Source organism: Thalassovita mediterranea (assembly GCA_019448215.1).
Classification (GTDB): Bacteria; Pseudomonadota; Alphaproteobacteria; order Caulobacterales; family Hyphomonadaceae; genus Henriciella.
Genome location: CP080408.1, coordinates 2713466 through 2770585, shown reverse-complemented (window position 1 = coordinate 2770585; position 57120 = coordinate 2713466). Strand labels below are relative to the sequence as shown.

The window sequence follows — 57120 nt, the reverse complement described above, 5'->3', positions numbered from 1 at the left end:
CGGTGCGATTGTCTATTTTACCGTCCCTTTCGAGCCGCCGCTGCTCATTCTTCTTGCTCTGATGGCGGCGGCGAGCGGCGCTGTATTCTTTGGTCTTCGACATGCAGAAGGCTTTGCGCTCCGCCTCTTACTCATGCTGATCATGGGGGCTGTGTGCGGCTCGATGGTGTCTAAGATCCATACGATGGTCCGGCCAGCGCCGCCTGTGCAGCAGATGATCGGCCCGACCATGATTGAAGGCTGGGTGAGCGCGGTGGAGCCTGGTGAGAAGGGCGTGCGCTTGCGCCTCGACGTCCATGCGATCGGGGGCATCGATCCTGAGCGGCTTCCGAAACGTATCCGGCTCACGCATTCCCTGTCATTGAATGTCGCGCCAGGACGCTTTGTGCGCTGCTGGGCTGTTCTGAGGCCGCCGCCGCAGCCCGGCATGCCTGGTGACTATGCTTTCAACCGGCAGGCCTTCTTTGATGGGCTGGACGGGGTCGGATATGTGCAGGGGCGTTGCCGGGGCGGGACGCTTGGGGCGCAGCGGGGCTTCATGGAAAGGCTGAGCAGCACGGTAAGCATCATGCGCCGGTCGCTCGCGATCCATGTAAGGGATGCGGCTGGTGAGCGCGCTGGTGGGATTGCTGCAGCGCTGGCGTCTGGCGACCGCAGCTTCATGGAACAGGCTGATGTCGAGGCGCTGCGCCGTGCAGGACTTGCTCATTTGCTTGCGATCTCAGGCCTGCACCTCGGGATTGTTGGCGGTCTTGTCTATGTCAGCGTGCGCCGCGTGCTGTCGCTCTGGGAATGGTTTGCGTTGCGCGTCCCCGTTCAGAAGCCGGCAGCCGCCGTCGCCCTGACTATGACGGCGCTTTACCTCGTGCTGTCTGGCGCGAGTATCTCGACGCAGCGGGCCTTCATCATGGCCGCAGTCTTCTTCGGGGCCATTCTTCTGGATCGATCGCCTCTCAGCTTTCGCTCCTTTGCCGTCGCGATGGCAGCCGTCATCCTTATCCAGCCTCATAGCGTGATGACACCCGGTTTCCAGATGTCATTCGCTGCAACGGGCGCGCTGATTGCCACTTATCTTGTCTGGCGGGAGAGACGTCAGACCCAGGCCGACAGGACGTCCAGCAACGGGTTCGTATTCACGCTGCAGTCTCTTGTGGTGACGTCGATTGTCGGGGCAGCGGCGACTGCCCCATTCGCGCTCTATCATTTCGACCGTGTGGCGCCGGGAGGGCTTTGGGCGAATCTTCTTGCCATGCCCATCATCACGTTCGTCAGCGCGCCTCTGGCAGGACTGGCGCTCGCGACGGCGCCTATCGGGTTGGACGAGCCATTTCTTCGCCTGTTCGGCTGGTCGCTCGAACAGGTGCTGGCGATCGCTCACTGGGTATCAAACCAGCCCGGCAGTGATTTCATGATCAGGGAGCCGATGCCCGCAGGTGTTCTGCTCGTACTGAGTGTCGGGCTGATCGCAATCTGTCTGGTGCGAGGCCTGCTATACCGCATCATCGCGACTGCCGGGACCGTTCTGACTGCCGCAATCGTATGGATGAGCATGCCGTCCATCATCCTTCACTGGTCTGCATCTGGTCAGGTGCTGGTGCACGACGAAGGGATGGGATGGCACAAACTCTCCATCGCCAATGGCGATGGCTTGCCGCCGCTTACGCTTGGCGATCTTGAAGCCGGCGATGAGTGCCGCGGAAAGACATGTAGTTTCAACACCGCTGCTGGCCTCATCGCCATCGTCGACGGTGAACCCTCCTGCATACGAGATGCCGCCTATGTGCTGCTTGCTGAGGATCGTCAGACACTCTGCACAGCGGCGGAAAGCGTCATCATATGGAATGACGTAGAGGAGGCAGGCGGCCTCAGCCTGATCCGGAGCTGGAGCGGTCGAACGCACATTAGCGCCATGCGTTGCGGCAGGCGCAAATGGCAGCCTTGTTCTGGAAACGCTTTTACCGACTAGTCGTACCGGCGTACGAGCGCGACGAGACGGCCCTGGATGCGCACGCGGTCCGGCCCGAAGATGCGGGTCTCATAAGCCGGGTTTGCCGCTTCAAGCGCGATTGATGCGCCCTTTTTGCGAAGACGTTTGAGCGTCGCCTCTTCCTCGTCGATCAGCGCCACGACGATGTCCCCGCTATGGGCATCTTCGGTGCGCTTCAGAATGACGAGGTCACCATCATGGATGCCTGCATCGATCATGGAGTCCCCCTTCACCTCGAGCGCGAAATGTTCGTCGCCCTCCGGAAGGTCGGCAGGTGGATGAATGCGATTGGTTTCGTGCTGGATCGCTTCAATTGGAACACCGGCAGCGATGCGGCCAAGCACAGGGATTGTTTTGCCGGACATTGCCGGCGCCGGCATCGCATTTCCGACAACACTCGGACGGAATACCTGGCGTCCGCGCGGTGGCGCAGCAGGGGCCGCTGAATCCGGAAGCTTCAAGACTTCAAGAGCACGTGCCCGGTTCGCGAGCCGTTTGATGAAGCCTCGCTCTTCAAGCGCCGTGATCAGGCGGTGAATACCCGATTTGGAAGCGAGGTTGAGCGCTTCCTTCATTTCGTCGAAAGAAGGTGAGACCCCATCGCGTTTGATTCGCTCATGGATGAAGAGCAGCAGCTCTTTCTGTTTATTGGTCAGCACGTTCTGGCCTCCGGATCAAAAACCTGTTTGTTCACATGTGTTCTACATGCGTTCCCGTTTCAGGTCAATCGTCAAGAGACTTTCTCAGATTTTCGCAGGTGCCAGTGCGGTTTTGCGCTTTCATGAGGCTTTCACCAATCAGGAAGCGCCGTGCTCCGCTTTTTGCGAGACGCTGGATGTGTTCGGGTTTGGAAATACCGCTTTCTGAAATGAGGGTCTTTCCTCCGCCCAGCAGTGGGGCAAGCCGTTCAGTCGTTGAAAGGTCCGTCACCATACGTTTAAGGTCGCGATTGTTGACGCCCACCAGAGAGCACGCCAACGCATTGGCGCGCGCGAGCTCGTCCTCATCGTGCACTTCCACGATAGCGTCCATGCCAAGCTCAGACGTTGCGGCCAGCAGGTCAGTAGCCAGCGCATCATCGACGGCGGACAGGATCACAAGAATTGCATCGGCGCCAGCGGCGCGCGCTTCTGCGACCTGGATGGGGTCGATCATGAATTCCTTGCGGAGCAGCGGAATGCTGACCACGTCGCGGATGGCGCGAAGGTCATCGAGCGACCCGCCGAAGCTCGGATAGTCCGTCAGTATTGAAAGACAGGCCGCACCGGCGCTCTCGTACTCCTGTGCGATAGCGATTGGGTCGGCCCCGGGTAGGATATCGCCAGCGGATGGCGATTTGCGCTTGAGTTCGCAGATCAAGGCGGCGTTCCCGGTTGAGGCCACTTCGGCAAGGCGGCGCTCAAAACCCCGTGGTGTTGGCGCTGACTTCGAAGCGTTTAGAAGCGCGTCCATCGTCGTCTGACGTTTCAGTTCAGCGACTTCGCCTCGCTTGTATTTAATGATGCGGTCGAGCGCGGTTGCCATCAGGAAGCCTTCCCTGAGCTGATATCTGCCAGAAGAGAAAGAGTGTGGAGTGCACGGCCGCTATCGATGGCGTCGGACGCAAGCGTAACGCCGTGGCGGAGATCGTCCGCAATGCCAAGTAGCGTCAGGCCTGCCGAGGCGTTGAGCAGGACCACGTCGCGGAACGGGCCGGGCCGGCCTTCAAGCAGGTCGCGAATAGCCCCAGCATTGTCATCAGGCGCGCCGCCTTCGAGTGCGGAGAGGGGGCTGGTGTCTAGACCTGCATCGGCCGGTGTTATTGTGAGCGAGGTGATCTGGCCGTCAGCAACTTCGCGGACTTTCGTCTCACCGGAAATCGAGATCTCGTCGATGCCATCGACGCCGTGAACGACCCATGCCTTTTCGATGCCGAGCTTGAGAAGGGTTTCAGCCATGGGGTCGAGCCAACGCTCATCATAGACACCGAGGATCTGGTGCGTCGCGTTGGCGGGGTTCGACAGGGGCCCGAGAAGATTGAAAATGGTGCGGATGCCGAGGCTTGCACGGATCGGCGCGACATGGCGCATTGCTGAATGGTGACTGCGGGCAAACAGGAAGCCGACGCCAGCTTTTTCAAGACAGCGTTCGAATGTCTGTGCCGTGATGTCGAGTTCGACACCCAGGGCTTCGAGCACATCAGCTGAACCGGTCTTTGGTGGCACCGAGCGATTGCCGTGCTTTGCGACGCGTCCACCACAGGCAGCGATGACGAGCGCACTTGCGGTGGACGTGTTGAGCGATTTCCAGGGAAGACCGCCCGTGCCACACGTATCGAGGACAGGGCCTGCTGCATTCACCGTGCGCGCGTGCCGGCGCATCGCCTTTGCGCCCGCAAAGAGCTCATTCGACGTCTCGCCGCGAACGGCCAGCCCCATCAGAAAAGCGCCCACCTGCTCGGGTGTGCCTTCGCCGGTCAGCAGCGTATCAAAAGAAGCCTCGAGCACCTCTACAGGAAGCTCTTCAGATCGGGCGAGCGCCTTGATTGCGTCACTGAGCGATTGGGTCATTCATCTGTCTTCCAGCACTTAGTGTTGAGCGCGATAGAGGCGATGCGCACCGCGATCAAGCGGCGCTGGTCTCTAGTAGCCCAGAAATGCGGTAATCTGCGACAGGATGGCCGGATCGAGCGCAAGGTCGCGGTGGCTGAGACCGTCCACGATCAGAACTTCCGCATTTTCCACTGATGCTCCCAGCGCTTCAATTGGTGGGGCAGGGCAGCTCTCATCAGAATGAGAACCGATGAGGAGGATGCGGCCTTTGAAATCGGCGAGAAGCGCGGTCAGGTCTGGAGGACCGAGATCTTCGCCCTGTCTCTCTGCGAGGAGTTCAGCTGCACGCGCGATCACGTCATCCGGTACGCCCTTGCGGCGTTGGCGCTCACTCCAATGTTCGATCGGCGGCGCGATCATCACGAGATAGTCGGCTTGCGCGCCTTTCGAGATAGCGTCCGCCGCCGCAAGCGACCCGAAGGAATGGGTGATGATGGCGTCTATGGGTTGCTGATCGGTACAGAGGTCCAGGACGGACTGACCAGCGAGCTGCCAAGTGCAGGTCTCGGCTGTCGAGGCCCCATGCGCGGGCAGGTCCATCAGCAGGGCTGGACGGCCATTCTGGATGAAGTCCATGGCAAAGCGGCGCCAGATGCGGTGGGTGTCATCCCATCCATGCACGAAGAGGGTCGGGGCGCCGTCACCGGCCCGCCAGGCCGGCGTTAAGAGCGATTGGCCCTGCACGTCAAAGCGGGTTTGCGGGGGAAGTAGGTTCTGACCGGGCGCGGCGCTAGGGGAACGCGGCTTCAGCTCATCGAGGAGAGCTTCTGCGTCCTTCGTCAGCTGGTCCATCTCATCCTCCGGGTTCGAGCACGGCCTATTTGGTAAGCGCTACGAAATTCTCGATCAATTCATAGCCGTATTCGGTGCGGATCGATTCCGGGTGGAACTGGACGCCGTAGACCGGCTTGTCGCGGTGGTGGACGGCCATGATTTCACCGTCGTCTGTCCACGCATCGGCGATGAGCACATCCGGAACGCGGTCCTTCGGAATGGCGAGGGAATGGTAGCGCACGACCTCATACCTCTCAGGCAGCCCCTTGAAGAGGCCGGTCTGCGTCGTGCGGATCGTGGAGACCTTACCGTGCAGGATGGCGCCGGCCTGGACGACCGGTTCGCCATAGGCATCACCGATGGACTGGTGGCCGAGACAGACACCGAGGATTGGGAGATCATCAGGGGCCTGCTTGATGAAATCGACGCAGATACCCGCCTCACGCGGCGTGCAGGGGCCCGGCGACAGGATCACGCCCGACGGCTTTAGCGCCAGCGCTTCATCGACGGTGAGCTCATCATTGCGCACGACACGGGTGCGCGCGCCTGCCTGCTCGACATAGTGGACCAGATTCCAGGTGAAGCTGTCATAATTGTCGATGACGAGGATCATTGGTCGAACTCATAAATGGCCGCGAGATCGGCGGCACGTTTGAGGGCGCCCGCCTTATGGACGGTTTCCTCGAACTCGTATTGCGGATCACTGTCGAGGACGACGCCGCCGCCTGCCTGGATGTGCAACTGTCCGTCCTTGAGCACGGCTGTTCGCAGGGCGATGCATGTGTCCATGTCGCCATTCCAGCCGAAATAACCAACAGCGCCGCCATAGATACCGCGTCGGGACGTCTCGAGCTGATCGATGATCTGCATGGCGCGGATCTTCGGGGCGCCGGACACGGTGCCAGCAGGCAGGCCCGCCAGAAGTGCGTCAACAGCATCCAGACCTTCGCGGAGGTTGCCTTCCACATGGCTGACAATGTGCATCACATGGCTATAGCGCTCGACGATGAACTGCTCGCTCACCTCGACGCTGCCATAGGCGGCAACGCGGCCGACATCATTGCGGCCAAGGTCGAGCAGCATGAGGTGCTCAGAACATTCTTTCTCGTCGGCAAGAAGGTCTGCGGCCCGGCGGGCGTCTTCAACCGAGTCGCCTGACCTTGGCCGCGTGCCTGCAATCGGACGGATTGCGACCCGGCCATCACGCAGACGCACGAGGATTTCCGGACTGGAGCCAATAAGTCGGACATCGCCCATATTCATATGAAACATGAACGCGGACGGGTTCAGCCTGCGAAGGGCCCGGTATAGGCTGATCGACTGGCGCTTGAAGGGCGCCGAGAATCGCTGGCTGGGAACGATCTGGAAGGTGTCGCCCGCACGGGAATACTCCACCGCCTCGCGCACCATCTCGAAGTATCGCTCCTTGCTAGTGTTTGAGGTAAATTCCAGTGCATCGGCTGACTGGTCCCGCGGAGAGATAGGCGTTGCGTTCTGTAGCTGCTGCTCGACGCGGTCGAGAAGGGCCTTTGCGGCCGCCTCATTGCCCGGCGCATGGCGCCCGATAAGAACCAGCTCCTGATAGAGGTGGTCGAACACGATCACGACACCGGGAATGACCAGCACGCATTCTGCGACCTTCAGGTCATCACGTGCGGTGATCTCAACCGGCTCGACATACTGGACCATATCGTAGCCAATATAGCCGAACGCGCCCGAGGCCATTGGTGGCAGTCCGGGCTCGTCGGTTTCGGCCTTTGCCAGTTCAACGAAGTGGCGCAGGGCTTCGATGGGCTCCATGTCGAGGGTCTCAGGGGCGCTGAAACCGGCATCCGCAGAAAGCTCTGGCTTCCCATTCAGGATGCGGAACCATTGCAGAGGTTCGACGCCCACGAAAGAGTAGCGGCCAAGGCGCTCACCGCCATGGATCGATTCAAACAGGAATGAGCCGGCCTGGTCGGCGCCAAGCTTGAGCATGGCCGACACCGGCGTTTCGATATCGCCGATCCGCCGTCTTACGATCAGCCTGTCCCGGCTCATGTGTCTGGATTGACCCGCGCCTTGTAGGAAGCAAGCGCGTCCTGGTTTACGCGCAGATCGACATCTTCCTGAATGCCAGCGAGGAAGGCACCGAAAAGATCATTGCCGATTGAGTCCTGCAGCTCCTGAGACGCCGTCATGGCAGCTTCATCGGACGTGATGTCGACGCGGTCGATCTCTACAAGCTGGATGAGCGCGACCGAGTCGCCGGTCCGCAGTGGAGCGGTAACGACATTTCCTTCGTCCCGAAGCGAGAACACAGCGCCTGCGAGTGCGGGCGGAATGCCGCTCTCAGGTGACGGTTCGCGTGTAAAAAGAACCTCAGGCGCAGAGAGTTCTGCGCCATATTCTGCGGCAGCGTCCTCAAATGTGACTTCACCGCTCTCAACGCGCTGCTTGATGGTTTCGGCAGTCTCTGAGAGTGCCGTCGAGCGGCGCTGCGCTTCGAGCCCCACGCGCAGGTCCTCGCGGATCTCTTCAAGATCCGGGGTGAATGGTTCAATGATCTCGTCGACACGCAGGATGTATGAACTCTCGTCTTGGCCAAAGCGCGAGGTCTTGCCGCCTTCGGTCAGTTCGAAAGCGCGTTGAAGGATTGCCGGGTCGCGCTGCAAGGCTGTGATGGGACGACCGACACGAGTGGCGCCCGAGCGCTCAACCGGCGCAAAGCTGAGAACAGGCGTACCCATGTCAAGGCCGATCTCTTCGAGGCTTGCGCCTGTACCAATCAGATTATCGAGGCGTGTGATTGAGTCGTAGTAGAGACCAACTGCCTGCTCACGAGACAGCGTGTCGACAATCTCCTCGCGAACAGTTTCGAAAGGCTCGACGTCTCCCGGCGTTATGCTTTCAAGGCGTGCCACGGTGAAGAAGCGGCCGGACTCAAAAGGACCAAAAATCCCGCCAATGGAAGCTGACGGCGCAAAGAGGCGTTCGGCGAGCGACTGGTTGGAGACTGAGCTTTCAAGACCTGATCGCTCGCTGGACGATACGAGGCCTTCGATTGTTGAGGGGTCTGCGCCGCCCGCAATACGTCCAAGCTGTGATCGTGCTGCCTCCTCGCTTGAGAAGACAAATTCCGTCCAGGCGCGGGTGTCCGGACCGGAATATTCCCGCGATTTGACGGACTCGTAATAGGCACGAAGCTCATCTTCGGTGAACTCCGACTGATTGAGAAAGTCGTCGACGTTAAGCTCTAGCAGGCTGATCCGGCGGCGCTGCGGATTCTCAAGCGCGTCGCGGCGCTCATTATAAAACTCTGTCAGTTCTTCGTCGGTGATCGGCTCAGGATCCGGCAGGTCGTCAAAGCTCAGGAAGAACCACTGCGCTTTGCGTTCCTCGCCAGAATAGGCCGTCTGAAGGCGGACCACGGCGTCAGGCGCGACAAGCGCTGCGCCGACTGACCGCCTGATTCGACCAATAGAGAGGTCGCGCCGTAGGAAATTTTCAAAGCTCGTTGCCGTGAAACCGCTCTGGTTCAACAGGCCTCGGTAAAGATCAGGGTCAAAGGAGCCGGTGTCCGACTGGAAAGCTTCGTCCCGCCTGATGTTTTCGATGACCGCTTCATCCGTCGCGCGCGCGCCGATGCTGTCGGCATAGGCAGCCACAGTCGTCTGGAAAAGTTCGCCCTGGAATATCTGGTCGATGATTCCGCGTTCTGTCGCTTGCGCCTTGCTGATAGCACGGCCGCGATCATCCGTGGCTGTGCGCAACTGGCGCTCGACTTCCTGATCGAACTGGGCCTCTGTCAGCTCTACATCGCCCGCTGATGCGAGGTTATTGCCGATGCCGCCAGAGAAGACGTCCGTCACGCCCCAAGCACCCATTGCGACGATGATGAGAATGAAGAGAAGCCCCGCCAGTTTGGAACGGAGCATGTTGCGGATCGTGGTCAGCATATGCCGATAGCCTCGCCTATTACCTTGTAAGCTGCCGAACTGCTTGCTAGGCGAGCGCGCTGGGAGTTGCAAGAGATGGAGAGCGGCATGGTCAGGCCCTTGATTGCGGGTAACTGGAAAATGAATGGCCTGTCTGGTGACAGCGACACCATTTCGCAGATTGCGAAAGGCCTGGAGGGGCTGGAAGACGTGGCGGACTGCCTGATCTGTCCGCCAGCTACCCTGATTTCGAAATCGATTGATGCTGCGTCTGGTTCACGCCTGAAAATCGGCGCACAGGACTGTCATTCGAATGTCTCCGGGGCGAATACGGGTGACATCTCCGCAGAAATGATTGCCGATCTCGGCGCGACCCACATTATTGTCGGCCATTCCGAGCGCCGTGCAGATCATGGCGAGAGCAATGAAATGATTGCGGCAAAGGCTGAGGCAGCATTTCGCGCCGGGCTGACACCGATCATCTGTATTGGCGAGACCCTCGATGAGCGTGAAGCTGGCCAGACGATTGAAGTTGTTTCCACCCAGTTGGCCGGCTCGATCCCTGTTGGCGCATTCGGCAAGTCATTCGTCGTGGCCTATGAGCCCGTCTGGGCAATCGGCACCGGCAAGGTCGCGTCCGTCGAGCAGGTTGAAGAAGTGCACAACAAGATTCGCGAAATCCTGGGCGAGCGCTTTCCGGGACAGGCAAATGACACGCCCATACTTTATGGTGGGTCCATGAAGCCCGGAAATGCTGGCGAACTACTCGCCGTCAAAAACGTCGATGGTGGTCTCATTGGTGGCGCAAGCTTGAAAGCGGATGACTTTCTGGCCATTTACGGCGCTTGTATCAGCGCAAAGTGAGCTTCAGGGCTTGGCCTTGGCGTCTGAAAAGCCTATCGGGCGCGATTGAGATATTCAGGGACGATCCATGACCGTAATTCTCGTCATTCACATACTCGCCAGCCTTGTTCTGGTCGGCGTCGTTCTCATGCAGAAATCTGAGGGCGGTGCTCTCGGTGTTGGCGGCGGCGGTGGCGGCGGCGGTCTCATGTCCGGGCGCGGTGCGGCAGGCGCCCTGGTGCGCACGACGATCATTTTCGGCGCCATCTTCTTCATCACCAGCCTCGTCCTCACCACGATCACGACGCGTCACCTTGGTGACAACCGCACAGACGTTGAGCGCGCGCTCGATGAAGAGTTCGGTGGGTCTGGAGCGGGTGGTTTTGATCTTGATGATCCGACGTCGCCGCTTCTGGATGACGACCCGGTCACCCTGCCATCCCAGCAGGACACCGACCCGGTGGTTTCAGAGCCGGAAGAGGGTTCTGGCGACCCGCTTGCGGCTGACGTGCCAGCTGACACGACAGGTGACGCGAGCAGCGACGTAACAGAGCAGGGCGAAGAGACGGCCGACGCGCCGACGCAGCCCTAACTCATAGCAATGGCATTGCGCGTGTGCGCAATGCTGCGAATCGGGCAAACTGACTTCCCATGATCCGCTATATTTTCATCACAGGCGGCGTGGTCTCCTCGCTGGGTAAAGGTATTGCTTCTGCGGCCATGGGCGCCCTCCTTCAGGCGCGTGGCTACAAGGTGAGACTGCGCAAACTTGATCCGTATCTCAACGTCGATCCAGGTACGATGTCGCCGCGCCAGCATGGCGAGGTCTTCGTGACTGATGACGGCGCCGAAACCGATCTCGACCTCGGTCACTATGAGCGCTTCACGGGCGTGTCGGCGCGCCAGTCAGACAACATCACGACTGGCCGCATCTATCAGTCGATCATCGAGAAGGAACGCCGGGGCGATTTTCTCGGCGCGACCATCCAGGTCATCCCGCACGTTACTGACGCCATCAAGGACTTCATCCTGTCGGATCCCGGCGAGGATGTGGATTTCGTGCTCTGTGAGATTGGCGGTACGGTCGGCGACATCGAGGGTCTGCCTTTTTTCGAGGCCATCCGTCAGCTCGGCCAGGAGCTTGGGCCAGAGCGCACCTGCTTCATCCACCTGACGCTGCTGCCTTACATTCCGGCTGCCGGCGAGATGAAGACCAAGCCGACGCAACACTCCGTCAAAGAGCTGCGCTCCATCGGTATCCAGCCACAGATTTTGCTGTGCCGCTGCGACCGGCCGATCCCAGAGAATGAGAAGGGCAAGATTGCGAGCTTCTGTAATGTGCGCCCATCAAGCGTCATCGAAGCACGCGACGTTGGCCATATCTATGATGTCCCTGCGGCCTATCACGCTGAAGGCCTCGATACCGAAGTGCTCTGGCACTTCCGCATTAATGACGCGCCGCTGCCAGACCTGACGCGCTGGAACGGTATCGCCAACACGATCCATAATCCGGACGGCGAAGTCTGCATTGGTCTTGTCGGCAAATATACTGATGTGCCTGACGCCTATAAGTCAGTCTCCGAAGCGCTGGTTCATGGCGGCCTTGCCAACAAGGTTCGTGTGCAGGTCCGGATGATCGATTCTGAACAGTTCGATGACGAACACCATCCGCTCGATATTCTCGACGGTGTACACGGCGTCCTCCTGCCGGGCGGGTTCGGGGAGCGCGGCGCGCACGGCAAGATGAGAGCGGCGCAATTTGCCCGCGAAAAGAACATTCCATGCTTTGGTATCTGCTACGGGATGCAGCTCTCGGTCGTTGAGGCGGCTCGCCATCTTGCTGATATCAAGAATGCCTCGACCACTGAGTTCGGCCCGACCGATGAGCCTGTTGTGGGCCTTATCGAAGAGTGGACCAAGGGCAATCAGAAGATCACGCGCGACGAAAGTACCGACAAGGGCGGCACGATGCGTCTCGGCGCTTATCCGGCACTTCTGGAGCCGGGCAGCAAGGTCGCGGAAATCTATGGCACGACCGAGATTTCGGAACGCCACCGTCATCGTTATGAGGTCAACCGCTCTTATATTGAGCGGATGAAGGGAACGGGCGTCCGCTTCTCCGGCATGTCGCCGGACGGTCTGCTTCCAGAGATCATCGAGCTGGACGATCATCCGTGGTTTATCGGCGTGCAGTTCCACCCTGAGCTGAAGTCCCGGCCCTTCGAACCACACCCGCTTTTTGCGAGTTTCATTGAAGCAGCCAAAGTGCAGTCACGTCTCGTCTGACGGGTTGCAATTGGCGAGTCGCGCGGATATACGCGCGGTTTGATTTTCACGTAGTGTTCCCACTACACATAAACTGGAACGACAACATGGCAGTCCCTAAGCGAAAAACGACGCCGTCCAAGCGCAACATGCGCCGCGCCCACGACCGTCTGTCCACCCCGACCTTCATCGAAGACGCGGATTCCGGCGAGCTGCGCCGTCCGCACCACATCGATCTGAAGACCGGTGTGTATCGTGGCCGCCAGATCCTTGAGCCTAAGGACTAACGCCACGCGCAGTCTTGCGCTGCGAGGTGACACAAAGTAACCGACATGACGCCCCTGGGAGACCGGGGGCGTTGTCATATCTGCTGAAGACGAAAAAGAGAGTGCGCCCCAATGAGCGAAATCGTCGATATCTATGCCCGCCAGATCCTCGATAGCCGCGGCAACCCGACAGTCGAAGTCGATGTGACGCTGGACGACGGCTCCACGGGCCGCGCCGCTGTGCCATCGGGTGCCTCCACAGGTGCCTATGAGGCCCACGAGCTGCGCGATGGCGGCAAGGAATATGGTGGCAAGGGCGTCAATCAGGCTGTCGACGCCGTGAATGGCGAAATCAATGATGAGCTTGTCGGCCTCGATGCGACCGAGCAGCGCCTGATTGACGGGCTGATGATTGAGCTCGATGGCACCGATAATAAGAAGCGTCTCGGCGCAAACGCGATCCTCGGTGTTTCCATGGCGGTCGCCAAGGCGGCTGCCGAGAGCTGCGGCCTGCCGCTCTATCGCTATATTGGTGGTTCGAACGCGCGCATCCTGCCAACGCCGATGATGAACATCATCAACGGGGGTGAGCACGCGAACAATCCAATCGACATCCAGGAATTCATGATCATGCCGGTCGCGGCAGACAGCATCGCGCATGCGGTCCAGGTCGGGTCCGAGGTGTTCCAGTCGCTGAAGAAGCTGCTCCACGCTGACGGCTTCAATACTGCTGTGGGTGATGAGGGCGGTTTCGCGCCGGATATCTCCTCAACCGAAGCGGCGATCGACTACATCATGAAGGCCATCGAGAAAGCGGGCTACACGCCGGGCGACGAAGTCGCGCTTGCGCTCGATGCCGCCTCGACTGAGTTCTACAAGGACGGCAAATACATTCTGAAGGGCGAGAACAAGACGCTCGATGCGGCCGGCATGGCGCGCTACCTTGAGGATCTTGTTGACCGCTATCCGATCATCTCGATCGAAGACGGCATGGCAGAAGATGACTGGGACGGCTGGGGCATCCTGACCGAGACAGTCGGTGACAAGTGCCAGCTCGTCGGCGACGACCTGTTCGTCACCAACCCAGAGCGCCTTGCCCAGGGCCTTGAGCGCGGCGCCGCGAATTCCATCCTCGTAAAGGTCAACCAGATCGGCACGCTGTCTGAAACGCTAGACGCGGTCGAGCTGGCGCATCGCCACGCCTATACGGCCGTCATGTCCCACCGCTCCGGTGAGACCGAGGACTACACGATTGCGGACCTTGCCGTTGCGGTAAACTGTGGACAGATCAAGACCGGTTCACTGTCGCGTTCGGACCGTCTGGCCAAGTACAATCAGCTGATCCGCATTGAGGAAGAGCTAGGTGCGGCAGCGCTCTATGCAGGGCGTACGCTCATCAACGCCTAGGGGCGCGGCGCGGCCATTAAGATTAAATTTACCCAAATGGATTCCTCTGCCGATTCGCTTGTCGGCAGAGGTTTCTTTTATGACCCCCAAATATGCAGCAGCAGCCCTTTCCGCGCTGATCGCATACTTCGCATATCACGCCTTTGCGGGTGAGCAGGGGCTCGGGCGCTGGACCGATCTGCAACAGGAACTGTCAGAAAAGCAGGCCGAGCTTGATGCCATCACGGCAGCGAATGACGTGCTGCGCCGGGACATTGCACGCCTGACGCCCGGCCGGGTCGATCCCGACCTCGTTGAAATCATGGCTCGTGAAGACCTGAATCTCGTCTATGCTAATGAGATTATTATCATAAATGACAGCTCCGGGGCTGCATTTTGACATAGGTGCTAAAACTGGACGAAGGCCCGTTTCGGGGTACATAAGGGGGTCTTGATAAAGGGAGGCCTCATGGCCAAAACGCCGTCCAGAAGCAAGACTTCCAAATCTCCACCCAAGCTCAAGCGCGACGAAGCGCTGAAATACTATCGTGACATGCTATTGATCCGCCGGTTCGAGGAACGGGCAGGTCAGCTTTATGGCATGGGCAAGATCGCCGGGTTCTGCCACCTCTATATCGGCCAGGAAGCTGTCGTCACCGGCATGCAGGCCTGTCTGAAAGAGGGTGACCAGATCGTCACCGGCTACCGCGACCACGGACACATGCTCGCCTGCGACATGGACCCGAAAGGGGTGATGGCAGAGCTGACCGGTCGCAAGGACGGCTATTCAAAGGGCAAGGGCGGCTCGATGCACATGTTCTCGCGGGAGAAGAACTTCTTCGGCGGACACGGCATTGTTGGTGCGCAGGTGCCGATTGGTACGGGCCTTGGCTTCTCCAACAAGTATCGCGGAACCGATAATATCTGCGTGACCTATTTCGGCGACGGCGCGGCGAACCAGGGCCAAGTTTATGAGAGCTTCAACATGGCATCCCTCTGGGACCTGCCAGTCGTCTATGTGATCGAAAACAACCAGTATGCCATGGGCACGAGCGTTGCCCGCGCATCGGCCGAAACCGAGCTATTCAAGCGCGGCATCTCCTTCGAGATTGAAGGCGAGGAAGTCGACGGCATGGACGTCTATGCGGTGAAAGCAGCCGGCGAGAAGGCCGTGAAGTATGCCCGCTCTGGAAAGGGGCCATACATTCTCGAAATGAAGACCTATCGCTATCGCGGCCACTCCATGTCGGACCCGGCAAAGTACCGCAAGCGCGAGGAAGTTGACGATATCCGCACCCATCACGACCCGATTGACGGCCTCAAGGGGCGTATCCTGGAGCAGGAAATTGCGACCGAGGAAGAGCTCAAGGATCTCGACAAGGAGATCAAGGAAGTCGTGAAGGAAGCTGCGGATTTCTCCCTGGATAGTCCTGAGCCGGACCCGGAAGAGCTCTGGACCGATGTGTTGCGTGAAGTGGAGTCTGCCTGATGGCCATCGATGTTCTGATGCCGGCCCTGTCGCCGACAATGGAAGAGGGCACGCTCGCGCGCTGGCTCAAGAAGGAAGGCGACACGATTTCGTCTGGTGACGTCATCGCAGAGATCGAGACGGATAAGGCGACGATGGAAGTCGAAGCCGTCGACGAAGGCACGCTTGCCAAGATTCTCGTGCCCGAGGGCACAGAGAATGTGAAGGTGAATGCGGTCATCGCACGCCTCGCAGAGGAAGGCGAAAGCGCCGACGATATTGATGATGCGCCCGCATCTGATGATAGCGAGAAGACGTCGAAGGCGCAGACAGAAGCCAAGAACGCGCCTGAGACTGAAGGTGATGGCAATGAAAGTGACGACGGTTCCGCAGAAGAGGGGGCGTCTGCCCCGCCGAAACCAGATGAAGACTCTCTGACGGATCCAGACGTGCCTGAGGGCACAAACTTCGTCGACACGAGCGTGCGCGACGCACTTCGCGATGCGATGGCAGAAGAGATGCGCCGCGACGAGACCGTCTTCGTCATGGGTGAGGAGGTCGCAGAGTATCAGGGTGCCTACAAGGTCACCCGTGAGCTGCTGCAGGAGTTTGGTGACAAGCGCGTCGTCGACACGCCGATCACGGAGCATGGCTTTGCTGGTCTCGGTGTCGGTGCGGCCTTTGGCGGTCTCAAGCCTGTCGTCGAGTTCATGACGTTCAACTTTGCGATGCAGGCGATCGACCAGATCATCAACTCGGCAGCGAAGACGCTCTACATGTCCGGCGGTCAGATGGGTTGCCCGATCGTGTTCCGCGGACCGAATGGAGCGGCGTCGCGCGTCGCGGCCCAGCATAGCCAGGATTACTCATCCTGGTATGCGCATGTGCCGGGCCTCAAAGTCGTGGCGCCTTATGATGCAGCTGACGCGAAAGGCCTTCTCAAAGCGGCGATCCGTGACCCGAACCCCGTCGTCTTCCTGGAGCATGAGCTGCTCTATGGCGAGAGCTTCCCGGTCCCGGATATCGAGGACTATGTCCTGCCGATTGGTAAGGCGCGTGTACGTCGTCCAGGCACGGATGTGACGCTGGTTGCGCACTCCCGTATGGTCGGCTTCGCGCTTCAGGCGGCTGAAAAGCTTGCAGAAGATGGCATTGAAGCAGAGGTCATCGACCTTCGCTCACTGCGTCCGCTGGATACAGCTACGGTTATTGAAAGCGTCAAGAAAACCAACCGCATCGTGACGTGTGAGGAAGGCTGGCGCTTCATGGGCGTGGGCGCTGAAATCTGCGCAACGGTGGTGAACGAAGCGTTCGATTACCTCGATGCGCCTCCAACCCGCGTGCATCAGAAGGATGTGCCGCTTCCATACGCTGCGAACCTCGAAGCCATGAGCCTTCCGGGCACCGCAGACATCATCAAGGCGGCCAAGCAGGTGTGTTATGTCAAGTGATCACAAAGAACTCTCCAAGCCGGGCACGATTCGTCAGGACGCCTTTGCGCAGGAAATGATCCGGTTCTGGATTTCGAATAATCAGGACCATGTGAGCCTGAAGGTCGGCGCCTCGGGTGACCCGGAAAAAGAGCCTCCAATGTGGGGGTTCATGCTGGCGGACATCGCAAAACATGTGACCCGCGTGCTGCGAGAAGAAAATCCTGACGGTCCATCTGCGCAGGAGATCATGGAGCAGATCCTCGGCGGCATCGGCGAGCGGCTTCGCCATGCGCCAGACCTCTCGGGCACCACGATCAAGGGCAAGAGCTAATGGCCATCAATATTACCATGCCCGCACTTTCTCCAACGATGGAGGAAGGCACGCTGGCCCGCTGGATGGTGAAGCCAGGCGATACGATCTCTTCGGGCGATGTCATCGCGGAGATTGAGACCGACAAGGCGACGATGGAAGTCGAAGCCGTCGATGAAGGCACAATCGCCAAGATCGTCGTTGAAGCCGGCACGGAAGGCGTGAAGGTCAATTCAGTGATCGCCGTGCTCGCTGAAGAGGGCGAAGACCCGGACGATGTGGAAGCACCGGAAGAGGAAGCTGCTGGCGGCGAGAAGAGCGACAACTCTTCCAAAGATGACGAGGAGGCTGAAAAGCCTGCGAAGTCTGAAGAGAAAAAGGCGCCCGACGAAAAGCCTAAGAAGAGCAATGCCGAGCGCACGACCTCCAACGGCGAAAGCGCCCAAAAGCCGCGCGAAGCCGAAGGCAAGGACCTTCGCAAAGAGCTGGAAGGCACATCGCCAAAGCTAGCCGATGTCGGCAGTGGCAAGGACCGCATCAAGGCAAGCCCGCTAGCGCGCCGCATTGCAGCGCTGCGTGATATTGATCTCTCCACGCTTGAGGGCTCGGGCCCACGCGGACGGATCGTGAAAGCAGACGTCGAGGCCGCAGAGCCCGGCAAGAAGCAGGCATCTTCCGAGAAGAAGGCGGCAGACGCCCCAGCCGATACGCCTAAAGCTGCGCCTGATGGACTGATCCTGCCGCAGGTGCTCGATGACCGTGTCTACGATCCTGAAAGCTATGAGCTGAAGCCGCTCGACGGCATGCGCAAGACGGTGGCGAAGCGCCTGACCCAGAGCTTCATGCAGATCCCGCATTTCCCGCTCAACGTGGATATCAAGCTCGACAAGCTTCTGGCGTCGCGCGCCGATATCAATGAAGCGGCACCTGAAGGCGTGAAGATCTCGGTCAACGACATGCTAATCAAGGCTTCGGCCCTGGCGCTGATGTCAGAGCCGGACTGCAATGCAAGCTTCACCGACAAAGGCATCGCCTACCACAAGTCGGCCCATGTCTCGGTCGCCGTCGCGATCGATGGCGGGCTGATTACGCCCGTGATCCGCGACGCGCAGACCAAGGGCCTCGCCACCATTTCAAGGGAGATGAAGGACCTTGCGGAGCGCGCGCGTGAACGCAAGCTCAAGCCGCAGGAATATTCGGGCGGTACGTTCTCGATTTCCAATCTCGGCATGTTCGGCATCAAATCGTTCGGCTCGATCATCAATCAGCCTGAAGGCATGATCCTGTCTGTCGGGGCAGGCGAGAAACGCCCTGTCGTTGATGCCGCCGGTGAAATCGTGCCAGCGACCGTCATGACGGTCACGCTGTCCTGCGACCACCGTGTCATTGGCGGGGCTGAGGGCGCAAAATGGCTCGCCGCTTTCAAGCGCTATGTCGAACATCCGCAAAGCATGCTGCTTTGAGGACACGATGGTGGGCGCTACCGCTGTTCATCGGCGTGACGCTCCTGCCAGTGCTTGGTGTCAGTGGTCTCGGCTTGGCGAATGTCTTGTCACGGGACTTTCGCGAACCGGATTGCTGGATTGCTGATAGCGGCCATTGGGTCACAGCGAATGAAGGACTGATGTGGCTAACCCTATATGTGCTTCCGGTTTTTCTAGTTGTCGGAAGCATGGTTGGTCTCGGATTGTGGCGCTCCTCTTTTCTGACACTTCGCCTGTTTCTGAGTGTTGGTTTGGCGAGTGTCGCATTGGTTGTCGCAAACTATGCGGTAAATGCCGCGCTGAACGACGGATATATCGACAGGCTTTATGATGCCTGCGGACGCAGTTGAGAGGTAGCAATGTCCACCCAATTTGATCTCATCGTCATCGGCTCCGGCCCTGGCGGCTATGTCGCCGCGATCCGCGCAAGCCAACTCGGCATGAAGACGGCGATAGTCGAACGCGAGAACCTTGGTGGCATTTGCCTCAACTGGGGCTGTATCCCGACCAAGGCGCTGCTGCGGTCTGCCGAAGTGCTGCACTATGCGAACAACGCCAAGGATTTTGGTCTGAAGATCGACAAGGCTGACTTCGATCTCGAAGCCGTCGTGAAGCGGTCGCGCGGCGTCGCAAAGCAGCTGTCATCCGGTGTCAGCCACTTGATGAAGAAGAATAAGATCGACGTGATCATGGGCGAAGCATCGCTCAAGAAGGGCAAGCCTGCACCGATCGTCTCTGTAAAAGACAAGGACGGAAAGTCGAAAGAATACAAAGCGAAAAACGTCATTCTTGCGACGGGCGCGCGGGCACGGGCCATCCCGCAGGCTGGGCTTGAGCCGGATGGTGATCTGATCTGGACCTACCGCGAAGCCATGGTGCCGAAAGAGACGCCGAAGAAGCTTCTCGTCATTGGTTCAGGTGCGATCGGGATCGAGTTCGCCAGCTTCTACAATGAGCTTGGAAGCGACGTGACAGTCGTTGAGGCCGTAGACCGTATCCTTCCAGTCGAGGACGAGGAAATCTCTGGCCTCGCCCGCAAACAATTCGAAAAGCAGGGCATCAAGTTCCATACGGGCGCGCAGGTCAAATCGCTGAAGAAGGCGAACGGAAAGGTCACGGCCGACATCTCTTCAGGCGACAAGGCCGAGAAACTCGAAGTCGACCGGGTAATCCTCGCCATTGGTATTGTCGGCAATGTTGAAGGTCTCGGCCTCGAAGAACTGGGCGTGAAGGTCGAGAAGACCCACGTTCTTGTCGACGGTTTCGGCCGAACAGGCGTTGATGGCCTCTATGCCATCGGTGACCTCACCGGCGCACCCTGGCTGGCGCACAAGGCGAGCCATGAAGGCGTCATGTGCGTTGAGGGGATAGCAGGCGCAGAGGATGCGCACGCTTTCGATGCCTGGAATGTGCCGGGCTGCACCTATTCACACCCGCAGATTGCCAGCGTCGGCCTGACCGAAGCCAAGGCGAGAGAGGCCGGCCACAAGGTCAAGGTCGGCAAGTTCCCCTTCATCGGCAACGGCAAGGCAATTGCGCTTGGCGCAGCAGAAGGCCTCGTAAAGACGGTCTTTGACGCTGAGACAGGGGAGCTTCTTGGCGCGCATATGATCGGCGCAGAGGTGACCGAACTCATTCAGGGCTATGTCATTGCGCGCGAAGGTGAGCTAACTGAAGAGACGCTGATGCACACGGTCTTCCCGCACCCGACCCTGTCAGAGATGATGCATGAAAGCGTGCTCGCCTCTCAGGGGCGTGTCCTTCACATGTAGCGGTCGCAGCCTGCAGTCGGGCGGCGTCTCGCAAATTGACCTTGAGGGCGGCACCCGGCATGTTTCGGTACATGTCGGCGCCCCTCAAAAACACCGCCTATGCACTCCAGTTGCACCATCGGGGTGAGCTGATGACGCCTCTCGCGCAGGGGGCGCTCTGGTGGGCTGCGCGTCGTACGCTAGTGGTTTCAGACCTGCACTTTGAGAAGGGATCTAGTTTCGCACGGCGCGGCCAGCTCCTGCCACCGTACGATACCAGCATGACGCTGAAAGTGGTCGAAACGCTGGTCGATGAGTTTGCGCCAGACTGTGTTGTTTCCCTTGGTGACAGCTTCCACGACCCGGCCGCAGAAGCCCGGCTCTCGCCCGTTGAACGCCTACGTATTCGCGCTCTGACCGCGCGGACGGACTGGGTCTGGGTTGAGGGAAACCATGACCCGGATCCCCCGGCACATCTTGGCGGACGCGGCGCGAAAACATTCCGGATGGGCGATTGCGTATTTCGCCACGAACCCACTGGGGAAATCGGTGAGATTTCCGGACACCTCCATCCGGTCGCCCGCGTGACGGGCCGGGGCAGGGCGGTTCGCCGCAAATGCTTCATCAGCGACGGACACCGTCTGATAATGCCATCCATGGGGGCCTATACGGGCGGCCTGAACATATTGGATGATGCCGTCATGCGCCACTTTGCGGATGGATGGATCGCATTCGCTGCAGGGGAGAAACAGGTCCATATGGTTGATCGAAAATTGCTCGCGCGAGATCACACCGCAGCACGCAAGGATCAGCTTTGGCGTTTGTAATTGCTGGATATTGTCCTAGCTGATGCACTGGTAAAAAGAGGTCTACATGGAACAGCTAGAGAATATCGATTTTAACGCACTTGCTGCCGAATACTGGCCGGTGTTGCTGAGTGGTGCGCTGAAGGTTTTTGGCGCACTGGTCGTCCTGGTCATCGGCCTGCGGATCGCCGGTTGGCTCTCATCCATGGTGCGCAAGCAGACATCGAAGCGGGCCGGCGTGGACGAAACGCTTGGGTCGTTCTTTGGCTCTCTCGTCCGCTGGTTTGTGACCGCCGCCGTTATCATCGCGTCGCTGCAGGTGTTCGGCGTGCAAGCGACGAGCTTCGTCGCGGTTCTCGGTGCCCTGACACTGGCGATCGGTCTGTCGCTGCAAGGCGCGCTGGGCAATATCGCGTCTGGCGTCATGATCATGCTGTTTCGGCCCTACAAGAACGGTGATTTCGTCGAGATCGCTGATCAGGTCGGCACGGTCAAAGAGATCAACCTGTTCCAGACCATTCTGGCGACGCTCGACAACGTGAAGATCATCATCCCGAACACCGAAGCCATCGATGGCGTAATCAAGAACTATTCCGGCTATGATACGCGCCGCTGCGATATTGTTTTCGGCATCGATTATGACGATGACATGGACAAGGCGCTGGGCATCATCCAGACGCTGGTCGATGCCGATGAGCGCGTCTTCCGTGATCCCGAACCGTTTGTGAAGGTGACCAATCTCGGCGACAGCTCTGTCGATATTACGTGCCGCCTCTGGTGCAATGCGACCGATCTCTGGAACTTGAAATTCGACCTCACCAAGAAGGTGAAGGAAGAGTTCGATGCACAGGGTATCTCCATTCCTTATCCGCATCGCACGCTGGTCCAGAAAGTGGCGAGCTAGCCCCTTAATCAGGAGAGTATCGAGGCAATGGCAGACACAGGTCCGGTGGAAGCGCCGGTCGTCACCAAGATCGGGGAGCCGGGGGGCAAGAGCCCCAAGGCTTCCCGGCCTCAACGCTCGCTGCAGAGGCGCCTGTTCTCGGTCGGCCTTTTGCAGGTTGCCGGACTGGTCGCGGCGAGCGTCCTCCTTGGCTTGTTCCTGCTTTCGCTCGATCTTGACCCGACAAGTGACAGTCTCAATTTGAGGGGCGCGGTCTGGGGTGTCATTCAGGGGGTGTTCGATGCAATCCTGTGGCTGGTCAGCACGCTCTGGAAGCCGTTCCTTGCCGGTGCGGCAATCGTAATTCCGGCGTTTCTTTTATGGCGTCTGGCCAGTTTGCCCTTTCGAAAATAGGCGCGCGAACTAAGCTCTCTCCAACAACAAAGGGAGATTGTTCGTGGATATAGACAAGCTGATGTTCAAGCCGGGCCTTATGGAAGGCGAGCGGGTTCTGGTCACCGGTGGTGGCACCGGTCTCGGCAAGGAAATGGCCGAAGGCTTCCTCAAGCTCGGTGCCGAAGTGCACATTTGCGGCCGGCGCGGGAAGGTTTGTGAGGACACCGCAGAAGAGCTAATGTCCAGCCATGGCGGCAAGGTCGTGCCGCACGCCTGTGACATCCGCGTTGCCGAAGCCATCACGGATATGAACGACGCGATCTGGTCAAAGCATGGCGCGCTGACCGGCCTCGTGAACAACGCGGCTGGTAATTTCATCTCGCGCACCGAAGACCTCTCCATTCGCGGCTTCGATGCGATTTCGAACATCGTCTTCCGCGGCAGTTTCTATATGACCCACGATATCGGCAAGCGCTGGATTGCCGAGAAGTCGCGCGGCAACGTCATCTCGATCCTGACGACTTGGGTCTGGAATGGCGGGCCCTTTGTGGTGCCATCTGCCATGTCGAAGGCAGCGGTGAACACCATGACGCAAAGCCTCGCCGTGGAGTGGGGCCGCTATGGCCTGCGCTTCAATGCGATCGCACCAGGGCCATTTCCTACGGAAGGCATGTCAAATCGCCTATCTCCTCAAACCGAAGGTACCGAGCGCCGCGATTCTGGCGCAGCGAACCCGATGGGGCGCGTCGGCGAGATGCACGAGCTCGTCAACCTCGCCGTCTTCCTGATGGGGCCGGGCGCCGAATATGTGAACGGCCAGACCATCGCTATCGATGGGGCGATGTATAATGCGTCCGGCGGCAACTTCGCACAGCTGACGCAATGGGGTGACAATGAGTGGAAGGCCGCTCGTGAAGCGATTGAGGTTCAGAACGCCAAGGACAAGGCGGCACGCACCGTCTAGTGGCGGTGCATCTCTTCCCCTGGGGCGAGAAATCGCTCCAGGGACTCGCCGTTCCAGTTGGCGTGCGCAATTTCGATCCGCTCATGCACATCCTCAGGTACGGACGGCAGTTTATGGATCGGCAAAAGTAGGGGGCGCAGCCCCTTCAGGTTTGCGGTCTGGATCGCAATACCTGGCCGGGCATTCAGCTCGAGCAGCGTCGGGCCTTTATGCTCACAGATCACGATGTCCACACCGACATAGCCAAGACCAATATGGTGGCCGAGGCGGCTCGCGAGTTCCAGAATTTCGTCCCATGAAGGCACCTGGAAGTCGCGGACTGGCGTTTCGAAGTCAGGGTGCACGTCGACTGAGTCGTTGTGCTGTACGCCCCGCGTCGTGACACCAGTCACCAGATCGATGCCAGCGCCGATACCGCCCTGGTGAAGGTTCGCTTTGCCGTCAGACTCCGCAGTTGGAAGACGCAGCATGGCCATGACTGGAACGCCGCGAAAGACGATCACGCGGACATCGGGCACACCGCCAAAAGCCAGCTTCGAGAAGGCTGAGTGTGGGACCAGTCGCTCTTCGATCATGACCTGATCAGAGCCGTCACCCATCGAGAACATGCCGCTCAGCATGTTGTTGAGATGATAGCGTATATCCGGCCAGGCCATGATCTGGCCGTTCATGCGGCGCAGACCGGTCTTGGCAACGCCATTGAACACCATGATACCGCCGCCGCCCGATCCATTGGCAGGCTTCACGACGAAGGAGCGGTGCTTCTCCGCGATCTTCTCGAGCAGATGCATCTCACCGCCATACCGGATAACGCCGTACAGCTCTGGCACGGTGACTCCCGCCTCAATGGCGAGTTTCTTTGTGATGACCTTGTCATCGACCAGCGGGTAGAAGCGCCGTGGATTATAGGCGGCGATGAAGTCGAGGTTGCGGCTGTTGATGCCGAGGACGCCCGATTTGGCCAGTTTTGATATCGGACCAAAACCTATCATGAGGTCTTGTTGCCTTCGTTCGCGAGCACCTTGAAGCGGAAATACTCCGTCACCTTGTAGCCAGTGTAGCGGCCGAGCAGCAGGACCATCGCCAGGACGATCAGCAGAAGCTCCGGGAAGACGATGGCGAAGTGCTCAATGTATTCGCTGGTCAGGATATAATAGGCCGGAATGGCTCCTGCGAGCGAACCCAGCGCTTTCTTCAAGGCTTCCTTGGCACCGTCTTCTTCCCAGGTGAGCGACATGCGCTCGATGGTCATGGTGATGATGACAAGCGGGAAGAGCGAGATGGAAAGGCCCGTCTGAATACCCATTGCTTCGCCGGCGAGTGCAATAAACATCATCACGAAGGTGACGATGATCAGCACGGCAGCGAGGCGCGGCACGAGCAGAAGCTGGAGCTGATTGAAGTATGCGCGCAGCAAGAGACCTACGGCTACGATACCTGTGAACAGCATAATGCCCGTGAGCAGCTGCGTTTCGCGGAAAGCGAGCGCGATCAGAACCGGCATGAATGTGCCGAAGGCTGGCATGCCTATGACCTGCTTGAGGATCACGATGATTAGCGCCCCAAGCGGGATCAGCAGCAGCACGCGGAAAACAAGCTGAAGGTCGATCGGCAGGCTGAGCAGGGACGTCGCATTCACCCAGGGCGCAAACTCAGACCCACGTTCCATCGCCCTTGAGAGCTGGCTCTCGAAATTTCGGGCGACGGACCAGGACACGCCAACGCGGTTGAAACCGTCACCCGAAACGATGGGTTGCCTGTCGTAGACGATCGGAAGGGTGCGTGCGTCGTTGAGCGGTTCAGCCGTCGTTCCGTTTGCGCTGACCCAGGTGTCGCCCAGCCAGTATTCCACCCATGTTGTGAGGGGCGCCTGGCGCGTGTCGGTATCAAGGATGATCCCCTGAACGTGGCGGGCAGGCGTGCCCGCAGCATTCAGCAGGAAAACGAGCCGGTCCGAGGCGTTCGAGATCTCAGGCGGCCCACCTTCTATGATGGTTGATATGCGGTCATCGCTCTCATCAGCGCTCAGGCGTGCCAGTTGGGTGATAAAACTCCGCTCGCCTGCAGACTTCTCGAGCGCCTCGGTCAGAATGGAATCGAGAGCGACGAGGAGGGGTGTGGCGTTCTCCTGAATGGCTCTACGTCGCTCTGAGCGCCGATAATCGGATACCGCCTCTGGGGTCGGGCGGTCATCATTGGAGTAGCGCTGGTCAACAGAGATCAGCTTCGCACTATAGAAGAGGACGGCGCTGCCATCCTGCGCGCGGCGTTCAAAGACGGCTTGGCGCCCGGCTTCCGTCGAGTCGGTTTCAACGCCGAAACCAGACGCGACAAACGTCTCATCCACAACGGTGAATTGGCCTTCGGAATTGGGCAGGGCGAGACGAAGCGTGACCGGGTCGCCGCGGCCGCGAAAAGAAATTTTTGCCTCGATGGTCCATGTGTCGGAATCGAGATTCGGCACGACCGGAAAGCCGAGACGCGTGACCTTGTACGAAAAGATGCCGAGCGCGGCCGCGATGAGCGCGCCCACGATGATCAGCAATTGAGTGCGTTTCAAAAATCAGCTCCGAGTCGGCCTTAAATCCCAGCGGCTCGACTACTTAGAACACCGTGCCCGCTTCGTATAGATTTCACTTGCGTCAACGACGATGTCCGCCTTTTCAAGCATGTTCCGCCCGATCAGCGTTTCGTAGTTGAAATTGCCTCTATCGGCGAGTGTGACTTCGTCTTCAATCAGAAGGCCGCCGAGACAGAATTCAAGTTCAACAACCGGGCGGTGAATGAGCCCACCACGCTTTGTCTTGATCGCGGCCCAGCGAACGATCTCCGTTTCGATCGTGCGTTCGTCGCCATCCTCATTGATTACCTTGAAGACGATGTCGCGGCTTTCATCCTCGTCGTCCCAATCCTTGCGGGCTGGCGCATCAAGGATTTCGGCGTGAATCGACGATGTCTTCGCGCCGGTGTCGAGCTTTGCATCAAGCTGGATATCGAGATCAGCAATCCGCACATGCTCCAGCCAGCCGAGGACATTCTTGTCCGTGTCTGCAGCGGCACTCAGAGCTGTGCCGGCGATAATGGACGACGCGATGATAAGTTTACGCAACATGGATTTCTTGCCTGCCTTTGTTTTTTTGTCGGGCGCTTAAAACAGCAAGAATGTGATTTTCGCGTGGCGAAACTCGTATCTAACTTTGACGGTCAGGCATCGCTGAGTTTGCGAACCAGCTGGTTGACCGCGCCGTAATCAATCTTGCCGGTCCCAAGCACCGGAATGTCATCGACATGATAGACCTTGCGCGGAACAGAAAGTTCCGAAACGCCATGCGATTGCGCCCATGCGAGGATCTCGCTGCGGTTCGCCTCGGCAGAGGTGGTCAGCAGCACAATCTGTTCGCCTTTACGCGGATCTGGAATGGCGCCAGCCGCATGCATGTCATCTGGCCAGATAGCGCTGGCGCAGTTCTCGACAACCGCCAGCGAAACCATCTCGCCGCCAATCTTGGCGAAGCGCTTCACGCGGCCCTGAATGCGAATGCAATTATCCTTGTCGATCGCAACGATATCGCCTGTGTCGTGCCAACCTTCTTCGAGAGGCTCCAGGACACCTGGATTATCGGCACGCATATAGCCCTGCATGACATTCGGGCCACGAATGCGCAGCCTGCCGCCATCTTCGATGCCTTCTACAGGAAGAAGCTCGTATTCCATACCAGCCATCAGGCGGCCAACGGTTCCGGGCTTGTTCATCTCAACGCTGTTTGCCGCGACGACTGGCGAGGCTTCGGTTGCGCCATAGCCTTCAAGAATCTCGATCTGGAATTTGCGGCGGACCAGCTGGCGCGTTTCATCGCGCACGCGTTCAGCTCCGCAGACAGCGAGCCGGACGCTGCTCATGTCACCTTCTTCACCTGCGCGGGCATATTGAGAGATGAAGGTGTCGGTCGCCAGCAGAATGGTCGAACCGCTCTGGCGGATACGCTTGGCGATTTCGCGCGGCTGCAGCGGTGTTGGGTGAAAGACAGCTTTGACGCCCGCAATCAGAGGCAAAAGCGCGCCCACCGTCAGTCCGAAACAGTGGAAGGTCGGTAGTGGGTTGAAGACGGAATCGGTCTCTGGCGACAGTCCGATATGGGCACGTACCTGCTCGACATTTGCGACGATGTTCTGGTGGCTGAGCACCACGCCTTTCGGCTCTCCTTCGGTGCCTGACGTAAACAGAATCACGCCGGTCTTCTTGTGATCCGGGCCCTGAAAGACGAGCGACGGGAATAGGGGGCCTACTGCGCCTTTTACCTTGTCAGCCAGGGACAGGTTTTCGCGCACATCTTCGAGGTAGATGAATTGCGCGTCCTCGCTCAGGCTTTCGACCAGCGGCTCCAGGCTGCCGAGTTCGATGAACTTGTTGGCCGTGATGATCTTGGAGACTTCGGCGGCGCGCATGGCGGCGCGGAGGTTTGCCGACCCTGCTGTGAAGTTCAGCATGGCCGGAATGCGGCCTGCAGCCAGTACGGCCAAGAAGGCGATCACGGCGCCAGCGCCGGTTGGGAGCATGATGCCAAGCACTTCATTACGTGCCGTCTTGGCGCGAATCGCAGACCCCAGCGCAAAGGCCGCACGCGCAATCTCCGTATAGGTCAGCTCGCGTTCGTCACCGTCCACAATGGCGACGGTCGCGCCGCCAAACTCTTTGCGGGCCCGCATGAAGGCAGAGAAGATGTCGGTCTTCGTGCGTTTCAGGTTGAATGAGATCGGTTCTGGAACAGTGGTCATGTCAGGCTTTGGCGTCGTGATTTCTAAACTCAGTGTCACAAAATGTCACAGAGAGTGATAAAGGCAACTCGCGCTGGGCAGCCAGTCAATGCCGCCTTGCGATATTGCAGCTTGATGATGGGGACGTAGCGGTCCATCTATGCCGCATGGTTACACTCATCGAGAGCAAGCAGAAATTCCGGCATCCGGAGAAGCGCAACAGGCCCGATACGCCCGTCCTGCGCAAGCCGGACTGGATTCGTGTGAAGGCGCCGACGAGCCAGGGCTTCCGCGATACGCAAGAAATCGTCCGCTCCAAAGGTCTCGTGACGGTTTGTCAGGAAGCTGGCTGTCCGAATATCGGCGAATGCTGGGACAAGAAGCACGCCACAATGATGATCTTGGGCGAGGTTTGCACGCGGGCCTGCTCATTCTGCAACGTCTCCACCGGCAAACCGTCTCCTGTCGACGAAGATGAGCCACGCCGTGTCGCTGAAGCCGTTCAGGAAATGGGCCTCCAGCACGTTGTCATCACGTCTGTTGACCGCGACGACCTTGAGGATGGCGGTGCGCGCCACTTCGTGAATGTGATCGGCGCGATCCGCGAGGCATCCCCCGGCACGACGATCGAGATCCTGACGCCTGACTTCCTGCGCAAGGATGGCTGGGAGAACGCTGTCATCGATGCGCGTGCAGACGTCTTCAACCATAATCTTGAGACTGTTCCGCGCCTCTATTTCTCGATCCGTCCGGGCGCTCGTTACTATCATTCTCTGCGCCTGCTTGAGCGCGTGAAGATGCGTGACCCGAACCAGTTCACCAAGTCAGGCCTCATGGTTGGCCTTGGCGAGACCAAGGAAGAGGTGATGCAGGTCATGGATGACATGCGCTCTGCAGGCATCGATTTCCTGACCATCGGGCAATACCTGCAACCGACGCGCAAACACGCGGCTGTCGATCGCTTCGTCCACCCGGATGAATTCAGGTCCTATGAAGAGATTGCGCGTTCAAAGGGCTTCCTCATGGTGTCCGCTTCTCCGCTGACCCGGTCGAGCTATCATGCAGATGAGGACTTTGCGAAAATGAAGGCGGCAAGACTGGCCGCCAATCAGTAGGAGCAGCCTTTGCCGCGCCTCTCAAAGCAGCTGGTGATCGAGCATCGCGCCGATGAAGTGTTTGATCTGGTCGCCGACATCAAGCGCTATCCCGAATTCATCAAGTGGATCCGCACCATGAAGGTGAGCGGAGAACGCGAAGAAGATGGCGTGCGCAAGTATCGAGGCGAGGTCGATGTCGGCTTCAAGGGCTTTTCCGAGCGATTTGCGACCGATATTGCCGCCGATGATGAGAACCGCACTGTTGAGGTCTCATTGGCACGCGGCCCGTTCAAGAAGCTTCAGAACCGGTGGAAGATGTCGCCCGACGGCGAACTCGGAACGGTGGTCGATTTCTTCATTGATTATGAGTTCCGCAATCCTGTCCTGTCACTTCTCGCAAAGGCGAACACGACACTTGCCGTCAACAAGATCATGAAGTCGTTCATTGACGAAGCCGACCGCCGGTATGGTGAACGTCGCACCTAGTCTTTCTGGTTACGGGATCTGCTGGCGGATCATGTTCAGCGCAGCCTCGATCGTCGCAATTCGAACTTCGTGGCGCCCGATATCACCGAAATAGCAGGCCTCGTGCAGCACAGCCTTGTTCTCTCGGGCGCAGGCGATGTGAACCGTGCCGACTGGCTTCATCGGCGTGCCGCCGCCAGGACCGGCAATGCCTGTGACCGCAATAGCAAGGTTCGCGCGGCTAGAATTGAGTGCGCCCTCTGCCATTAGACGGGCGACGGCCTCTGAGACCGCGCCATAGTCGGCAATCAGGTCGCCCGGCACGCCCAGCACCTCTTCCTTTGAACGGTTCGAATAGGTCACGAAGCCCCGCTCAAACACATCCGAAGAACCGGAAAACTCCGTGAACAGCGCGGCAATGAGGCCGCCCGTGCAGGATTCGGCCGAAGCGATCTTCACGCGCCGCTCTCGCGCTTCATCCATAGTCAGTAGGCAGAGATTACGAAGACGGTCTGGAAACATGCGGTCCTCCTAGATGATCTTGCGAAGTGTTGCAGCGGCCTGGGCGGCGATCCCTTCGCGGCGACCGGTGAAGCCAAGGCCCTCGGTCGTTGTCGCCTTGATGCTCACGGCGTCAAGCTGAAGCCCGGCGAGTTCTGCGGTCCGCTTCCGCATGGCTTCACGGTGCGGTTTGATCTTTGGCGTCTCACAGATGAGCGTGATGTCGCAATGGGTGAGTTGCCATCCCGCTTCACGTGCGAGCTTGATCGCATGGCTCAGAAACACGCCGGAATCGGCATCCTTCCAGCGATCATCGGAGGGTGGAAAATGGTCGCCAATATCCCCAAGGGCCACAGCGCCGAGGATCGCATCCGTCAAAGCGTGCCAGCCTGCGTCAGCATCCGAATGGCCCTTGAGGCGGGCTTCATGCTCAATGAAGATGCCGCAGAGTGTGACCCCGGGGCCGGGCTCAAAGGCGTGAACGTCAAAGCCGGTGCCAAACCTGAATTCAGCCTGTTGTCCCGTCATCACTGCCTCCACTTTCTCAAAGTCATCCGCAAAGGTTATCTTGGAGAGCCGATCATTCCCGTCGACCAACGCCGCCTTTGCACCCAGTGATTCGACTGCTTCGAGGTCATCGACGAAACTGCCCGATTTGTCAGCCAGCGCAGATGCGAGAATACCCGCTTTGAAAGCCTGGGGCGTCTGCACGCGGTAGAGGTTTGAGCGATCTACCGTCTGCAGCGTTTCGTCAGCCTGTCGCTTCAGCGCGTCTATCACCGGCAGGGCGGGGGCTGCAGCGTCATGCGTCGTCATGGCTTCGAGCAAATCAGTGATTGTCTGGGTTTCGAGGCCAGGGCGCGCAGCATCGTGAACCAGAATGATATCATCGGGATCAGGCGAAAGCGCTTCGACTGCATTGCGCACGGATGCTGTCCGGTCGTCGCCGCCTGCGACGAGAATGAGCCCTTCGTCGATTGAGGTTTCGCCAGCAATGGTTTCGATATGATCGGACGGCAGCACCAGACCTATACGGTTTACACGACTGTCTGACAGGAAAGTGTCCAGAGACCAGCGATAGACTGGCTTGCCCGCCAGCATCTCGAACTGTTTGGGCAGTTTTCGACCAGTCCTGCTGCCAGACCCAGCCGCAACTATGATTGCATGAACTCTCATAAGAGCAGGGGCTTACCCGCGCTGATGCAGAATGGCCACATGAATTATTGCTGCGGCACCGCCCCTCATGCTCAACTATTGTGCAAAGCAAAAAAGTGTTCAAACTAAATGTATGTACACGATGCACCAATCTTTGGCAGAGCGCGTTTGGCTTGCCCCGATGTCGGGCTCGACCGACGCGGCATTTCGCAGACAGGCGGTACGTTTCGGCGCTGAAGCTGTCGTATCGGAGATGGTCGCAGGTGAAACGCTGGCTGCGGCACGCCCGGATGTCGTGCGCCGCACATGCAGGCATGAGGGACGCGGGCGCTGGATCGTCCAGCTCGCCGCGCGGCGCCCTGAAGACATGCAGCGCGGCGCTGAATTGCTGGCCGAAGCTGGCGTGGACCAGATCGATATCAATATGGGCTGCCCATCGCGGCAGGTGACCGGCGGTCAGTCTGGCTCTGCCCTGATGAAAGAACCCGATCTGGCGAAATCGATCATCGATGCTGCGCTGCAAGGTGCGGGTGGTTTGCCGGTCTCGCTCAAGATGCGTCTCGGCTGGGATGATCAGATGCTCAACGCGCCAGACCTCGCAGGGTACGCCCAATCGGTCGGGCTATGCATGGTCACTGTTCATGGGCGGACACGCTGCCAGTTCTACAAAGGGTCGGCCGATTGGGCGCGTGTCCGTGAAACTGTCGAAGCGATCGATCTTCCCGTTGTCGTCAATGGCGACATTGAAGACTGTGTAACGGCTGATGCCGCGCTCGCAGCATCGGGCGCTCATGGCGTGATGATCGGCCGTGCAGCGATGGGTCGGCCATGGTTGCTCGGACAGGTTTCCGCCCATCTTGCGGGACGGCGGGACTGGCGCGCGCCAAGTGCGGCTGAAAAGCTCGAGAGTCTCATCGAACAGGTAGAAGACAGCATGGCTCTTTATGGAAAGGCGCTCGGCCTGCGTATCGTGCGCAAGCACATCTCCGCTGCGGTCGATCATCTCGACGCCGACTGGAGCGTTGCGGAACGCAAGGAGCTGCGTGCGCGCGCCTGCGGTTTTGAAGATGCCAAGCCGCTCTTTGTGTTTCTCAATCAACTCTTTGAAGACAGAGCGCAGGTCGCGGCATGACGGACAAGACAAACCTGGCGGACCTGATGCCGGTCGCCGTTCTGCAGATCGACAATCGCCGCAATATCATGTCGGCGAATACAGAAGCGCAGATGATCCTTGGACACTCGCTGGCCAGCCTGCAGGCGCACAATCTAAGTGAGTTCGTCTATCACGACTCGCCGCTGTTCGAGCTTCTCGATCGGGTCGCGAGCGAAGAGGGCGATATCTCTTCGCATGGCTTGCCTATCGCCGGGCCATCTGCCGTGCGCGGAAAACTATACGATATCCGGCTTCGCCCCGGCCCGGATGGGTCCATCATTCTGGCAATTGCCGAGTCGCTTGTGCGTGATCCTTCAGACAGCGCTGCCGGCATTTCCGGCTTTGGTCGTATTCTCGGCCATGAAGTGAAGAACCCTCTCGCAGGCATCTCCGGCGCCGCGCAGCTCTTGCTGCGAAACGCAAGTGAAGACGAAGTGCCGCTGCTCGAGATCATCAAGAGCGAAGCGAGCCGTATCGAACGCCTTGTGAGCCGCCTGTCCGCCTTTGAGCTTTTCTCGGCGCCGCGCCGCGACCGGTTCAATATCCATCAGCTGCTGGACAAGATCCTGATTGCTGAAGAGGCTGCGCATGGCGGCAAGATCGCTCTGAAGCGCGCCTATGACCCGTCGCTGCCGGAAATACTCGGCGACGAGGATCATTTGCACGAAGCTTTCCAGAACATCGTGCGCAATGCAGCCGAAGCGGCGAGCGAGACTGGCGGGCAAGGACAGGTGACGCTCCAGACCGCCTTCGAGACTGGCTTTGCATTCTCCAGCAAGCGTAATGCGCGGCGCCTTCAGCGTGCCATCCGTATCACTGTTGAGGACAATGGCAGAGGCATCAGCTCTGAAACCCGCGATCAGATGTTTGACATGTTCAGCTCGACCAAGGCGGGTGGGCGCGGCCTTGGCCTCAGCGTCGTTTCCGAAGTCGTTGCGGCTCATGAAGGCCGTATCAAGGTCGAGAGCAAACCCGGCCAGACCAAGTTCTCAGTCTTCCTGCCTATGAAACGGGATATCGTCCAATGACACAGAAAACCGTCCTGCTTGCCGAAGACGATGCAAGCATCAGGCTTGTCGTCAACCAGACGCTCGTGACCGCTGGCTATCAGGTTCGCGCTACCAGTTCGGTAGATGCGCTGGAGCGTTGGGTGCGCAATGGTGAGGGCGACGTCGTCGTGACCGACGTGTACCTCGGAGATACGGCTATCTTCGAAGTGCTGCCATCCATCCGGCTTGCCCGGCCGGACCTGCCCGTCATCGTGATGAGCGGCCAAAATACCATTCTGACGGCCGCCTCGGCCGCGCGCCACGGTGTCTATGACTACCTGCCAAAGCCGTTCGACATCGACCAGCTGACCGGACTCGTTGGCCGCGCCCTGAAGGGCCCACTACGCAAGGATGCTGCGGCAACCGAAGCCCTGAAGGCAAATGGCGAACAAAGCCTGCCGCTCATTGGGCGCTCGGAGCCGATGCAGGAGGTCTACCGCATCATCTCGCGTGTGATGAACACGGACCTCACCGTTCTGATTGAGGGCGAGTCCGGTACGGGTAAGGAGCTTGCCGCGCAGGCAATCCATGAGCTGCAAAGTGACAAGAAGGGACCGTTCAAAGCGCTCGATCTTGCAGCCATGCCGACAGACCGCATCAGCCAGGACCTTTTCGGCACGCCAGACAATCCGGGCATTGCGTTCGATCCCGGTGCCACACTCTATCTCGATGAGATCGGCGATCTTCCGGCCGAAGCACAGACCCAGCTTGTAAAGCTCATGCGGGAAGTGGGCGGCGCGCGTATTATCGCATCGACGCGGAAACCGCTCAGCACACTGGTGGAAGAGGGCCGTTTTCGCGAAGACCTGTTCTACCGGATCAACGTCGTCCGGGTCTTCATGCCGCCGCTCAGGCAGCGCAAGGAAGACATTCCCGAACTTGTCAGGGCGTTCCTGATCCGCGCCCAGCGCAAGGGCCTGCCGAGCAAGCAAGTTGAGCCGGCCGCGATGGATCTCATCATGGCCTACGACTGGCCGGGCAATGTGCGTGAGCTTGAGAACCTCATCATGCGCCTTGCAGCGCTCAGCCCCGATTCCGTGATTTCTCAGCGCGATGTGGAACGGGAGCTGCGGTCCGAGGCGCTCAAGGATATCTCATCGTCAGGCAATTTCGAGAAAGAGGTTGAGACGCTTCTCCACAAATATGTGATGGCTGACCTGCTGCAGGCAGACCCGGACGATAGCGACATCCACCGCACCATCATGGAGCAGGTCGAACGGCCTCTGATAAAGCTCGCCCTGTCAGTGACTTCCGGAAACAAGCTCAGAACAGCGGCGCTACTTGGCGTGAACCGGAACACGCTACGTTCGCGGATCAACCAGCTTGGTCTCGCAGACGACTAATTGACCATGGCATAAGTGTTGCTTTATGGCCTCAGTGTTGCGGTTTGAACACAACCGCACGAGCGAGGTATAGTTTGGTCGACACCACCGCACCAGGAAAGCCGCGATCAGGCTGGGCATTGTTCCAGTGGCTTTTCCTCGTGGCTGCCTTCCTCGCCGCTGCGGTTACCTTTGTCGCCATATCCGGCATGGACCCAATCGAGCCGGTCAGCCGCGATGTTCAGGCGATGATCATCGCCAATACGCTCATCATCATCACGCTTGGCGTCATCGTTGTGCAGCGGTATCGCGCCTCGCGCACGCTGGAAAAGGGCACAGAAGGCAATCGGCTGGCGCGCCGCTTCCTGCTTCTATTCAGCCTGTCGGCCGTCATCCCGGCACTTGTTGTTTCGGTCTTCCTTTGGGCGGCAATTTCGCGTGGCTTCGACACTTGGTTCGGCGAACGGGTGTTCACGCTGGTGGAGCAGACGGCCACGGTCGCCCGCGAGAATGTGGACGAGTATAGTGACGCCCTCGAGGAGGACACGCGGCTCGCTGCGTCCGATATCAACAACGCGCTCGAAGGCCTGACGGAAGAGCCTGAAGCCTTCTCGTCCTATCTCGGCATGCAGGCGCTGATCCGGAATATGAGGGTCGGTTACGTCATCGACAGGCAGGGCAGGCCGCTGGCAATCGGCGAGAACGCGGCCAATGACAGCCTGTACCGGCGTCCGACCCCTGAAATGTTCGACGAGGCGGATGCGGGTGAGGTCTACCTTTCGCTGTTCGAGGCAGAGGGCTTCACGACTTCGTTGATCAAGCTTGGCGGCATGGAGAACGCCTATCTCTATCTCGCCAAACCTCTCGACCGCGACGCCTTTGCGCGCTTGCGCCGGGCCGAGCAGGCCCTTGAAGAGTATCGCATCGCCGGCGAGCTAAGCTCGCGCTCACAAGCGCTCTTCTTCGTGGCGTATGGTCAGATCGTGGCGCTGGTTCTGCTGATGGCGATCCGCCTGGCGCTTGAAGCCGCAAGCCGGATTACCGGCCCGATCGGCCGTCTCGCAAATGCAGCCCAGTCGGTCCGTGACGGCGACCTCGACATTCGCGTACCACTTCCGCAGGGCGAAGACGAGGTGCGCGCGCTCACCCGTTCATTCAATGTGATGACGGAGCAGCTTGGTGCCCAGCGCTCAGCCCTGATCTACGCACGCGAAGAGGCCGAGGACCGGCGCCTCTTCCTCGAAACGCTACTGGAAGAAGTCAGCGCCGGCGTCATCCGCATTGACGAGAACTTCATCGTCACGCTCGCCAACCCATCGGCGCAAAAGCTGCTTGAGACAGAACCACCTGTCGAAGGCAGCAATCTTGCGGACATCGCGCCAGCCTTCATGCCGCATGTCGAAGAAGCAATGGCGACGCGCCTGCCGATCGATGCGTCACTTGATATGCGGACGGCTGGGGGTGCGCGTCATTTCAGGCTGAAGGCTGCACGCGATTCGACGGGCGGCCTCGTCCTGACCTTCGATGACGCGACCCGCCTCGTGACAGCGCAACGCCAGCTTGCCTGGCGAGACGTCGCCCGACGTATCGCGCATGAGATCAGGAACCCGCTTACGCCGATCCAGCTTTCGGCCGAGCGCATCCGTCGTCGCTACAGCCAATACATTCCCGAAGACGACACGGTGTTCGACAAGTGTACTGACACGATCCTTCGTCAGGTCAGCGACATTGGCCGAATGGTCGAGGAGTTTTCTGGCTTTGCAAGAATGCCAAAACCGACGCTGGAGAGTTTCGATCTCGCCCAGCTGATCGATGAAACCGGCTTTTCCCAACAGGTGGTCAGCCCCGACATCGCGGTGGAGATCAACCACGTCCGCAAGCCGCTCATCATTTCTGCAGATGAAAGACTACTCGGGCAGGCCATCGGAAATATCATCAAGAATGCTGCCGAAGCGATTGAACGCCTGCCGGCCGTCGATGAAACGCAGGGCGCGATTGAAATCACGACCGAAGACACCGAAGAATCGATCACAATCATCATCGAAGACAATGGCCCGGGCTTTCCTGAAGAAGCCCGCGAGCGGCTACTCGAGCCCTATGTTACCACCCGAGAGAAAGGCACTGGCCTTGGTCTTGCTATCGTGAACCGGATCATTGTCGATCATGGCGGCGCGATCCAGCTGCAGGAGCGCGAGGAATCGCATCGCGGCGCCAAGGTACGGATCACACTGCCAAAGCAGGCCAATCTCGACGAATTCGCCGAACCAGAGACCACGGAGGCTCTCTCATGACCACGGACATTCTTGTTGTCGACGACGAACCCGATATCCGGGACCTGATCTCCGGCGTCCTCGAAGATGAAGGCTATGCGGTGCGCAGCGCTGCAACAGCTGCGAAAGCGCTTGAAGAAGTGCGCATGCGTGCTCCCGGCCTGATTATCCTCGATGTCTGGCTTCAGGGCAGCGACATGGATGGCTTATCCGTCCTGAAATTCATCAAGTCCATCGACCCGCTCATCCCGGTCATCGTGATCAGTGGTCATGGCAATATCGAAACCGCCGTCGCAGCTATCCGGCGCGGCGCTTATGACTTCATTGAGAAGCCATTCAAGTCAGACCGGCTGCTGCATCTGGTGGCCCGTGCCATCGAGTCGACTTCCTTGAAACGCGAGAACGCCTCTCTGCGGAATATGGTGGTCAGCAGCGATGACTGGATCGGGTCGAGCCAGGCTGCCGCAACGCTGCGTGCCTCGATCGACAAGGTTGGCCCGACCAATTCTCGTGTGCTGGTCACCGGACCAGCCGGAGCAGGCAAAGAGCTCGCCGCGCGCCTCATCCATGCTCAATCCAATAGACAGAACGGTCCGTTCGTTGTCGTGAATGCCGCCAATATCGCGCCAGACTTGATGGAGCAGGAACTGTTCGGCGAAGAGGACCATGATGGACGCCCGCGCCGCATCGGCTTCTTCGAGAAAGCGCATACTGGCACGCTGTTGCTGGATGAAGTCGCCGATATGCCGCTCGGCACCCAGAACAAGATCCTTCGCGTGCTGACAGAGCAACGTTTTCAAAGGGTTGGCGGCAAGTCCGATGTTCACGTCGATGTTCGGGTCATGTCAGCCTCCACCAAGGATCTGAAGGAAGAGATCGCCGCGCAGCGTTTTCGTGAGGACCTGTTCTACAGGCTAAGCGTCGTCCCGATCCGGGTGCCTTCGCTTGCTGAACGGCGTGACGACATTCCAGCGCTGATCGACCATTTCACCGGTCGTATTGCCGACAGTTCTGGTCTGAATGCGCGGACGTTTTCATCGGAGGCGATTGCCGTTCTCCAGTCCATGGACTGGCCGGGTAATGTGCGCCAGCTGAAGAACCTTGTAGAGCGTATTCTCATTCTGTCGCCGCATGATGCGAAACGTCCTGTGTCGGTCGATGAGCTACCTCAGGAACGCAGCGGGCTATCAAAAGGGGCGAGCCCAACCGCTTCGGCTGACCTCGTTGGTCTCTCGTTGCGGGATGCACGCGAGCAGTTCGAGCGGGAATACCTGTCACTTCAGATTACCCGTTTCGACGGCAATATTTCTCGCACAGCGGAGTTCATCGGCATGGAGCGTTCCGCGCTACACCGGAAACTCAAAGCACTTGGTGTGAATGCGTCAGCATCACGGTCGGACGTCTAGTCATGCGGGTCATTATTTGCGGAGCAGGGCGGGTCGGTCAGGGTATTGCGCGGCGTCTGGCTATCGAGAACCATGACATCGTGATGATCGATCAGGACACCAAATTGATCGACGTTGTTCAGACCGAGCTCGATGTGCGCGGTGTCGTCGGACATGCCGGTCATCCCGAAGTGCTCGAAGCTGCTGGCGGCAATGACTGCGACATGATCATTGCCGTGACCTATTCAGATGAGATCAACATGGTCATCTGTCAGGTGGCCGATACGCTGTTCAACATTCCCAACAAGATCGCGCGCATCCGGGCCCAGCAATATCTGCAGGTTGGCTATCGCCAGCTTTTCTCGCGAGAGGGTCTTGGGATCGACCTCGTCATCTCGCCAGAGATTGAAGTTGGCGACGCAATCCTGCAGCGCTTCAGCACACCCGGCGCAATCATGAGCGTGAACTTTGGGCGCGGCGACGTTCAGCTCGTCGCCATCGAGGTGCTGGACGACAGCCCCGTGCTCGATACCGCGCTTGACCAGATCCAGGGTCTGTTCCCAAGCCTCAGCGCCCGCATTGTGGGCATCAACAGGGCGGGGCACGTGTTCGCGCCGCGCGGCAATGACCAGCTGAAGACCGGTGACACGGCCTATGTGGCGGTCCTGAAGTCGCACAGTCACAGGCTGAACAGCATCTTCAACCGGCCAGAGCCGGAAATGCGCCGCGTGGTCATCGTCGGCGGCGGCAATGTCGGCCTCTATGTAGCCAAAGGTCTGGAGAAGCAGACCGGCGTGCGCGTGCGCGTCATCGAGTCGGATATTGGCCGCGCTGAACGGGCGGCCGCCGAGCTATCGCGCACAATCGTGATCCATGGCGACGGCCTCACGCGCTACATTCTCGAAGAGTCCGATGCGCCAACAGCAGACCTCGTCATCGCGACAACGCACGACGACAAGACGAACATTCTGATCTCCAAACTGGCCAAGCAGATGGGAGCCAAGCGCGCACTTTCTCTGGTCAACGCACCTGAGCTTGCGGGCCTTGCGCGCGAAATGAAGCTGGATGCGGTTCTGGACCCTAGGGCGCTCACCGTATCGCGCGTTCTGATGAAGATGCGCCGGGGGCGTATCCTTGCACTTCAGTCGCTGGAAGATGGCGCTGCCGAGATCGCAGAAGGCGTCACGCTGGATACATCGCCGCTCATCGGCAAGTCACTCGGCTATGACGATCTTCCCAAGGGCATCACGGCTGCCGCCGTCCTGCGGGATGGCGAGGTCATCTTCGCCTCCAGCGATGTGACAGTCCGCGCTAACGATCATGCGCTGCTCTTCTATGAGGGCGCTATGACCAGCAAGGTCGAACAGTTCTTCCGCGTCAGCGCCGACTTCTTCTAGAACCGACGCCGAGCCCTCAGAGAGTACGGCCAGCATGAACTATCCCGCCATCATCAGAATGCTTGCATTCAGTGGCTTCGGCCTTGTGATGGCGATGGCACTATCGGCGCTGTTCGCTCTCCTTGCGGGAGAGGGGGCTCAGTTTCGCGTTTTCCTGACGACAGGAACGCTGCTTGTGACTGTCTGCGCCGCGATAATCGTCATGATCGACCGGCCGAAACGTAGGGCCCAGCCATCGGATGGTCTGGCCTTCATGGTGTTTTTCTGGGTCTTCGCCGGTATTGCCTGTGCGCCGCCTTTTCTGATGGGGCTTCCAAACGACAGCGCGATTGCAGCGCTGCACGAGGCCATTTCCAGCCTCACCACCACCGGCCACTCGGTCTTCGATCCGAACGTGGTGGTGCTGCCAAATTCGATCCTGTTCTGGCGCGCACTCCTTCATCTGGCCGGAGCGCTCGCGACGATAACTTTTGCGGCGACTGTTCTGGCGGCCCTAAGCCTTGATGGGCCGGGCATCCACCGAACGCTTCTGTTCAGCCATTCGGATGAGAGCTTCTTCGACTCCATGCCGCGCGTGATGCGGGTGACTGGGGTCTATTTCGGTATTTGCCTGCTGATCGTGTTTGCGCTGGAGGTTGTAGGTGGCATTGGGGTCGGCACGGCATTTCTGGATGCTGTCAGTGCGCTGACCACGGGCCTTGCAGATCCACGCAGCGCGTCCTCCGACATTGTGAACGGCACGCGTTCATTTGCGCTTTCGCTAGGGCTGATCTTTGGCACGCTTGGCCTGTTCTTTCTGATACAGATCGCCAATCGCGACTGGCGCGCCGCGGTCTTCGATGCAGAGACGCTGGCTTTCAGCCTCGCGATGCTGGTCTTCATTGCAATCGGGCTGGCTTGCGGCCTTACCGGCCTCAATGCGATTGGCTGGTCGCTATCCAGTCTTTCGACCAGCGGGATCGCCCTCGTCGCGCGTGAAACGACGCGGGACCTGCCACTACTCGTGCAGCTCGCCCCATGCATGATTGGCGGCGCAGCTCTGTCTGCGGCAGGCGGCATGAAGCTCGCGCGTCTCTATGTGCTGTTCAGGCGTGTGGGACAGGAATTCTTGCGGATGGGCTACCGGGAGTCGCTGGTCCACTTCCAGTTCAGAGGGCGCATACAGTCCGATCGCACGCTGATGGGCATCTGGGTCTATCTGGTCGCTTACATCATTGCCGTGGTGATGGGGTTGTTGCTGTTCTCATTCGTGGGACTTGGATTCGAAGATGCTCTGTCGACGACATTCGGTAGTCTGACCAACTCAGGACAGCTTATTCCGCAGGCACAGCTCAAAGACGCAACGTTCTACCAAGTGCTGGCCATATTCGGTATGATACTGGGCAGACTGGAGGTTCTCGCATTGATTCCGCTCCTCACCGTCTCATTTTGGCGTCGGTAGGCAGCTGGGACTTGCATTGCGGGGGCAATCCAGATAGCGCCTGCGAAAACGCATAGCGAACAGCGCCAGCATACGGATAAAGACCATGTCGTCGGATAAAAAACAAAACCTGCAGGACACGTTCCTCAATGCTGTCAGGAAATCACGCACGCCTCTCACAATCTTCCTTGTGAACGGCGTAAAGCTGCAAGGCGTGGTGACCTGGTTCGATAATTTCTGTGTCCTCCTGCGCGGGGACGGACGTCCGCCTCAACTCGTCTACAAGCATGCCATCTCGACCATTGCGCCCGGTGCGCCAGTGCAGCTGTTCGATGAGGAAACCAGCGCGGACAAGGATTGAGCAGCGAGCTAATCGATAGAACACCGGTACCGGACCGGGCCGGCGTCATCATTCCCTGGACCATGCCTGCTGACAGGCCCGACCGCGAACGGCTGTCGGAAACCTCCGGCCTTGTCGAAGCCCTTGGTTGTAACCTCGCCTTCCTACGTCCGGAGAATGTGCGCAAGCCGAGCGCATCCCACCTTCTCTCTGGCGGTATCCTGGAGCGTTTGCGCGAGGATATTGCAGCGTCCGCCTGCACACTCTGCGTCATCGACGCTGCACTGACGCCGGTCCAGCAGCGCAATCTTGAGCGCGCACTAAGCTGCAAGGTCATCGACCGAACCGGCCTCATTCTCGAAATCTTCGGCCTTCGTGCGCGCACGAAGGAAGGCAAGCTGCAGGTCGAGCTGGCGCGCCTTTCCTATGAGCGCTCACGCCTCGTTCGCACCTGGACGCACCTTGAACGCCAGCGGGGCGGTCAGGGCTTTCTGAGCGGTCCCGGCGAAACCCAGCTGGAAGCTGACCGCCGCATGCTGGACCGCCAGCTTGCATCCTTGAAGTCAGATCTCGAGGAAGTACGCCGCACGCGCGGCTTGCAACGTTCTGGCAGGCGCGACGCCGGCTTTCCTGTGATTGCGCTTGTTGGCTACACAAATGCTGGCAAGTCGACCCTGTTCAACCGGATGACCGGTGCCAATGTGTTCGCGCGGGATATGCCGTTCGCGACGCTGGACCCCACCATTCGGCGCCTCGAGCTGCCGGGCCTTGGCGATGCAGCGCTCGTCGATACGGTGGGCTTCATCACAGACCTTCCCACACACCTGATCGACAGTTTCCGCGCGACGCTCGAAGAGACCTTGGAAGCCGACCTGCTCATTCATGTCCGCGACCGGTCTGAAGACTCAGACGAGGCCCGCAAGCAGGATGTCCTTTCGGTTCTTCGCCGGTTGGAAGAAGAAAGCGGACGGCCGCTACCACCAATCATCGAGGCATGGAACAAGATCGACCTGCTGCCTGAAGACATTCAGGAAACGCTGCGCATGTCGGCGCGGGCAGGCCTGCAGGAAACCCCGGCCGTCATTACATCGGCGCTAACAGGTGAGGGCATCGATGATCTGCTGGCGCTCGTTCAGCATTCCATCCAGGATGAACTCAAGCCATTTGCCGTGCAACTAAGCCCAAGTCAGGGCGCCGCGCGGGCCTGGCTGTTCGAGTATGGCGCCGTCAGTGAAGAGACGGTGCAGCCGGATGGCCGCACCGATCTTCTTGTGGGGCTGAGCGAGAAACACGAAGGCCGTTTCCGGTCACAGTTTCCTGACGTCGAGCTCTCTGCTCAGACCACTTCCTGAAAAATCAAACCGCCTTCAGGAGCGCGTGACGCTTCTTGCCAGCAGACAGCTTCACCGCGTCCCCATCGCCGAGATCTGCAAGCGTGAGCGTTGCATTCTCATCGCTGACCAACTCATCATTCACACGGACAGCGCCCTGTTTGATGAGACGGCGCGCTTCGCCGTTTGATTTCGACAGACCCGCCAATGCGAAAGCCGCTGCGATCAAAATGCCGCCTTCCAGCTCACTGCGCGCAATGTCGGTGGTCGGCAGGGCGTCGTCCCGGCTGCCAGCGCCGAACACCGCAGATGCTGCCCGTTCAGCGTCCTGCGCAGCGTCCGCGCCGTGCAGAAGCGTCGTCGTCGCATTCGCGAGCGCGATCTTGGCCTGGTTGATCTCGGCCCCTTCGAGGCTTTCCAGCTTCGCAATCTCCTCGAGCGACAGATCGGTGAAGAGACGCAGGAAGCGGCCGACATCGGCGTCTTCCGTATTGCGCCAGAACTGCCAGTATTCGTAAGGCGATTTGCGATCCGCATTGAGCCATACGGCCCCGTCAGCCGTCTTGCCCATCTTCCCGCCGGATGCCGTCGTGATGAGGTGCGCCGTCAGACCATAGGCGTCGCCGCCATCGGCCTTGTGAACGAGGTCCACGCCGCCAACGATATTGCCCCACTGATCCGAGCCGCCGATCTGAAGACGGCAGCCATGCTGCCGGAACAGCTCCAGGAAGTCGTAGGACTGCATGATGAGATAGTTGAACTCGAGGAAGGTGTAGGGCTGCTCATTGGCCAGCCTGCGGGCCACTGTGTCCTGCTTCGTCATCGTATTGATGGTGAAATGGACGCCCACTTCGCGCAGCAGGTCGATATAGCCAAGCTTGCTCAGCCAATCGTCATTATTGACCATGACAGCATCAGTCGGGCCGTCACCAAAGGTCAGGAAGGGCTCGAATGCCTTCTTGATGCCTGCGATGTTCTCTTCGATCTGCTCATTAGTCAGCAGCGGGCGGGACTTTTCCTTGTCAGTCGGATCGCCAACCTTTGTCGTTCCGCCGCCCATCAGGACGATCGGCTTGCCGCCAGCCTTCTGGAGATGGCGCAGCATCATGATCTGCAGAAGTGAGCCGACATGCAGGCTGTCTGCTGTCGCGTCGAAACCGATATAGGCGACCGGCACACCATTGGCGCAATACGCATCCAGCTCCGCTGGATGAGTGACCTGCTTGATAAAGCCGCGGGCTTCAAGCGTGCTCAGGAAGTCTGACCTGTATTGGCTCATGCCGGTTTCTCCATTATCGAAGGGCGCTGCTAGCACGGGTCACGTATTAATTGGAACAGCCTTCAGATCATTTTGAACCAGTGTGGGCCGCAGGCTTCATGTCCGGCACCTCGATTGATGCGGTCGACGCGGCTCTGATCCTGACAGATGGCGAACGTGTTCTGGACTTTGGCCCGGTTGCTGAACGCAAATACACGCCTGAGGAGCGCGCTGTCCTGAAGGCGGCCGTTGATGCCGCCCGCAAATGGGCCTGGACCGGTCCGCAGCCAGAAGCCGCCTTCCGCGAAGCTAAGGCCGTCCTGACGAAAACTCACTCCGATGCGTGGCAGCAGCTGATCAACGGCTGGAATGGACCAGTCCCAGCCATCGCGGGCGTGCACGGGCAAACGGTGCTGCACAAGCCACCTGTCACTGGCGCGCGCGGGAACACGCTCCAGATACTCGATGCAGACAGCCTGCGCTCTGAGCTCGGCGTGCCGCTGGCTTTCGATTTTCGCAGCGCGGACGTTGAGGCAGGCGGGCAGGGCGCGCCACTCGCACCAGCCTTTCACGCTGCTTTGCTGCAGAACCTTGGCGATACGAGGTCAAACGCGGTCCTGAACCTTGGGGGCGTCGCGAACGTCACCTACCGGTCCGCTGACGGAAACCTCGTCGCTTTCGACACCGGGCCTGCCAATGGTCCTATCGATGAGTGGATGGAGCAGCACGGCGCGGGCACCCATGATGAGGATGGCAAGACGGCCGCCGCGGGCCGCGTCGATACCATGTCTATCGACCTCTGGATGGACAAACCATGGTTCGACCTCCCCGGACCGAAAAGCCTTGACCGCTTCGACTTCGATGCAACGCTTGCGCGCGGGATGAGCCTTGAAGACGGTGCAGCAACGCTGACGGCATTCTCCGCAGAAACAGTCGCGCACGCGGTCCGCAATTTTGCAGAACGCCCCGAACACATCATCGTATGTGGTGGAGGGCGGCGTAACCCTCAGCTGATGCGAGAGCTGAGGCAACGGGTGCCATGCGGTGTGAAAAGCGCCGAAGATGTCGGCTGGCTCGGCGACTCCATCGAGGCGCAGGCTTTTGCATTTCTGGCAGTGCGCACACTGCGGGGCCTGGCAATCAGCTGGCCCGGAACGACAAGTGCGCCCGCACCGATGACGGGCGGGCGCCTTATCGATTAGTCGTCGTCGCCTTCGTCCTCGTCGTCTTCGACGTCGTCGGACTGGTTGGCAATCGCGGCAGCCCCGCGCTTCTTGGACGTATCCGCCTCAAGACGCATCTTCTGCTCGTCTTCGACCAGCCGGCGGTCGACATAGGCTTCGCATTTCGCGATCAGCTCTTCATGCTTGTCGACAAAGAAGTGATTGGCACCGGCGATCGTGTCGCGCTCGATGACTTCACCTTTCTGAACGCGAACCTTCGTCAGTGAACGCTCAACGTCTTTTGGTCCGGAGATCTTGTCATTCTCACCTGAGATAATGAGCCCCGAAGCCGGGCAGGGCGCGAGGAAGGAAAGGTCGTAATGATTGCATGGCGGCGCGATGGCGAGGAAGCCGTCGATTTCAGGACGGCGCATCAGCAGCTGCAGCGTGATCCAAGCACCGAAAGAGTAGCCTGCGCACCAGACAAAGCGCGGATTCTCGGTCAGGTTCTCCATATAATCAAGGACATAGGCGGCATCTTCGAGCTCACCGACGCCCTGGTCATAAACACCCTGCGAGCGGCCAACGCCGCGAGTGTTAAAGCGCAGAACGCCAAAGCCACGCTTCTCGAACATCTGGTAGAGACGGATTGTGATCGGATCCTGCATGGTGCCACCAGCACGCGGGTGCGGGTGTAGAACGAGAGCGATCGGCGCGCCTTCCTGTGCCGGTTCGGTGTAGCGGGCCTCGATACGGCCTGCCGGACCAGGAATAATGAGTTCTGCCATGCTGGGCGCCTCTTTCTTTCTGTCGCGTTTAGCTGGGAAGTGAAGAGGGCGCTTTAGGCGAAAGCAACCGCAGAATGCAAGTTTTTGTGTAAGGACGCGCCGTGTTATCCTATGTGCAGCACCATGGTCTACGCAGATTACAACGCAACGGCACCGCTCCGTCCCGAAGCGCGAGACGCGATGATCGCCGCGCTCGAAGTCGGGGCAAATCCGTCCAGCGTTCACGGCCCCGGTCGCAAGGCACGTAAAATACTCGAGACAGCCCGGCGGCAGGTCGCTTCAGCCATATCCGCCATCCCGCAGGACCTGATTTTCACATCAGGCGGCACGGAGGCCATCGCGCTCGCCATCAATGGTGTCGTGCGACAGCTTGAGGGCAAGTGCACGCTGCTCGTCTCAGCTATCGAGCATGAAGCGGCTGCTAAGAATGCAGGCTATTCAGGCGCGGCTGTCCAGTCCGTCTATGTTACCCGCACCGGAGAAGCAGATCTTGAGGACCTGTCCTCTCGGCTCGCAAACTGGGACACGGACCAACACGGGACGCCCGTGCTCGTCCTGATGCTCGCGAACAATGAGACCGGCGTGGTCCAGCCCGTTGCCCAAGCTGCCGCACTGGTGCGTGAAGCTGGCGGCTTGACGATCTGTGACGGCGTTCAAGGGCTCGGCAAGATGCCGGTGAACGTCTCGCTGCTGGGTGTCGATTATCTCGCCCTGTCCGCGCACAAGGCAGGCGGGCCACAGGGGGCAGGCGCTCTCTGGCTGAGAAGCGGCGCGCCGCTGAAGGCTGGCTTGTATGGCGGCGGCCAGGAGCGATCCCTGCGCTCAGGAACTGAGAACCTTGCCGGCATCGCAGGCTTTGGCGCTGCAGCGGAAGCGAGCGTCGCGGACATTGCCAATTTCACGAAGCTTGCGCAGCACCGCGACCGAATGGAAGCGCGCCTGAAAGCTGAGGGCGGCGTGACCGTGTTCGGCGAGGACGCACCGCGACTTCCGAACACATCGAACTTTGCCTATGGCGGTTTCCGGGCTGAAACGCAGGTCATGGCAATGGACCTCGCGGGCATTGCGGTCTCATCCGGCTCTGCCTGCTCGAGCGGCAAGGTGAAAAGATCACTTGTCCTTGCGGCCATGGGCGCAGATGACGCTCTTGCAGAAAGCGCAATCCGCACCAGCTTTGGGTGGAGGAGCAAGCCTGAAGACTTTGACCGCACAGCGGACGTCTGGCTGAAGGCTCTGCACCAGAGAAAGACGAAGGAGACGGCTTGAATGCCTGATGACGTAAGGGTTAAGGACAGTATCGACAAAGGCACCGTCGCAGCGGCGAAGGCGCTTGAGTCCGAGAACTACTCTGCTGGCTTCAAGACAGACATTGAGACCGAGTATGCGCCGAAAGGCCTGAACGAGGACGTCATCCGCTTCATCTCCGAGAAGAAGGGCGAGCCGTCCTGGATGCTCGACTGGCGCCTGCAGGCCTATGAGCGCTGGCAGACAATGGAAGAGCCTGACTGGGCAAAAGTCCACTACGAGAAGGTCGATTATCAGGACATCTACTATTACGCGGCCCCGAAGCAGGGCGCGAAGTATGAGTCCATCGACGACGTCCCGAAAGAAATCCTCGAAACCTACGAGAAGCTTGGCATTCCGCTTCGCGAGGCAGAAGTTCTTCTGGGTGTCGAAGGCGCGGCGAATACGGCAGCTGAAGCGCGCACTGACGATCAGAAGCCCCGCGTCGCGGTTGATGCGGTCTTCGACAGCGTGTCGGTGGCGACGACCTTCCGCAAAGAGCTCGAGAAGGCCGGCGTGATCTTCATGTCGATTTCAGAAGCGCTGCGCGAACACCCGGAACTCGTCCGGAAATATCTCGGCTCTGTGGTGCCACAGTCGGACAATTTCTTCGCGACGCTCAACAGCGCGGTCTTCTCGGATGGTACCTTCGTCTACGTGCCTGAAGGCGTCCGCTGCCCGATGGAGCTCAGCACATATTTCCGCATGAACGCTGAGAATACAGGTCAGTTCGAGCGCACCCTGATCGTGGCCGACAAAGGATCTTACGTTTCCTATCTGGAAGGCTGCACGGCGCCAATGCGCGACGAGAACCAGCTTCACGCGGCCGTTGTTGAGCTCGTTGCGCTCGAAGATGCCGAAATCAAATACTCGACCGTCCAGAATTGGTGGCCGGGTGATGAGAACGGCAAGGGCGGTATCTTCAATTTCGTGACAAAACGCGGTGACTGCCGCGGCGCACGCTCAAAGATCAGCTGGACGCAAGTCGAGACAGGTTCGGCTGTTACCTGGAAGTACCCGTCCTGCATTCTGCGCGGTGATGACAGCCAGGGCGAGTTCTATTCAATCGCGGTGACCAATGGCCGCCAGATGGCCGACACTGGCACGAAGATGATCCATCTCGGCAAGAATACCCGCTCTCGCATTATCTCTAAGGGTATCTCAGCTGGCCGGTCGGACAACACGTATCGCGGGCTTGTCTCGATCCACAAGAAGGCCGAGAAGGCGCGTAACTTCACGCAGTGTGATTCGCTTCTTATCGGCGGTGACTGCGGCGCGCACACGGTGCCGTATGTCGAGAATCGCCGTGCCGACGCGCAGCTTGAGCACGAGGCAACGACAACGAAGCTCTCCGAAGACCAGCTCTTCTATGCCCGCCAACGCGGCCTGGGCGAAGAAGAGGCTGTCGCGCTTCTCGTGAACGGGTTCGTGCGCGAAGTGATGCAGCACCTGCCCATGGAATTTGCTGTCGAAGCCCAAAGCCTTCTCAAGGTCAGCCTTGAAGGGTCTGTAGGCTAGCGAGCATCAATGGCGTTGACTGAAACGACATTTGCGAACTGGCTCCAACCGTGTGGACAGGCATGGTCAGCGCTCGACAGCATCCGTATCGTCGAACTCTTCTCAGAGGACGTCAGTTTCTACTGGTCGCCATTTGACGCGCCGAGCGAAGGGCGCACAGCGCTGCTGGCGGCGATGCAGGAAAGATTGAGCCGGCAAAAGGACCCGGTCCTTGATTTCCACATCATCGCAATCAGCGACGACGCAGGCTGGGCCCACTGGACGGCCTCATTCACGCGTGATGGCACAGATGATCCAGTTCGCATGGACGGCGTTCTGAAAGCCACGATTCGCGGCACTGAATGCTGCGAATACCGCCAGTGGCAGCATGTGCTTGAGCCGGGCCAGGGCGACCTCATGCGAGACTTCGACGCCTGAAACTACTTTCACCTATTGGTTGACGGCCATTAACGGTCGGCACACGGATTGCTGTTATGGAACGGAGAGTATCTTCAGGCTGACTTGATTGGACCTTCATGGCCCGCCTTTGTTTCATTTTGGGATGTCTCGCGCTTGTTTCCTGCGCGTCACCGGCCAAGCCGACCCCGTATTACATTCCTTATGATGGCTACGGTGCTTCGGCGTCTTTCTCCGGTTTTTCCCGCGGCGAAGTCATCGGCCGCGATGATGGGCGCTATGCAGCCAGCCTTTCCGTTGCCGACATCGGCCCCGGCCTCGACCGTTTCATGTCGCCTCAGGCTGACGGCCTGATCCTTCTTCCGAACCGTCTGGACCGCTCGAAGCTAGATTATTCAATCGAGAGCCTGAAAACCATCGACGAGTGGCTGAAGGACGTTCACACCGTGAACCGTCTACAAGCTGCAGAGGGCCGGGCAGGGGAGTCGCTCATCGCTGACGGTCGCGGCGACAATACCGTGACCTTTGCAGGCCTCTATCTTGGCGAAGTGATCCGCGCCAATTCGCACCTCGATTGGCGCTGGGAGCGTTTCGACCGCTTCATGGCCGCTAATCCGTACTTCACCGAGCACTATGGGTTTGATCCAGGCCTAGACAGTTTCGTGCTGGTCGGCCCTCAAGGCGTCGCCACACCGATCAACACCGCGCTGAAGCGGATCCTCAACGGTCAGGAAGAAAGCCTGCATTACATCGGCACGCTTCTGCTTGATCCGATCGACCTTGATGCTGCTGTTTCCGGCCATGATTTCTACGGTCTGACCGACATAAGCTGACATTTGCTTGCTGGTGCGGCGAAACGGGCTTTGAAAACAGGGCCGACATCTCTACATCGGCAGCATGTTGAAGCTTGATAATCTGACCGCCGATGTTGGCGAAGGTGATGGCCGCAAGACCATCCTCAATGGCCTGTCGCTGGAAGTCCCTGCAGGCGAAGTCCATGCGATCATGGGGCCCAATGGCGCTGGCAAGTCGACGCTGTCCTATGTGCTGACAGGCCGCGAAGGCTATGAGGCCACAAGCGGCATCGCGACCCTCAATGGCGAAGACCTTCTCGAGATGGAGCCGGATGAGCGCGCAGCTGCCGGCATCTTCCTGTCTTTCCAGTACCCGGTCGAAATCCCCGGCGTGCCTGTCATGACCTTCGTGCGCGCGGCGATCAACGCCCAGCGCAAGACGCGCGGCGAAGAAGAAATTTCTGCACCCGACTTCATCAAGAAGGCACGCGAGATCGGCCAGAAGCTGAACATCGACGCGGAGATGCTGAAACGCCCGGTCAATGTCGGCTTTTCCGGCGGCGAGAAGAAGCGGCTCGAAATCTTCCAGATGATGATGATGGAGCCCAGCTTCGCCATTCTCGACGAGACAGACTCTGGTCTCGATATCGATGCGCTGAAGACGGTAGCTGACGGCGTGAACGCACTACGCAGCGAAGATCGCGGCATGCTTGTCATCACGCACTATCAGCGTCTCCTCGACCATATTCAGCCGGACCGAGTTCACGTGCTCGCGAAGGGCCGGATCGTGAAATCCGGCGGACCGGAGCTTGCCCTGCAGCTCGAAAAAGAAGGCTATGACGGGATCCTCGGGGAGGTCGCTTGACTACGACCGCCCTCAAGAACCCGAGCGAAGCCGAGCGCCAACTCGCAGAACTCTTTGCGCGCCATACGCCAGAAGCTGCGCAGAAGGCGGCGTTCGAGGCATTCGCGCGAACTGGCCTGCCGCACCGGCGCATGGAGCAATGGAAGTGGACGGATGTCCGTCAGGCGGTCTCTGCGCTGGCACCGGTGAAGGCTGAAGCCGACACGTCGATTGAACTTCCGCCCAATGCGGTGAAGCTGAGCTTCGACGGCTCAGCCTGGTCTATTCCTGATGAGCTGCCTGCGGGGATCAAGATCTTCCCAAAATCAGGCGGCCACGACTTCGCGCAAGCGAATGCGTTGCCAGTTGGGGCGCTTGCCGCCTCGATGACCGGTTATTCCGGTAAAGACATGCTGATGATTGAGGTCTCAGCCAAAGTCGATCGCCCGCTGGTTCTTTCCTATCATGGCGGCGATGACGCAGCTTTCTCGCGCGTCGTCTTCGTCGTTCGTGAAGACTGCCATGTCGACATATTCGAACACTATAGCGGCGGGGCAGGATTCTCGTCCTTTCTGACCGAGTTTGGTCTTGCCGAAGGCGCGAGCGTCAACCGGACGCTTCTGCAGGAAGCCAGCCAGCAAGAGGTGACCGCGATCACCACCACGGCGCATCTCGATACCAAGGCCGCATTCACCCAGAGCGCGCTATCCTTCGGCGGCAAGCTTTGCCGCATCGAGACGCAGCTGGAGCATAAAGGGGAGGGCGCTGAGGCCACCCTCAACGGCGCTTATCTTGCTGCTTCTGGCTACCACACCGATTTTACGACCCATGTGACGCATGGCGCTGAGTCCTGCGTGACGTCCCAGCTGACCAAAGGCGCTGTTGCAGATGGCGGCCGCGGTGTTTTCCAGGGCAAGTTTCTGGTGCCGCGCACGGTCGGCCAGTTCACGGATGCAGAGATGCAGCATCAGGCGCTTCTCCTTGAGAATGGCGCAGAGATTTTTGCCAAGCCTGAGCTTGAAATCTATGCCGACGACGTTGAGTGCGAACACGGGAACACATCCGGCCAGCTCGACGAAGATGCCCTTTTCTACATGCAGCAGCGCGGCATTCCAAAGCCGGAGGCGCGCGCGCTTCTCACTGAGGCCTTCATCGCAGAAGCGCTGGAAGAAGCGCATGAAGACGTTCGCGCCCAGCTCGTAGAGGCTACCCGCCGCTTTCTTCGGAACCAGCGGGGCGGCTGATGGCACGTGCTCTCGATCTCAATGCCGTTCGGGCGGAATTCCCGATTCTCAGCCGCGAAGTGAATGGACGCCCACTCGTCTATCTCGACAATGCGGCGAGCGCGCAGACGCCTGACGCTGTTCTGGACTGCATGTCGGATCAGGCACGGACTGCCTATGCCAATGTGCACCGCGGCCTTCATACGCTGGCGAACGAGACGACGGAGGCTTATGAGGGCGCCCGCGAGAAAGTACGCCGCTTCCTGAACGCCCCGAGCGAAGAGAACATCATATTCACCAAGGGCGGCACCGAGGCGATGAATCTCGTCGCCAATGGCATAACGGACATGATTGAGCCGGGCGATGAGATCGTCCTGTCCGTGATGGAGCATCACTCCAACATCGTCCCGTGGCACTTCCTGAGAGAACGCCATGGTGCCGTCCTGAAATGGGTGCCCGTCCTCGGTGACGGTTCGCTCGACATGGAGGCGCTGGAGGCCGCCGTCGGGCCAAAGACGAAGCTGGTTTCGCTGACGCACATGTCCAATGTGCTTGGCACGAAGGTTGATGCGAAGCGGGCGACAGAAATCGCACACGCTGCTGGCGCTTATATCCTGATTGATGGCTGCCAGGCCGGCGTTCACCTGGATCTCGACGTTCAGGACATTGGTTGCGACTTCTATGTGCTGACAGGTCACAAGATCTATGGCCCGAGCGGTATCGGCGCGCTCTATGGAACAGCAGAGGCGCTAGATGCGCTGCGTCCCTATCAGGGCGGCGGCGAGATGATTGAGATCGTCGAGCAGGACCGGGTCACTTACAATGTCGCCCCACACAAGTTTGAGGCGGGCACGCCGCCAATCCTGCAGGCAATCGGCTTTGGCGCCGCCATCGACTGGTTGTCCGCATTCGACATGGACGCCGTGCGGGCGCATGAATCCGCGCTTCTGCAGAAGGCAACGGCAGAGCTTTCTGCCATCAATGGCATCCGCATTCACGGTACATCTGACGGCAAGGGCCCTGTCCTGTCGTTCAGTGTTGAGGGCGTGCACCCGCATGATATTGCGCAGCTACTCGACCGCTATGGTGTTGCCATACGTGCAGGTCACCATTGCGCTCAGCCTTTGATGAACCACCTAGGTGTTAGTGCAACCGCACGGGCGAGCTTTGCGCTCTATAACACAGAGCAAGAAGTCGACGTGTTCATCGAGGCGCTAAACAAAGCGCGCGGAATGCTGTTATAAGGTCCTGCAATGCCAGATGATATGAGCCTCTCAGAAACGCCGGAAACGAGCGAAGACACCAGCGGATCGAAGATCCCGCAGGAAGAACTCGATCGGCTGACCGATGAGCTGATCATGGCGTTCAAATCGGTGTTCGACCCGGAAATTCCCGTCGACATCTACGAACTGGGCCTGATCTATAAGGTCGACATCGATGACGATCGCAAGGTCGATATCGACATGACGCTGACGGCCCCAGGCTGCCCGGTTGCAGGCGACATGCCCGGCTGGGTCGAGAACGCAGCCCGCACTGTGGAAGGTGTCAAGGACGTCGAGGTCCGTCTGACCTTCGACCCACCATGGGATCCGTCACGTATGTCCGACGAAGCGCGTCTTGCGCTGAACATGCTCTAGTTGAAACACGCCTCAAGCGATCACACCTGTTAGATATGGCCAGAAGACCACGTCCCCAACTCGTCAAGCTCACCGATGAAGCGGCTCGCCGCGTCGAGGAGATCATGACCGAAAAAGGTGCTGGCTATCTCAGGGTCGGCGTCAAGAATGGCGGCTGCGCCGGCATGGAATACGTCATGGACTATGTCGACGCGCCGGCCGAACTCGATGAAGTCGTCGAAGACAATGGTGTGAAGATCGTTGTCGACTCGAAGGCCGTGCTCTTCCTGCTCGGCTCTATCGTCGACTATGAAACAACGCTGCTTCACGAGAAGTTCGTGTTCCGTAACCCGAACCAGACCGACGCTTGTGGTTGCGGCGAGAGCGTTACAATCGCCCCCGCCGCACTTTAGGTTCTGTTTTCTGCGTGATCAGAGGCAGTCTATCGCGGGTTCGTCACGCCACAGTTATTGGCGAAGCTCGTGAAATCAGCATTCACGGCCGGTAGCGTGATGTCGAATTGCGACTTTCCGGGCAGCTTCATTGAGATCGTGTCTCCGCGCACAGCCGCATTGTAAAGTTTGTGGGGCGTCACTGAATCCTGAGCAATGGCAACCTTCAAAGAGGGTTTGTAAGCCCATTTCGACTCAAAGGTTTCGCCATCGCCAATGGTCGTCTTGATCTCATAGGTCCGCGTGCGGCTCGACGTTCTCTCGAGCATGGTGCCGACATTGCCTGGCTCTACGCCAACGGCAACACGAAGCTGATCATCGATACAGGCAAAATATGCGCCGCGCGCTGCTGCGCTACCAGAAGTGATCGACTGAACACCCCCGTCTTCATAAGTGTTTGCACTGGTCCAGATATCAGCGTCGCTGGCGAGCGCAATTGACGCTGGAGCGAGGCTGAATGCTGCCGCAAGAACGATTTTTTGAAAACTCATGATATCCTCCGCTGATGAATGATTATTGAATAACAATAAACCCGCATCGCGTAAAGATATTTTATTGCCGTTTTTCGATAACTCTTTTGTAATGGTTCGTCTGCTGGTGTCAGGCGATTGGCTTCACTGGCTCGGGAAGCTTCTGACTCTCAAAGGTTTTTGACGAGCCGACCTCGTTCAGAAGTGTTGTCGTTGCACCCTCTATGCGCCGGGTCAGTTCCGCCAGAAACTCCTGCTTCGAAAGCCCCGGCTGGATCGGCTCAAGAAACTCCACAGCAGCGCGTCCGGGCTGCTTTCTGATCTCCTGTTGTTGCCAGAAGAGACCAAGATTGGTCGCGACCGGCACCACTGGTACCCCCATCGCCTGCTGCATGTGCCAGACGCCCGGCTTGTACGGGAAGTGGAAGCCGGGGGGAGCGAGGTGGCCTTCCGGATAGATCAGAACGCGGCGACCTTCGGTCTTCGCCTGCTGCACACCTTCGGCGAGCGATTCAGCGCGCCGGTGGCTGCCCCCGCACGTGTCGATCACGATCGCGCCAAGCTTGTGCAGGATCCCGCCGACGAAAGGGAACTTCTCCAGATGGTCGCCGGTCACGAAAACGAGGTTGTTCACTTCCGGGTAGATCAGAAATCCATCGCCCCAGCTCTGGTGTTTGGCTGCAACTATGAATGGCCCCTCCGGAAGATTGTGCCTGCCGCGAATGTCGGTGCAGATGCCGGCAATCCATCGAAGCACAAAGCGGATCGAAAGCGTGTACAGGCGAACGAGACCGCGAACGGCGCCCTGACCAGGCAGGAGCATGGCGGGCAGGGCAAGCATCACGCAAATGAAGGACAGGACGTAGTAAACGCCTGTGAAGATATAGCCTCTGATCATGACTTGACCCTTTCGATGACTATTTCTGATGGAGGATGGCGAGAATGGTCCGGGTAAACGTTGGCGCATGGGCAGCGAACGGCCCGGGCAGGCGGTTATAGACTTTGTTGAGGCCGGACTGCATGACGACGCCAAGGCACATCGCTGTTGTCAGTGCTGGGTCCCCCTCAGGAATTTCGCCGGATTTCATCATCGCCGCGACCAACGTCTCCAGAATGGTCACCGGATCATCGCTTCGCCGCTCATCATGCGGCAGGAACCTGTTCAGCGAGACGAGGTGAAACGAGAAGAGCAACCAGTCATCATCTGCGATCGCGCAATAGGCGTCCACGGCGCGCGCAACGCGCTCTTCCAGCGAGCCCGGTGCCGACAATGCCTCACGCAGCATTTCCCCGAGCCGGTTGTGAGTGGCCATGAAGAGGGACAGCGCAAGTTCATCCTTGCCCTTATAGTGCCGGTACAACGCGCCCTCAGACACACCTGCCGCATTGGCTATTTCGCGCGTCGTTGCCGCATTGATCCCTTCATCAATGAACAGTTTCAGCGCAGCTCGCTCGATCTTCGGACGGGCGTTGCGGGTACGTAATTTGTTCTGTGACGGATCGGGCATTGAGAGAGAAGCGCTCCAGTTAGTGAGTATTCGCTCACTAACATATTCGTCCGGTTTGGCAAGTCTCTGATGATACGAACCCGGCTGCGGCGTATGGGCAACACTGCAATCGCGCATTGATTGGTCTTGTTTGCAATGTAAGCCCTCCACAGATATAGCGACGAGCCTGAAATCCGCGGAGAAAAAAGAGATGAATTCAAGACTGGTCCTGGCTGGCCTGACAGCAGCAAGCCTCGCACCATTAGCCTCAGCACAGGAAGCTGGCGGCGCAACCGGCGGAATTATCGGTCAGCTCATCTTTTTCGTGCCGCTGATCCTTATCTTCTACTTCCTGCTCATTCGCCCGGCGAACCAGCGTCAGAAGAAACATCGCCAGATGATTGAAGCAATCGTGCGCGGCGATACGGTGATCACGTCAGGTGGCCTTATTGGCAAAGTCGTTAAAGTCACTGAGCAAGAGCTCAGCGTCGAGCTCGCCGACGGCGTGCGCGTGCGCGTCGTACGCTCCATGGTCGCAGACGTCCGCAGCAAGAACGATCCGGCACCGGCCGCGAACGATACCAAAGCGTCCTGATCGCTCTGAGGGGAGTGGGCCATGCTGAATTTTCCGGCCTGGAAAGTAAGTCTTATCCTGATCGTGCT

General features: G+C 59.1%; 57 protein-coding genes (1 of these 57 running past the window's edge). 39 read left to right on the top strand and 18 right to left on the bottom strand.

Annotated features, from left to right (window positions below; all coding sequences use genetic code 11):
• Nucleotides 1-61 precede the first annotated feature (61 nt).
• Nucleotides 62-1966, top strand: coding sequence for a ComEC family competence protein (locus tag KUV46_13525; GenBank protein QYJ00345.1), 1905 nt, complete (start codon nucleotides 62-64; stop codon nucleotides 1964-1966).
• Here the strand turns inward: KUV46_13525 and lexA are convergent.
• From lexA to KUV46_13490, 7 genes are all read right to left on the bottom strand, one after another.
• Nucleotides 1963-2646, bottom strand: a complete 684-nt coding sequence (gene lexA / locus KUV46_13520) for a transcriptional repressor LexA (GenBank protein QYJ00344.1) — start codon at nucleotides 2644-2646, stop codon at nucleotides 1963-1965. The genes KUV46_13525 and lexA overlap by 4 nt on opposite strands.
• Before the next feature lie 64 nt (nucleotides 2647-2710).
• A complete protein-coding gene (trpC, locus tag KUV46_13515) occupies nucleotides 2711-3511 on the bottom strand; it encodes an indole-3-glycerol phosphate synthase TrpC (GenBank protein ID QYJ00343.1) in 801 nt (266 codons plus the stop codon).
• Nucleotides 3511-4536: an anthranilate phosphoribosyltransferase gene (gene trpD / locus KUV46_13510; protein QYJ00342.1), complete on the bottom strand. Its 1026-nt coding sequence runs from the start codon at nucleotides 4534-4536 to the stop codon at nucleotides 3511-3513. Before trpD ends, trpC begins: the two co-directional genes overlap by 1 nt.
• 72 nt (nucleotides 4537-4608) lie before the next feature.
• Nucleotides 4609-5370 (bottom strand): alpha/beta fold hydrolase, encoded by a 762-nt coding sequence (locus KUV46_13505; protein QYJ00341.1) that lies wholly within the window; start codon nucleotides 5368-5370, stop codon nucleotides 4609-4611.
• Between the two features lie 25 nt (nucleotides 5371-5395).
• Complete coding sequence (locus KUV46_13500; GenBank protein QYJ00340.1) at nucleotides 5396-5965, bottom strand: aminodeoxychorismate/anthranilate synthase component II; 570 nt, start codon at nucleotides 5963-5965, stop codon at nucleotides 5396-5398.
• Nucleotides 5962-7392 (bottom strand): anthranilate synthase component I, encoded by a 1431-nt coding sequence (gene trpE, locus KUV46_13495; protein QYJ00339.1) that lies wholly within the window; start codon nucleotides 7390-7392, stop codon nucleotides 5962-5964. Before trpE ends, KUV46_13500 begins: the two co-directional genes overlap by 4 nt.
• The gene (locus KUV46_13490; protein ID QYJ00338.1) at nucleotides 7389-9290 is read right to left on the bottom strand and encodes a SurA N-terminal domain-containing protein; all 1902 of its coding nucleotides are present in this window, start codon (nucleotides 9288-9290) and stop codon (nucleotides 7389-7391) included. Before KUV46_13490 ends, trpE begins: the two co-directional genes overlap by 4 nt.
• A gap of 87 nt (nucleotides 9291-9377) precedes the next feature.
• On the opposite strand from KUV46_13490, the gene tpiA reads away from it, so the two are divergent.
• The 15 genes from tpiA to KUV46_13415 all read left to right on the top strand — a co-directional run bounded on the left by tpiA (nucleotide 9378) and on the right by KUV46_13415 (nucleotide 23524).
• Entirely contained in the window at nucleotides 9378-10133 is a 756-nt protein-coding gene (gene tpiA, locus KUV46_13485; GenBank protein ID QYJ00337.1) for a triose-phosphate isomerase, read from the top strand.
• A gap of 67 nt (nucleotides 10134-10200) precedes the next feature.
• Nucleotides 10201-10704, top strand: a complete 504-nt coding sequence (gene secG, locus KUV46_13480) for a preprotein translocase subunit SecG (GenBank protein QYJ00336.1) — start codon at nucleotides 10201-10203, stop codon at nucleotides 10702-10704.
• Nucleotides 10705-10763: 59 nt separating this feature from the next.
• A complete protein-coding gene (locus KUV46_13475; protein QYJ00335.1) occupies nucleotides 10764-12398 on the top strand; it encodes a CTP synthase in 1635 nt (544 codons plus the stop codon).
• 86 nt (nucleotides 12399-12484) lie between these two features.
• On the top strand, nucleotides 12485-12664 hold the full coding sequence (rpmF, locus tag KUV46_13470) for a 50S ribosomal protein L32 (protein QYJ00334.1): 180 nt from the start codon (nucleotides 12485-12487) through the stop codon (nucleotides 12662-12664).
• Between the two features lie 111 nt (nucleotides 12665-12775).
• On the top strand, nucleotides 12776-14050 hold the full coding sequence (gene eno / locus KUV46_13465; protein ID QYJ00333.1) for a phosphopyruvate hydratase: 1275 nt from the start codon (nucleotides 12776-12778) through the stop codon (nucleotides 14048-14050).
• Entirely contained in the window at nucleotides 14022-14429 is a 408-nt protein-coding gene (locus KUV46_13460; protein QYJ00332.1) for a septum formation initiator family protein, read from the top strand. Before eno ends, KUV46_13460 begins: the two co-directional genes overlap by 29 nt.
• Nucleotides 14430-14498: 69 nt before the next feature.
• Entirely contained in the window at nucleotides 14499-15518 is a 1020-nt protein-coding gene (pdhA, locus tag KUV46_13455; protein QYJ00331.1) for a pyruvate dehydrogenase (acetyl-transferring) E1 component subunit alpha, read from the top strand.
• A complete protein-coding gene (locus KUV46_13450) occupies nucleotides 15518-16948 on the top strand; it encodes a pyruvate dehydrogenase complex E1 component subunit beta (protein ID QYJ00330.1) in 1431 nt (476 codons plus the stop codon). The genes pdhA and KUV46_13450 overlap by 1 nt, the downstream gene beginning before the upstream one ends.
• On the top strand, nucleotides 16938-17261 hold the full coding sequence (locus KUV46_13445; protein QYJ00329.1) for a DUF5076 domain-containing protein: 324 nt from the start codon (nucleotides 16938-16940) through the stop codon (nucleotides 17259-17261). Before KUV46_13450 ends, KUV46_13445 begins: the two co-directional genes overlap by 11 nt.
• Nucleotides 17261-18703, top strand: coding sequence for a pyruvate dehydrogenase complex dihydrolipoamide acetyltransferase (locus KUV46_13440; protein QYJ00328.1), 1443 nt, complete (start codon nucleotides 17261-17263; stop codon nucleotides 18701-18703). Before KUV46_13445 ends, KUV46_13440 begins: the two co-directional genes overlap by 1 nt.
• Nucleotides 18704-19083: 380 nt before the next feature.
• Entirely contained in the window at nucleotides 19084-20496 is a 1413-nt protein-coding gene (gene lpdA / locus KUV46_13435) for a dihydrolipoyl dehydrogenase (GenBank protein ID QYJ00327.1), read from the top strand.
• A 59-nt stretch (nucleotides 20497-20555) separates the two neighbouring features.
• Nucleotides 20556-21302, top strand: a complete 747-nt coding sequence (pdeM, locus tag KUV46_13430) for a ligase-associated DNA damage response endonuclease PdeM (GenBank protein ID QYJ00326.1) — start codon at nucleotides 20556-20558, stop codon at nucleotides 21300-21302.
• Nucleotides 21303-21348: 46 nt separating this feature from the next.
• A complete protein-coding gene (locus KUV46_13425) occupies nucleotides 21349-22185 on the top strand; it encodes a mechanosensitive ion channel (GenBank protein ID QYJ00325.1) in 837 nt (278 codons plus the stop codon).
• Nucleotides 22186-22212: 27 nt separating this feature from the next.
• Nucleotides 22213-22578: a hypothetical protein gene (locus tag KUV46_13420; GenBank protein ID QYJ00324.1), complete on the top strand. Its 366-nt coding sequence runs from the start codon at nucleotides 22213-22215 to the stop codon at nucleotides 22576-22578.
• A 43-nt stretch (nucleotides 22579-22621) separates the two neighbouring features.
• Entirely contained in the window at nucleotides 22622-23524 is a 903-nt protein-coding gene (locus KUV46_13415; protein ID QYJ00323.1) for an SDR family oxidoreductase, read from the top strand.
• On the opposite strand, the gene KUV46_13410 is transcribed toward KUV46_13415, so the two are convergent.
• The 4 genes from KUV46_13410 to KUV46_13395 form a co-directional block, all read right to left on the bottom strand.
• Complete coding sequence (locus KUV46_13410) at nucleotides 23521-24516, bottom strand: alpha-L-glutamate ligase-like protein (GenBank protein QYJ00322.1); 996 nt, start codon at nucleotides 24514-24516, stop codon at nucleotides 23521-23523. The genes KUV46_13415 and KUV46_13410 overlap by 4 nt on opposite strands.
• Nucleotides 24513-26084 (bottom strand): UUP1 family membrane protein, encoded by a 1572-nt coding sequence (locus tag KUV46_13405; GenBank protein QYJ00321.1) that lies wholly within the window; start codon nucleotides 26082-26084, stop codon nucleotides 24513-24515. Before KUV46_13405 ends, KUV46_13410 begins: the two co-directional genes overlap by 4 nt.
• Nucleotides 26085-26123: 39 nt before the next feature.
• Complete coding sequence (locus tag KUV46_13400; GenBank protein QYJ00320.1) at nucleotides 26124-26636, bottom strand: RimK/LysX family protein; 513 nt, start codon at nucleotides 26634-26636, stop codon at nucleotides 26124-26126.
• Between the two features lie 92 nt (nucleotides 26637-26728).
• Nucleotides 26729-28300, bottom strand: coding sequence for an AMP-binding protein (locus KUV46_13395; protein ID QYJ00319.1), 1572 nt, complete (start codon nucleotides 28298-28300; stop codon nucleotides 26729-26731).
• A 146-nt stretch (nucleotides 28301-28446) separates the two neighbouring features.
• On the opposite strand from KUV46_13395, the gene lipA reads away from it, so the two are divergent.
• Nucleotides 28447-29394 carry a lipoyl synthase gene (gene lipA, locus KUV46_13390; protein QYJ00318.1) on the top strand — a complete coding sequence of 316 codons (948 nt, stop codon included), beginning with the start codon at nucleotides 28447-28449 and terminating at the stop codon, nucleotides 29392-29394.
• Nucleotides 29395-29403: 9 nt separating this feature from the next.
• Nucleotides 29404-29862 (top strand): SRPBCC family protein, encoded by a 459-nt coding sequence (locus tag KUV46_13385; GenBank protein ID QYJ00317.1) that lies wholly within the window; start codon nucleotides 29404-29406, stop codon nucleotides 29860-29862.
• Between the two features lie 9 nt (nucleotides 29863-29871).
• On the opposite strand, the gene KUV46_13380 is transcribed toward KUV46_13385, so the two are convergent.
• Both KUV46_13380 and KUV46_13375 read right to left on the bottom strand, forming a co-directional pair.
• Nucleotides 29872-30363, bottom strand: coding sequence for a CinA family protein (locus KUV46_13380; GenBank protein ID QYJ00316.1), 492 nt, complete (start codon nucleotides 30361-30363; stop codon nucleotides 29872-29874).
• A gap of 9 nt (nucleotides 30364-30372) precedes the next feature.
• Nucleotides 30373-31518, bottom strand: coding sequence for a bifunctional 2-C-methyl-D-erythritol 4-phosphate cytidylyltransferase/2-C-methyl-D-erythritol 2,4-cyclodiphosphate synthase (locus KUV46_13375; GenBank protein ID QYJ00315.1), 1146 nt, complete (start codon nucleotides 31516-31518; stop codon nucleotides 30373-30375).
• 133 nt (nucleotides 31519-31651) lie between these two features.
• On the opposite strand from KUV46_13375, the gene KUV46_13370 reads away from it, so the two are divergent.
• From KUV46_13370 to hflX, 9 genes are all read left to right on the top strand, one after another.
• Nucleotides 31652-32629 carry a tRNA-dihydrouridine synthase family protein gene (locus KUV46_13370; protein ID QYJ00314.1) on the top strand — a complete coding sequence of 326 codons (978 nt, stop codon included), beginning with the start codon at nucleotides 31652-31654 and terminating at the stop codon, nucleotides 32627-32629.
• Nucleotides 32626-33678, top strand: a complete 1053-nt coding sequence (locus KUV46_13365; protein ID QYJ00313.1) for a hypothetical protein — start codon at nucleotides 32626-32628, stop codon at nucleotides 33676-33678. Before KUV46_13370 ends, KUV46_13365 begins: the two co-directional genes overlap by 4 nt.
• A complete protein-coding gene (locus tag KUV46_13360) occupies nucleotides 33675-35042 on the top strand; it encodes a sigma-54 dependent transcriptional regulator (protein QYJ00312.1) in 1368 nt (455 codons plus the stop codon). Before KUV46_13365 ends, KUV46_13360 begins: the two co-directional genes overlap by 4 nt.
• A gap of 119 nt (nucleotides 35043-35161) precedes the next feature.
• Nucleotides 35162-37312, top strand: coding sequence for a PAS domain-containing sensor histidine kinase (locus KUV46_13355; GenBank protein QYJ00311.1), 2151 nt, complete (start codon nucleotides 35162-35164; stop codon nucleotides 37310-37312).
• Entirely contained in the window at nucleotides 37309-38697 is a 1389-nt protein-coding gene (locus KUV46_13350; GenBank protein ID QYJ00310.1) for a sigma-54 dependent transcriptional regulator, read from the top strand. The genes KUV46_13355 and KUV46_13350 overlap by 4 nt, the downstream gene beginning before the upstream one ends.
• A 2-nt stretch (nucleotides 38698-38699) precedes the next feature.
• Entirely contained in the window at nucleotides 38700-40073 is a 1374-nt protein-coding gene (trkA, locus tag KUV46_13345; GenBank protein QYJ00309.1) for a Trk system potassium transporter TrkA, read from the top strand.
• Between the two features lie 34 nt (nucleotides 40074-40107).
• On the top strand, nucleotides 40108-41514 hold the full coding sequence (locus KUV46_13340; GenBank protein QYJ00308.1) for a hypothetical protein: 1407 nt from the start codon (nucleotides 40108-40110) through the stop codon (nucleotides 41512-41514).
• An 85-nt stretch (nucleotides 41515-41599) separates the two neighbouring features.
• Entirely contained in the window at nucleotides 41600-41854 is a 255-nt protein-coding gene (gene hfq / locus KUV46_13335) for an RNA chaperone Hfq (protein QYJ00307.1), read from the top strand.
• 62 nt (nucleotides 41855-41916) lie between these two features.
• The gene (gene hflX / locus KUV46_13330; GenBank protein QYJ02412.1) at nucleotides 41917-43185 is read left to right on the top strand and encodes a GTPase HflX; all 1269 of its coding nucleotides are present in this window, start codon (nucleotides 41917-41919) and stop codon (nucleotides 43183-43185) included.
• A gap of 4 nt (nucleotides 43186-43189) precedes the next feature.
• On the opposite strand, the gene tyrS is transcribed toward hflX, so the two are convergent.
• A complete protein-coding gene (tyrS, locus tag KUV46_13325) occupies nucleotides 43190-44443 on the bottom strand; it encodes a tyrosine--tRNA ligase (protein ID QYJ00306.1) in 1254 nt (417 codons plus the stop codon).
• A gap of 98 nt (nucleotides 44444-44541) precedes the next feature.
• Between tyrS and KUV46_13320 the strand changes: the two genes are divergently transcribed.
• A complete protein-coding gene (locus tag KUV46_13320; GenBank protein ID QYJ00305.1) occupies nucleotides 44542-45624 on the top strand; it encodes an anhydro-N-acetylmuramic acid kinase in 1083 nt (360 codons plus the stop codon).
• On the opposite strand, the gene KUV46_13315 is transcribed toward KUV46_13320, so the two are convergent.
• Nucleotides 45621-46373, bottom strand: a complete 753-nt coding sequence (locus tag KUV46_13315) for an alpha/beta hydrolase (protein ID QYJ00304.1) — start codon at nucleotides 46371-46373, stop codon at nucleotides 45621-45623. The genes KUV46_13320 and KUV46_13315 overlap by 4 nt on opposite strands.
• A gap of 111 nt (nucleotides 46374-46484) precedes the next feature.
• On the opposite strand from KUV46_13315, the gene KUV46_13310 reads away from it, so the two are divergent.
• The 9 genes from KUV46_13310 (at nucleotide 46485) to KUV46_13270 (ending at nucleotide 54461) form a co-directional block, all read left to right on the top strand.
• Nucleotides 46485-47639, top strand: coding sequence for a cysteine desulfurase (locus KUV46_13310; protein QYJ00303.1), 1155 nt, complete (start codon nucleotides 46485-46487; stop codon nucleotides 47637-47639).
• Nucleotides 47640-49175 (top strand): Fe-S cluster assembly protein SufB, encoded by a 1536-nt coding sequence (gene sufB, locus KUV46_13305; protein ID QYJ00302.1) that lies wholly within the window; start codon nucleotides 47640-47642, stop codon nucleotides 49173-49175. It begins immediately after the preceding gene.
• 9 nt (nucleotides 49176-49184) lie between these two features.
• Nucleotides 49185-49592: a nuclear transport factor 2 family protein gene (locus tag KUV46_13300; GenBank protein QYJ00301.1), complete on the top strand. Its 408-nt coding sequence runs from the start codon at nucleotides 49185-49187 to the stop codon at nucleotides 49590-49592.
• Nucleotides 49593-49690: 98 nt separating this feature from the next.
• Nucleotides 49691-50404 carry a hypothetical protein gene (locus KUV46_13295; protein QYJ00300.1) on the top strand — a complete coding sequence of 238 codons (714 nt, stop codon included), beginning with the start codon at nucleotides 49691-49693 and terminating at the stop codon, nucleotides 50402-50404.
• Between the two features lie 64 nt (nucleotides 50405-50468).
• Nucleotides 50469-51230 (top strand): Fe-S cluster assembly ATPase SufC, encoded by a 762-nt coding sequence (sufC, locus tag KUV46_13290; GenBank protein QYJ00299.1) that lies wholly within the window; start codon nucleotides 50469-50471, stop codon nucleotides 51228-51230.
• On the top strand, nucleotides 51227-52453 hold the full coding sequence (gene sufD / locus KUV46_13285) for a Fe-S cluster assembly protein SufD (protein QYJ00298.1): 1227 nt from the start codon (nucleotides 51227-51229) through the stop codon (nucleotides 52451-52453). The genes sufC and sufD overlap by 4 nt, the downstream gene beginning before the upstream one ends.
• Nucleotides 52453-53676, top strand: a complete 1224-nt coding sequence (locus KUV46_13280; GenBank protein ID QYJ00297.1) for a cysteine desulfurase — start codon at nucleotides 52453-52455, stop codon at nucleotides 53674-53676. Before sufD ends, KUV46_13280 begins: the two co-directional genes overlap by 1 nt.
• 21 nt (nucleotides 53677-53697) lie before the next feature.
• Nucleotides 53698-54069: an SUF system Fe-S cluster assembly protein gene (locus KUV46_13275; protein ID QYJ02411.1), complete on the top strand. Its 372-nt coding sequence runs from the start codon at nucleotides 53698-53700 to the stop codon at nucleotides 54067-54069.
• 35 nt (nucleotides 54070-54104) lie between these two features.
• Nucleotides 54105-54461: an iron-sulfur cluster assembly accessory protein gene (locus KUV46_13270; GenBank protein QYJ00296.1), complete on the top strand. Its 357-nt coding sequence runs from the start codon at nucleotides 54105-54107 to the stop codon at nucleotides 54459-54461.
• A 29-nt stretch (nucleotides 54462-54490) separates the two neighbouring features.
• On the opposite strand, the gene KUV46_13265 is transcribed toward KUV46_13270, so the two are convergent.
• From KUV46_13265 to KUV46_13255, 3 genes are all read right to left on the bottom strand, one after another.
• Complete coding sequence (locus KUV46_13265; protein ID QYJ00295.1) at nucleotides 54491-54991, bottom strand: hypothetical protein; 501 nt, start codon at nucleotides 54989-54991, stop codon at nucleotides 54491-54493.
• Between the two features lie 109 nt (nucleotides 54992-55100).
• Entirely contained in the window at nucleotides 55101-55868 is a 768-nt protein-coding gene (locus KUV46_13260; protein QYJ00294.1) for a 1-acyl-sn-glycerol-3-phosphate acyltransferase, read from the bottom strand.
• A 19-nt stretch (nucleotides 55869-55887) separates the two neighbouring features.
• A complete protein-coding gene (locus KUV46_13255; GenBank protein ID QYJ00293.1) occupies nucleotides 55888-56478 on the bottom strand; it encodes a TetR/AcrR family transcriptional regulator in 591 nt (196 codons plus the stop codon).
• A gap of 190 nt (nucleotides 56479-56668) precedes the next feature.
• On the opposite strand from KUV46_13255, the gene yajC reads away from it, so the two are divergent.
• Together yajC and secD are read left to right on the top strand one after the other, a co-directional pair.
• A complete protein-coding gene (yajC, locus tag KUV46_13250; GenBank protein ID QYJ00292.1) occupies nucleotides 56669-57052 on the top strand; it encodes a preprotein translocase subunit YajC in 384 nt (127 codons plus the stop codon).
• A 21-nt stretch (nucleotides 57053-57073) separates the two neighbouring features.
• Nucleotides 57074-57120: the beginning of a protein translocase subunit SecD gene (gene secD, locus KUV46_13245; GenBank protein ID QYJ00291.1), read on the top strand. 1630 nt of this gene lie beyond the right edge of the window; only the first 47 of its 1677 coding nucleotides appear in the window; it begins with the start codon at nucleotides 57074-57076; its stop codon lies off the right edge, out of view.

Excerpts from the sequence above, each read along its gene's own strand:
- KUV46_13315 (QYJ00304.1), bottom strand. The coding sequence starts at position 46,373 with ATGGCAGAACTCATTATTCCTGGTCCGGCAGGCCGTATCGAGGCCCGC.
- KUV46_13475 (QYJ00335.1), top strand. The coding sequence starts at position 10,764 with ATGATCCGCTATATTTTCATCACAGGCGGCGTGGTCTCCTCGCTGGGT.
- KUV46_13460 (QYJ00332.1), top strand. The coding sequence starts at position 14,022 with ATGCAGGGCGTACGCTCATCAACGCCTAGGGGCGCGGCGCGGCCATTA.
- KUV46_13295 (QYJ00300.1), top strand. The coding sequence starts at position 49,691 with ATGGCCCGCCTTTGTTTCATTTTGGGATGTCTCGCGCTTGTTTCCTGC.
- KUV46_13440 (QYJ00328.1), top strand. The coding sequence starts at position 17,261 with ATGGCCATCAATATTACCATGCCCGCACTTTCTCCAACGATGGAGGAA.
- KUV46_13450 (QYJ00330.1), top strand. The coding sequence starts at position 15,518 with ATGGCCATCGATGTTCTGATGCCGGCCCTGTCGCCGACAATGGAAGAG.
- KUV46_13395 (QYJ00319.1), bottom strand. The coding sequence starts at position 28,300 with ATGACCACTGTTCCAGAACCGATCTCATTCAACCTGAAACGCACGAAG.
- rpmF (QYJ00334.1), top strand. The coding sequence starts at position 12,485 with ATGGCAGTCCCTAAGCGAAAAACGACGCCGTCCAAGCGCAACATGCGC.
- KUV46_13365 (QYJ00313.1), top strand. The coding sequence starts at position 32,626 with ATGACGGACAAGACAAACCTGGCGGACCTGATGCCGGTCGCCGTTCTG.
- pdeM (QYJ00326.1), top strand. The coding sequence starts at position 20,556 with ATGTTTCGGTACATGTCGGCGCCCCTCAAAAACACCGCCTATGCACTC.
- tpiA (QYJ00337.1), top strand. The coding sequence starts at position 9,378 with ATGGTCAGGCCCTTGATTGCGGGTAACTGGAAAATGAATGGCCTGTCT.
- KUV46_13260 (QYJ00294.1), bottom strand. The coding sequence starts at position 55,868 with ATGATCAGAGGCTATATCTTCACAGGCGTTTACTACGTCCTGTCCTTC.
- lpdA (QYJ00327.1), top strand. The coding sequence starts at position 19,084 with ATGTCCACCCAATTTGATCTCATCGTCATCGGCTCCGGCCCTGGCGGC.
- eno (QYJ00333.1), top strand. The coding sequence starts at position 12,776 with ATGAGCGAAATCGTCGATATCTATGCCCGCCAGATCCTCGATAGCCGC.
- KUV46_13500 (QYJ00340.1), bottom strand. The coding sequence starts at position 5,965 with ATGATCCTCGTCATCGACAATTATGACAGCTTCACCTGGAATCTGGTC.
- KUV46_13350 (QYJ00310.1), top strand. The coding sequence starts at position 37,309 with ATGACCACGGACATTCTTGTTGTCGACGACGAACCCGATATCCGGGAC.
- KUV46_13275 (QYJ02411.1), top strand. The coding sequence starts at position 53,698 with ATGAGCCTCTCAGAAACGCCGGAAACGAGCGAAGACACCAGCGGATCG.
- pdhA (QYJ00331.1), top strand. The coding sequence starts at position 14,499 with ATGGCCAAAACGCCGTCCAGAAGCAAGACTTCCAAATCTCCACCCAAG.
- KUV46_13420 (QYJ00324.1), top strand. The coding sequence starts at position 22,213 with ATGGCAGACACAGGTCCGGTGGAAGCGCCGGTCGTCACCAAGATCGGG.
- KUV46_13270 (QYJ00296.1), top strand. The coding sequence starts at position 54,105 with ATGGCCAGAAGACCACGTCCCCAACTCGTCAAGCTCACCGATGAAGCG.
- sufB (QYJ00302.1), top strand. The coding sequence starts at position 47,640 with ATGCCTGATGACGTAAGGGTTAAGGACAGTATCGACAAAGGCACCGTC.
- KUV46_13340 (QYJ00308.1), top strand. The coding sequence starts at position 40,108 with ATGAACTATCCCGCCATCATCAGAATGCTTGCATTCAGTGGCTTCGGC.
- KUV46_13425 (QYJ00325.1), top strand. The coding sequence starts at position 21,349 with ATGGAACAGCTAGAGAATATCGATTTTAACGCACTTGCTGCCGAATAC.
- trpD (QYJ00342.1), bottom strand. The coding sequence starts at position 4,536 with ATGACCCAATCGCTCAGTGACGCAATCAAGGCGCTCGCCCGATCTGAA.
- KUV46_13375 (QYJ00315.1), bottom strand. The coding sequence starts at position 31,518 with ATGAGAGTTCATGCAATCATAGTTGCGGCTGGGTCTGGCAGCAGGACT.
- KUV46_13410 (QYJ00322.1), bottom strand. The coding sequence starts at position 24,516 with ATGATAGGTTTTGGTCCGATATCAAAACTGGCCAAATCGGGCGTCCTC.
- KUV46_13280 (QYJ00297.1), top strand. The coding sequence starts at position 52,453 with ATGGCACGTGCTCTCGATCTCAATGCCGTTCGGGCGGAATTCCCGATT.
- trkA (QYJ00309.1), top strand. The coding sequence starts at position 38,700 with ATGCGGGTCATTATTTGCGGAGCAGGGCGGGTCGGTCAGGGTATTGCG.
- KUV46_13310 (QYJ00303.1), top strand. The coding sequence starts at position 46,485 with ATGTGCAGCACCATGGTCTACGCAGATTACAACGCAACGGCACCGCTC.
- KUV46_13255 (QYJ00293.1), bottom strand. The coding sequence starts at position 56,478 with ATGCCCGATCCGTCACAGAACAAATTACGTACCCGCAACGCCCGTCCG.
- sufC (QYJ00299.1), top strand. The coding sequence starts at position 50,469 with ATGTTGAAGCTTGATAATCTGACCGCCGATGTTGGCGAAGGTGATGGC.
- KUV46_13445 (QYJ00329.1), top strand. The coding sequence starts at position 16,938 with ATGTCAAGTGATCACAAAGAACTCTCCAAGCCGGGCACGATTCGTCAG.
- KUV46_13525 (QYJ00345.1), top strand. The coding sequence starts at position 62 with ATGGCGGCGGCGAGCGGCGCTGTATTCTTTGGTCTTCGACATGCAGAA.
- KUV46_13360 (QYJ00312.1), top strand. The coding sequence starts at position 33,675 with ATGACACAGAAAACCGTCCTGCTTGCCGAAGACGATGCAAGCATCAGG.
- KUV46_13300 (QYJ00301.1), top strand. The coding sequence starts at position 49,185 with ATGGCGTTGACTGAAACGACATTTGCGAACTGGCTCCAACCGTGTGGA.
- KUV46_13380 (QYJ00316.1), bottom strand. The coding sequence starts at position 30,363 with ATGTTTCCAGACCGTCTTCGTAATCTCTGCCTACTGACTATGGATGAA.
- trpE (QYJ00339.1), bottom strand. The coding sequence starts at position 7,392 with ATGAGCCGGGACAGGCTGATCGTAAGACGGCGGATCGGCGATATCGAA.
- KUV46_13505 (QYJ00341.1), bottom strand. The coding sequence starts at position 5,370 with ATGGACCAGCTGACGAAGGACGCAGAAGCTCTCCTCGATGAGCTGAAG.
- KUV46_13320 (QYJ00305.1), top strand. The coding sequence starts at position 44,542 with ATGTCCGGCACCTCGATTGATGCGGTCGACGCGGCTCTGATCCTGACA.
- hfq (QYJ00307.1), top strand. The coding sequence starts at position 41,600 with ATGTCGTCGGATAAAAAACAAAACCTGCAGGACACGTTCCTCAATGCT.
- secG (QYJ00336.1), top strand. The coding sequence starts at position 10,201 with ATGACCGTAATTCTCGTCATTCACATACTCGCCAGCCTTGTTCTGGTC.
- KUV46_13400 (QYJ00320.1), bottom strand. The coding sequence starts at position 26,636 with ATGTTGCGTAAACTTATCATCGCGTCGTCCATTATCGCCGGCACAGCT.
- KUV46_13490 (QYJ00338.1), bottom strand. The coding sequence starts at position 9,290 with ATGCTGACCACGATCCGCAACATGCTCCGTTCCAAACTGGCGGGGCTT.
- yajC (QYJ00292.1), top strand. The coding sequence starts at position 56,669 with ATGAATTCAAGACTGGTCCTGGCTGGCCTGACAGCAGCAAGCCTCGCA.
- lipA (QYJ00318.1), top strand. The coding sequence starts at position 28,447 with ATGGTTACACTCATCGAGAGCAAGCAGAAATTCCGGCATCCGGAGAAG.
- tyrS (QYJ00306.1), bottom strand. The coding sequence starts at position 44,443 with ATGAGCCAATACAGGTCAGACTTCCTGAGCACGCTTGAAGCCCGCGGC.
- trpC (QYJ00343.1), bottom strand. The coding sequence starts at position 3,511 with ATGGCAACCGCGCTCGACCGCATCATTAAATACAAGCGAGGCGAAGTC.
- hflX (QYJ02412.1), top strand. The coding sequence starts at position 41,917 with ATGCCTGCTGACAGGCCCGACCGCGAACGGCTGTCGGAAACCTCCGGC.
- KUV46_13265 (QYJ00295.1), bottom strand. The coding sequence starts at position 54,991 with ATGAGTTTTCAAAAAATCGTTCTTGCGGCAGCATTCAGCCTCGCTCCA.